Genomic DNA, 57,671 nt, shown 5'->3' with positions numbered 1-57,671 from the left:
TGGTGTCGGCCGCCCCGTTCGTTTCTCGTGCTAACTCACATAATTAGCCGAGGTACTCCGCGAGCACGCTCGGGGCCGCGGCCTCCCAGCGTTCCTTCCAATCCCCGATGGGCTCGATACCGGCCCGGCGCAGGGCACCGTGGGACAGCACCGAGAAATGCGGGCGCGGGGCGGGCCGGTTGAAAGCAGCCGCCGTCGTCTCCCCCACCATCGCGGGGTCTTTACCCAGCGTCGAGACGATTTCGCGGGTGAAATTCCACCAGTTCGTCTTCCCCGAAGATGTGCCGTGGTAGGTCCCGGAGGGAATATTCGCCTCGACCATGCAATAAATGAGATCGGCCAGGTCCACGGTCCAGGTGGGCTGCCCCACCTCATCGGTCACCACGGACAGCGCATCGCGTTCGGAGGCCAGGCGCGCCATGGTTTTCGGGAAGCAATTGCCCTGAGCGCCGTACAGCCACGCGGTCCGCACGATGTAGTAGTCCTCCGTTTCGGCACGTACCGCCCACTCTCCGGCGGCTTTGGTGCGCCCGTAGGCACCCTTGGGGTTCATAACGTCATTTTCTTCGTAGGGGTCCACGGCGTCGCCAGAAAATACGTAATCGGTGGAGACTTGCACCAGTTTCGCGCCGATCTGCGCGGTGCGCCGCGCCAGGATTTGCGGACCGGTTGCGTTAATGGTGAAGGCTGCCGCCTCCTCACTTTCGGCTTTATCCACGGCCGTATGCGCAGCAACATTAACGACGACGTCGACCTTATCGACCAGGTGCGCCACCGCGGCCGGATCGGTAATATCCAGCTCGCTCTTATCCACGGCGAGCACGTTCTGCCCCCGCTGTGCCAGCAGAGCAACGAGATCCTGGCCGAGCATTCCCCGGCTTCCGGTAACCATCCAGCGCATGGGTGTCCTTTCCTTGGTCTATACCCGCGTTATTGTACTCATTGGACCGCAGCCGCGGCAGGCTCCGGTCTGCCGCTCTTCAATCGAGTAGAAACGGCTACGTGCTGCTTGGAACTGTCCTGCGCACGCACCGGGCGCAGCAGCTCCCAGGCGAGGCGGAAGTGCAGGAATCCTGCCAGGAGGAGCGCACCAAGGCCACCCAGCGCCATGAGTTTCAACCACGTTGTTGAGATTCCTATGGCGAGCGACCAGTGCAGCGGGTCCATCCCGAAGAAAGCACCCGGGTAGCACGAACGTACCCACAGCACCATGGCATAAGCACCCAAAAGCAGGGATCCTGCTACGAGGGCGGGAAGCACAGCCGTACGCCAGGTGGGATCTTCGATCAGGTCCGCACCCCGGCCCGGAGTGGTGCTGAAGTTATCCCAGCTGCGCCCGGCCGCACCAATCGCAAAGACGAGGATGAGTCCTACCGCACCGGCGAAGAGGTAGCGCCCCTGCACCCCGCTCACAACCCCGATGCCCCGGTATTGGTTGAAGACCTGGACGAGGAGCATTCCGAGAACGAATACCGTATTGGCGGTGTACATGAGGAGACGCAGGCGTTTGCCCGGGTGGGTGATGAGGGCGCGGATCACGAGGCCGATGGACAGAAGCAGCAGGATGAAGAGGAAGAATTCGGAATATTTGATTTCGAGCCAGCCGAAACCGGACCAGAAGGATTCCACGAAGGAGGTAGCTACCCGATCTATGAAATAGACATAGTCAGTTCCGGGCTCCCCACCCGGGGTGTGGAATCCATCGGGTTGGATCACCCCGTAACGAATCACATTGCGCACCCACCAGTAACCGCCCACGAGGAGGCTGAGGGCGCCCGCGGCCAAACCTTGGATACAGCGCCTGCTCCAGGTGCCGATGCGGGGATTCGCGAGGAAGGCGAGGAAAACCACAAGGCCCATAGGGATGAAAGTTCCCTTGCTCCACAGGCCCAGTCCCAATGCGAGGCCCGCGGCGATAACCGTGCGCCAACGCCCGGAGCCGAACATGGCCGCGCTTACCGCAGCCATGGTGAGCGCTCCGGCACCGATGAAAAGGGCATCGTTCGTCACCGAGGCGGAGTTGAATGCGATCATGGGAACCGCGTATACCACCCCGGAGGCCAGCAGGGCACCGCGCCTACTCAGCCCGGTACGGCGCCCCGCGAAAATAATGCAGGGGACTAGCGGCGCGGTCAGCAGGATGGAATAGATCCGTAGCACCAGAATCTGGCGGTCCCAGGGGGCGTCCGTCATGCCGGTAGCGCGCAGCATCAGTGCCCCACCCGCGTAGTAGAGCGGCGGGTGCTGGGTCATCTGGTCCCGAATGGTCACGGTTCCTTCCGCCTGGGGTGCGGTGCGCTGCTCATGAGGCATCAGTTTCTGGCTACGGAAGCTCGCCGGGTCGGTGCCTATCCAGGCGTCGCGGCCCAGTATTGTTCGGTAAGGCAGGCTAAAGTCGGGAGATTGCGGTGCTAGCAGGCCGCTAGCTACCGCGGCATCGAATACATCCTCGTATAGGTAGGCTTCCCCGGGATCCGGCCACGTTCCCTGTTGTTCCACCCGGATAATCGAGTTGTAGTGGTGCGGTTCATCCGGGGCGCGGAAAGGCGGAGTAACAATTGCCCACAGGAGCTGCCAACATATGAACAGCACAGTGAGGAGACCCGCCACAACATAAAAACGGCGTGGGCTGAAATTATCGTGGCTGGTGAGCATTCGGTCCTCTATCTGTGGGAGTGTCCTGCGGCTTCTTCTTCGGGTCCAGCGTGGCAGCACCCGCTTTCCAAGTCTAACGTCCACATGAGCATAACAAGGCGGTATCGTTGTACCAGTATGTCGCCGAGCCGAGGATAGAGGAAGCATTATGGAGATTCGGGAATTAGCGATTGCGGGCGCATGGGAAATCACCACCAAGCATTTCCCCGATGAACGCGGTATTTTCTTAGAAGCCTACAAATCCTCTGTTTTTGAAGAAACAATCGGCCACCGTTTGGATGTGCGCCAGGTGAATACCTCGGTATCGAAGGCCGGTACCGTCCGCGGTATCCATTTCGCCGATGTGCCGCCCAGCCAGGCGAAGTACGTCATGTGCCCGCGCGGGGCGGTTCTGGATTTCGTTATTGATATTCGGGTGGGCTCCCCCACCTTCGGGAAGTGGGATTCCGTTCTTCTCGATGATGACACCCGGAAGGCTATTTATATTTCCGAGGGGCTGGGGCACTGCTTCGTGGCTCTGGAAGATGATTCCACCGTGGTCTACCTGTGCTCGGAGCAATATGCTCCCGGGCGGGAACACGGGGTGAATCCGCTGTGCTCGCAGGTGGGCTTGGTCTTCCCGGAAACTGATCGCCAGGGTAAGAAGCTTGAGCTACTGCTCTCCCCGAAGGATACCGATGCTCCCGTCCTGGATGAGGCCGAACGCAACGGGCTCCTCCCCCGCTATGAGGATGTCCAGGATTTCCTCGCCACCCTGCGGAGCTAAACGTGAATCAGGCTGAGCTTTCTGCCCTAGCCGACCAGGTCACCGCGATTGTCATTACCTATAACCCGGCCGGGAACTGCGAAACCCGTCTCACCGCGTTGGCCTTGCAGGTGGGGCACGTGGTGGTTATTGATAACGGTTCGGAAGAATCGCGCCGGGCTGCGGTAGCGGAAAGTGCCCGCGCGGTGGGTGCCCAGTTCGTTCCACTCGCCCAAAATCTCGGTATTGCGGCAGCCACGAATATCGGTATCGAACAGGCCCGGGCTCGCGGGGCTCGTTTTGTGCTGCTCATGGATCAGGATTCCCTGGTGGGCTCGGATATGGTGGCCCGCCTGCTTGAGGTACTGGCTGGCAATCCGCAGATCGGCGCGGCCGGCCCCCTCCCCAGCGAAGAACGCGAAGGGGAGGATCAGCTGGTTTACGTTGCCCGCGAATGGGCCCCCAAACGCGCCACCGCCGCCGAGCTGGAACGCCCGGTGCTTGACGTGGCTTTCCTTATTGCCTCCGGGTGCCTCATCCGAATGGACACACTTGATGACGTGGGTGGGATGGGCACCGCCCTCTTTATTGACCACGTGGATCTGGAGTGGGGCGTACGAGCCCGGAGCCAGGGGTGGCGCCTGGTGTGCGTAACGGCCGCCCGGCTCTACCATTCCCTAGGTGACGCCGTCGTTCTTCTTCCCGGACGCACGCAACCGGTCCACGTACACGCCCCGATCCGTAATTATTACCTGGTGCGCAATACCGCCCGGGTTATTGGCAGTTCGCTGTTCCCGGGCAAGTGGCGGGTGCGCTATGCCTGGTGGCTGGGGAAATACCTGGCCTTTAACGGCTTCCTGCTGGACCGCGGGCCGGAGCGGCGCCAGCTTATGCGCCAAGGACTACGTGATGCTCGCCGCCATCGCGGTGGGCGGCGAGGAGAAATCTAAAATGAGCACCACAACCGCACAGGCCCCGCCACGTATGCACGCACGACTCTTTAACGGACGCGCCTTCATTACCGCTTTCTTGCTTTTCCTCATGTATACGATGGGGATGAGTCTGCTCACGCCGCTGCAGGGTTCCCCGGATGAGCCAGCGCATGAGATTTACGGCTACGAGGTAGTGACAGGGAATCTACCGATTACCTCGAAAACTGTGATGGCCCCTGCGTATTTGCGTGCGGGAGCTCCGGATTGCTGGCGTTTTGAGATCCTCGAAACTGCATTTTGTTCGCCGGAGGTTACCGCGGATAACACCCTTATCGAAACCACAACCAGCGCCGATAATTATCCACCGCTCTACTACTTCCTCACGCATCAGCCCCTGAAGTATCTCAGTGGGAAAAGCGCCCTCTGGGCCATGCGCTTATGCTCTGCGGTTCTTTTTTCCGCACTTGCGGCTACCGGAGTTTCCTCCTTGGTTGCCGGCTTGCGCCACCGTTACGCACCTTTCTGGGCCCTCGGCCTGCTGACCCCGGCGTGCTTCATGTTCGCGGCGGTTTCTAATCCGCAAGCGATGGAAATCAGCGCCGCGCTCGCTATGGGAGGGTTCCTTATTCCGCTCCTCACGCACCCCTCCGCTCGAGAAGCGCGATGGCGGTGGATTTTCGGAGGATGTGCCGCTCTGCTCGTTATTCTTTCCCGGCCGGTCGGCCCGTACTGGGCCATCGGAATCTGCCTGCTCCTCGCGGGCATCGTGGGATGGCGCGATATTCTTCAACACCTGAAAAACATCGGTTTCTGGATTTTCCTTGCGATTTGCGCAGGCGGTTCCGGAATCTGGATGTGGTGGTCCCGTATCGGTGATACCTACGGACCCGAACCGACCATTCTCATTAACGACGGCTGGGCGGCGCTTACCGGGCGTATGGGCCTTTTCATCCCCTACTACATGAGGGAGACCATCGGCACAGCCGGATGGCGCAGCGTGACCAGTTCCGTTCCCATCGCGGTGCTCTACTGGATGGTCATCTTTGCGGTGATTGGCGGGGCGTTCTGGTACGGCCGGCTCCATCAGCGCATAACTATCGTGCTCGCGCTTCTCTACCTGCCCTTCAGCGCTGTTCTCATGAATACGCTTGTTTTGGACTTCACGACCTACCCGATCTGGCAGGGGCGCTACGCCCTTCCCTTTTTCTTCCCCTTCTTGTGGATATGCGTAACACTTCTCGTGGTTCGGGGAGGCTTGCCCACGCATATCCAGCGCTGGGGCGGGCGCGGTATCGCCGCGCTTTTCGCTTTGGCAACAGTTGATTTGGCGGTGCGGATGGCCTGGCGTTTCTATACCGGGATGGCAACCCAACCGGTCACGGATATTTTCGCGAGTACACCGCCCCGGGCTTTGCTTGGGATGGGGCTTGCTTGCGCAGCTGCCCTTCTTAGCTGCGCCCTAACCTGGGTGGCATCCACGCCAAGAAAATTCGCTTCTCCAGCTGTTCCGAGTAATATCAGCGAGTAGTTTTATTCAGCATAAACACGTTAACGAGGTGATCATGGGCGGCAACGCTGCTGAGGCGCGTTCCATCGATTTTTCTCAGGATCGGCGGCGAGTACTCCACGGGAAAATGTTCTTGGTGGCCTTCGCCGGTTTCTTTATCTATGCAATGGGGCTCAGTTTGCTCACCCCGCTCAACGGCGGCCCGGACGAAACCCAGCACGAGATTTACGGCTATGCGGTGGTGACCGGGCAGATTCCACAAACGGATATTCGTGTGGATGCTCCCGCTTTTCTGCGCCGCGGCGCACCGGATTGCTGGCGCCACGACCCGGCCGCCACCGCCTTCTGCTCGCGCATTTTCACCACGAATGACGAGCTCATCCGCCAGGGAACCTCCGCGGTTAATTACCCGCCACTCTACTACTACCTCACCCACTGGCCCCTGTTGCTCGCCTCCGGGAAATATGTGCTGTGGGGTATCCGGGTGCTTTCCGCCGGGCTGTTTGCCGGGCTGGCGGCGCTGGGATACTCCTCCCTGTACGCGGGATTACGCAGCGCGGCGCTGCCCTATCTCACTATCGGCCTGCTCGCCCCGGGTTTCTATTCCCTCTCTGGTTTTTCTAATCCGCAGTCCATGGAAATCGGGGCGGCCCTGGCCCTCACCGGTTTCCTTCTCCCCCTCCTCAACCGGGTTCCCGCCCGCGAAGAACTATGGAGGTGGATTGGCGGGGGGCTGGCTGCTATCCCCCTCATTTGCGCGCGTCCGGTAGGCCCCTACTGGGCGATCCTCCTCTGTTTGCTCTTCGCTATTATTTTTGGGCGCGTGGCGGTGCGGCATTATCTGCGCACCCCCGGATTCTGGATTTTCCTTGCCCTGTGTGCCCTGGGCTGTTTAGTGTGGTTCACCTGGAACTATATTGCTACCACATACGGCCGCGCTCCCGACCCAGCCGCAAATAAAGGCGTTATCCGGATGGGCCTGCAAATTCTGGGAACCATGCCCTATTACATCCATGAAACAATCGGTACCGCAGGCTGGCGCAACGTGGAGCCGAGCAGCCCGGTCTCTGTGTGCTACGTCATTTTCTTCGCCTGCCTGCTCATTGCGGTCTACCGGGCCGGGGCGCGCCACCACCGCCGCGCGGTTATTTTCGGGGTACTGGTGCTGCCCTTCAGCGCCCTGCTCCTCAATACCGCGGTAGCTAAGCAGATTCCCCTCGTCATGTGGCAGGGGCGCTACTGGTTCCCCTTCTTCTTCCCCTTCTTGGTCGCCTGCGCGGCGGCCGTTCTGCAACACCACGATCTACACAAGACTTCAGGTCCTGTGCGCACGTCACGCCTGATCCCGGTGCTTTCTTTAGCCGGGGCGCTGCTTTTCGCCGTGACGACCATTGATTTCACGGTGCGGATGGCCTGGCGTTTTTATGTGGGCTTACGTACCCCCGTCTTCGCGGTTGTATGGACGACGCCGCCCCGCGCCATGCTGGGTCTCCTGTTGTGCGCGGGACTTTCTTGCGCGGTTGCGTATCTTGTGGTGCGCCGCTATCGCCCGCACCTGAGCGCGCTGCGCCGCGCCTGGCGCGAGTATTTGCATCCGCAAGCCTTAGCGGCGGGCCGCGCGGCGCGCGGCGATTCCGGCGAGGAGTCCGAGGCTCACGTCCGCGAGGGTCGTGAAAACACGCGAAAGTAGTACGACGACGACAACCGGCCCGCTTCCTACCGCGGTAGAAAGTACTGCGGCAAGAGCCAATTCCCGCACTCCCACCCCGGCCGGGACGAAGAACACCAGGAAACCGACGGTCCAGCCCAGCGCGTAGCCGCCGGTGGCGAGCAGGAAGGTGGGCAGCGAAGCGGCCATGCCCTGGTAGATGAGCATGAGCCAGAGTTGGGCACCCATAAGGAGCCATCCGGCCGCGGCCCATAGTGCCGCCAGGCCGGTACCCCGCCAGCTCAGCTGGGCTTCCAGCGCCCCGCGCCCCAGAATTTTCAAGCCCAGGCTAATGATCCTATTGAGGACAGGCGGGATAAGAGCCACCACGCCCACGGGAATGGCCAGGGCGAGCCAGCCGTAATCTTCCATGAGGCCGGCCGGGCCCAGCAGTAATGCGAGGACCGCCAGTACCAGGCCGGTCACGATAGAGACCACCATGGAGAGAAGCAGTGCCACGAAGGAGCGCCGCCGGGCGATGGAATGTGCCGCGCCCATTTCCGCGGCGGCCACAAAATTCCACACTCCGCCGGGCAGGTATTTCGCTACCTGGGAGGTATAAAAAATGCGCCGGGCCACCCGGGCGGGCACGGGCTGGCCCACGTCGTTGAGAAGATAGCGCCAGGAAACCATCGTGCAGGCCACGTAGAGCAGGGAGAGCGCGATTCCGGCCAGGCTCACCCACCAGGGCAGCGCCGCGAGCGCCTCCCCCACCGCTTCCCGGTTGGCCACGATTGCCCAGATCGCGGCAATAACCGCGAGGAGCATAAAGCCGGCCCGCACGGCTGGTGCTTGCAGGACGCTGAGGATTTTCTTCACCGGGGGCTCTTTTCCTTGGCGTGGTGGGTGGCCGCGCCCGTACCCAGCCTGCCCGGTACCCGGTCGAGGGCCGCGAGGAAAGGGCGTACCACGTGGGCAGGGTGGAAAGCATTATCCGCGCGCTCGCTGGCTCGGGTACGGGCCGCAGTGATGGCATCTGGATCCGCGGCAAGGCTCTCCAGCATATCGGCTAGGGCCCTCGCGTCCCCCGCGGGTACATAGCGGGCGGCGTCCCCGAGCATATCGTGCTGCGGGGCGGTATCGGAGGTGATGAGGGCCAGGCCGGCGGCCATGCCCTGGTAGGCCTTATTGGGAACCACGCGCTGGGCCTTATCCGAAGTCCCGAAGATGCCTAAGCAGAGGTCATGGCCGGCGATTTCGCGCGGTAGCTCGACGGCGTCGACCCAATCCCGCCACGTTACCCGCACGTGGGTGCCTTCGCCTTCCAGAATCGCGCGCGCTTCGGCGTAATCTTGACCGGTGCCGATGAGGGTGACCTCGAGGTCCACGCCGCGTTCCTCGAGGAGACGCAGGGCGCGCGCAATCGTGACGGCGCCCTGGAGCGGGGTGAAAAGACCGTAGAACACCACGCGGGGCGGGGTGTGGACGGGATGCGGGCTGCGGGCCGCGAAGAAGCTTTCGGGCGAGCCCACGGGCACGACGACGCCGCGAGCGCGCAGGCTTTCGGGCATCTGCGCGAGGTGCGCGGGGGTATCCAGGACCGTGATGGTGGAGGCACGGATGGCGGCGCTATCCAGGGTCCGCAGCAGGCGGTCTTTGATACCGGTGTTGAGGCCGCGGTCGGTGGCGGTGGTGGAGGCGAAAATGAGGTGGTCGAGCACGATGGGGGTGCGCGGGAAGAGGAGGCGGGCCAGGAGCACATCGAAGTGGCCGAGATAGCCCACCACGATAACGTCCGGGGCGTGCGGGCCGCGGAAGCGCCGGGAAGCGCGCACCAGATGCCACCAGTGCCGGGCAATATCCGCTCCGAAGGAAAGCGCCCCGCGCGCGCTGGCGAGGGCCGCTACCCGGCCGGCGGTGCCGGTATCGAGGGGAATATTGAGTTCGCGTACCGTGTGGCCGTGCTCGGCCAGCCCGCGTAGCAGCACCCCTACCCGGGGGTGGTTCGCGGTGTTGTAGGTGCCAAAGCCGAGGATTCTCACCGGGCGGCTCCCCCGTTCGCGGCGCTATCCGGTGACTCAGAATGCTCCGCTTCGGGAACGTCAAGGGCATTGGGGGCTTGGTCGATGCTCGCGGCAGCAGCGAGCGGGCGCGGCGGGCCGAAGCGTAGGGCTTTGATGCCTTCTAGTTGCTGTTCGAGGAGGACGCGGTTGGTTTTGAGGAGGTCGGCGATGATGAGGATGGTGATGGAGATAATCGAGGCCACGATCATGGCCGAGCCGAAAATAAGGGATTGGATATGGCCGGCGCCCTGCCCCATGAAGTAGAAGATGAGGAAGCGAATAAAGGGGATGGCGCCCAGGATCCCGGTGATCGCGGCTGTCCAGCCCAGGGGTACATGGGGTTTGAACATGAGGTAGGAACGCACAATCGCGGTCCCGGATTTGAACATGTGCTGGAAAATATTGGAGAACAGGCGTGATTCGCGGGTTTTTGGGTTGGTGGTGATGGGCACGGAGTCGATACGCAAGCGCTTATTTCCGGCTTGGATAATGGTTTCCATGCAGTAGGAGAATTGGGTGACCACATTGAGGCGGTAGAGTGCGCCCTTGGAGTAGGCCCGGAAGCCGGAGGCGGCGTCCGGGAGCTTGGTGCCGGCCGCCCGATTGACCACCCGGGAACCCACATTCTGCATGAGCTTCTTGAAGCGGGAGAAGTGCGCGATTTTTGAGGTTTGGCGGTCGGCAATCACGATATCGGCACGCCCGGCCACGATGGGAGCTACCAGTTCCGGGATGGCTTCCTGGGGGTACTGGTTATCGCCGTCGGTATTCACCACAATATCCGCGCCGTTCGCGAGTGCGTATTCCACCCCGTCCCGGAAGGAGCGGGCCAGGCCCTGGTTGCGGGCGTGGCGCACGAAGTGTTTCACTCCGTATGATTTCGCGACCTCAACGGTGGCATCGGTGGAGCCGTCATCAATAATGAGGATCTCAATACTATCGATGCCCGGAATTTCCTTAGGGATGGATTCCAGCACCAGGGGCAAGGTCTTTTCCTCATTCAAACACGGAACCTGTACGAATAGTTTCATTCTGCTCCCCCGGCAGTAATCCTGCGCTCACCCGCATAAACTTCGGGGAACGCTTTGACATATCCGGTGGTCATACCATCGGATTTCGTGGTGAAGAGGGCAACGCTGTCGCGGCGTTCCACCTCAATATCTGCGCTGTTAACCACGGCAATATCAACAAGATAATCCCCTTCCCCGATCTGGAAATGGGGAAGTTTCACTTCTAGCCGCTGCCGCGTTGTCACATCCGGTAATGGTAATTGCAGGCGTTTACTGGACATCCCGAATACATGAGTGCGGTCATCCATCGTCACCACATCGAGCTTAATGCCGTAGTCGCGGAGCGGTTCATGGGCAACTATATCGAAGGTGATGCACATGGTATCCCCGGAAATATGCACGAAGAGCCCATCCGGAGTGGTTTGAATACCTTCGGTAATTCGAGCATTGTCAATACTGCACGGGTGGGTATCCACCGCGGTGAGCACCCCGCCGTTCTTTTCCGCGAGTTCGGCAAGCATTTGTTCCTGGTAGCCCTGGTGGAGGCGAGACATCGCATCGCGCACATCCCCCACCATAACCATGGCGCCCTTATCCAGAACGACGGCGCGATCGCACACTTCAATCACTTGCGCCGCTGAATGTGACACCAGGATAATAGAGCGCCCTTCGCGCTGGAATTGGCGAATTTTCTCCATGCATTTCTTCTGGAAAGGCTCATCACCCACCGCGAGCACTTCATCCACGAGCAGGATATCCGGGTCGGAATGCACTGCCACCGCGAAAGCGAGGCGCACGTACATCCCGGAGGAATAGAACTTCACCTGGGTGTGGATGAAATCCCGGATCCCGGAAAACTCAATAATGGAATCAAGCTGGGCGTCGATCTCCGCTTCGGACAGGCCCAGGATAGAAGCGTTGAGATAAATATTTTCCATCCCGGTGAGATCCGGGTGGAATCCGGCACCTAATTCGAGAAGCGCGGCCATGCGCCCGCGGGTGCGCACCTGCCCGGCATCGGGGGTGAGGATCCCACCGATCACTTTGAGGAGGGTGGATTTACCCGAACCGTTCGCCCCCACCAGACCCACCGATTCCCCGGCGGCCACGTTGAAGGACACGTTCTTGAGCGCCCAGTATTCTTCCGCGTGGGTGCGCGAACGAGCCGCATTGACCAGGCGCTCCTTGAGGGATTTATCTTTGTGGACGATGAATTTCTTCGAAACTCCATCAACTTGAATGACGTCGGGACGTGACATGAGAATCCTTGCCTCGCCTTTCTTTTAGAGTTCCTGCGCGAAATTGCGTTGCATACGGGCAAAGTAGCGCTGCGCGAGCCAGAGAAGCACCATCCCGATGATAAGGAAAATCCCCAGGCGGGTGAGCAGATGAGAGGGCAGCAGGGCATCCTGCCCGGCCGCCCAGAAGGAATGCTGGAAGCCCATAACCGCCACCGAGGTGGGGTTGAGGAGATAGAGGTTAATCATCCAGCTGGGAGCCGCCCCGGCGATCATCGCGAAAGAGTAGACGGAAGGGGTGAGCCAGAATCCGATGAGGAGAATGACTTCCACAAGGTATTGCACATCCCGCAGATAAACATTCGCGGCGGAAAGGAACAGCCCGAAGGCCACCGCCCACACCACCACCACGGCCAGGGAGATGGGGAAGTAGATGAGGGCGCTTCCCCACGGCACCCCACGAATAATGAGGGCCCCGCATACCAAAATCGCCAGCTGGGAGAGGAAGTCCACAAAAGCCGCACCGGCCGCGGAGAGCGGGAAGATTTCACGCGGAAGATAGACCTTCTTGACAATCCCGGAATTACTCACGATCGCCCCGGTGGAAGCCGCCACGATCTGAGAGAAAAGCCCCCAAGCGGTCAGCCCCGCAAAAACATAGATGGCGAAATCGGGGATGGCACGTTCGGCGCCCAGCACCTTGCCGATGGCGAAGTAGTAGATGAGCAGGTTGATGAGGGGCCGCACCAAAGTCCAGACGTACCCGAGCACCGAATCCTTGTAGCGTGCTTTGAGCTCGCGCCGGGTGAGCAAGCCCAGGAGGTGGCGATGGTCGAAAATATCGCGGACGGAAGCCCGCCAGCCGCTAAAGAACCCGGTGTCAATAGCCACGCGCGTGAGATCTTGGCTGGCGAGTTTCTCGAAGCGTGCTTGTGCTTCGGGGCTCACCTCGCGTTCGCGCTCTGCTGCCATACCCGACCTTTCCTGCCGGCATGCGCGCTAATGGCTCCCCACCCGGGTGAGCCGTGCGCATGCACCTATCTGTCTCATATTACCCAGGTGGGCGCCGGACCGCGCGCACAGCCGCGCACCGTCAGCGCCACCTGTCATCGCCTTGTACGATAGAGAAAGTAAGTTTCACCCGGGAGCCGCCGCGGCTACGTGAGCCGCGCTTGATCCCCGCGGAGGATGATAGGCAGTCATGAGTGTTTGTGTTCTTGTTCCCGCCGGAGCCGGGCCCGCTTTAGCGCGGGCCCTCCCCTACCGTGTTGCGGAGCTCATTCCGGGCCGGCCCGCACCCTACGCGGATCTCACGGCGGGAGAAACGATCACCGCGGTAGTGACCGCTCCCGGTGCTGTCACGAAAACTGCCCTCGCGCAGCTCCTGAGCACCCCGGGACGCAATACCGCGTGGTGCGCGGCTGCGGAAACCCCCGCGTCCCGAAATGTCCTCGCGGTTCCCGCCCCGGTCTACACTTTCGATTCGCGGGCACTCCACCTGTGCGGCGGCCTCGATACCGCCTTCTCGCTTCCGGCCCTGGCCGTGGATGCCCAGTGGCGCCTGAGCGCCGCCGGAGTACCGGGTGAGCAGCGCACCACCGCGCTCCTCGAAGCCGGCACCCCCGATCTGAATACCACCGATTACCTGCGCATCCTCACGAAGAATCTTTCCCCGGCCTACCAGCTAGAATTCCTCGCCCCGCTGTTCACCGCGCTTATCGATCACCCGATCCGCAGCTCCGGGGTGGATACCGCGGCCTTGGATCTTGCCCGCCGCCCCGGAAACGACGACGTCCCCTCCCTCCCCGTCCCCTCCACCACTTTCAGCGGTGCCCAGGTGGTACGCGACTGGAGCGCTTCCCTGGCCGGCCTGGAAGACCGGCACGCAGCGGCCACCGCCGCCGCCCGCATCCCGGATCGCCGTCTGCCCCATATGGCCGATTTCCTAGACCGGGTCTGGGCCAGCGCCGGTATTCCCGCCGCCGAACGGGACTTCCTAGAAACCGCTTTCGCTGATGTGCGCCGCGATGATGAGCCGAGGATCGCTTTCGCGGTGGCGGCTTCCGATACCGCGGCCCGCGCCCGTTTCGAGCAGATTGCCGGCGCTCTTCCCGAGCCGCTCTACCTGTGGGATCCGGAAAGCAAAGAGCTGAGCGAGCGCAGCGCCGATCCCACCGCACCGTTCCGAGCGGCGCGCCGCGATATGGCCAGCGCCGTCGAAACAATTGCCGTGACCTATATTCTCAATCTCCCGGCCCGCGCCGTTCCCTGGAGCGGAACCCACGGGGTGGTCATTGCCGATGTCACCACCGCGAATCTCACCGCGATGGTCCGCACCGATTGGGTGGGGGTGACCGGCACGGAAAGCGTGGGCGCGAACGCCAGCGTCCTCAACGAAACGCTTAGCGTTGCGGACCGCGTGATCACCGCGGATACTGCCCAGCGTGATTTTGTGCTCGGGGCCCTGTCCGGGAACTATCGTTTGGATCAGAATACGTACGACGACGATCACTCTCTCACCAGCCTCGTCGCCCAGGAAAACGGCGGTATTGCAGCGGCCCTCGCCGCGCTACGCTCCCCCATCCACGCCTATGAACGGGTGGAAACCACCCAGCTGTACGAGGAGCCCGGCAAGCCCGGTGCCCGCAAGCATCCCCACCTGCGCCGCGCGCTGCGCGGCCTGGCCAGCACTCTCAAGGGAGAACGCAAGTGACCTCTGTTTCCGTTATTCTTGTCAATTTCCGCGGGGCGAAAGATACGATTGCCGCCGCGCACTACCTGCGTGAATGTGATTGGCCCGCGCAGGATCTGGAGATCGTCGTCGTCGATAATAATTCCGGGGATGGTTCTTACGAGCGCCTGCGCGCCGAACTGCCCGACTGCCAGGTGCTGCAATCAGGCGCCAACCTGGGCTTCACCGGGGGCTGCAATTTCGGGGTGGAGCATTCGCACGGAGATATTGTGGCGTTCCTCAATAATGATGCCCGGCCCGGTAAGACGTGGATTCGCGCCGCGGTAGAGGCGATTGAGGCAGACCCGAAGGTGGGCTGCGTGGCCTCCAAGGTGCTCACCTGGGAAGGCGACAAAATCGATTTCGTCGATTCCTCGATGACGTGGTTCGGGATGGGCTACAAGCGCGAGGCCGAACGGGAAGACACCGGCGCCTGGGATACCCCGAAGAATGTGCTCTTCCCCACCGGGGCCGCCATGTTCGTGCCGCGCCGTGTTTTCGAAGAACTGGGCGGTTTCGATGACCGCTACTTCATGTTCTACGAGGATGCTGATTTCGGCTGGCGCGCCAACCTGGCCGGATACGATGTGCGCTACGTGCCCGAGTCGGTGGCCTACCACCGCCACCACGTCACCATGAAGAAGTTCGGGAATTTCCGGGAAACGTATTTCCTGGAACGCAATGCGCTAGCCTGCCTGTACAAGAATCTCGGCGATGACCTGCTCCGCACGGTTTTCGCACCCGCCCTCGCTTTTGCCCTGGAGCGCAGCGCGGAACGCAGCGAAGTGGAGGAGCGTCGCGGCCCGGATTCCTACCGTGCCGCGCAGGGCACCATCACGAAGATGGCGGCCACCGCGCCTTACGCGGTCTCGTATTTCCGCGATATTTTGCCCTCCCTCGTGGAATCACGCCGGGAGATCCAGGCCGGGCGCAAGAAATCCGATGCGGAGATTATCACCCTCATGCGTAATGCCATGGAGCCGGCCTATCCGCTGCCGCGCTACCTGGACCTCCACGAGGCACTGGCGCGGTTCTTCGGCATCGCGAAGCGTTTTTCCGGGCAGGCGAAGGTGCTGGTGGTGACCGGTGAACCCATCGGTGAAAAAATGGCCGGGCCGGCTATCCGGGCCTGGGAGATGTGCACCCGCCTGGCGCTCGAACACCCGGTGCGGCTGTGTTCCACGGCCGGTGTTGGCAAGGTAGCCCCTCAGGCTTTTGAGATCCACAATGGCGATACCGATACCCTGCGCGCCTGCACCGATTGGGCGGATGTCATTATTTTCCAGGGCTTCCTGCTGGAAAGCGCCCCGTGGCTCATGAGTTCGGAAAAAATCATCGTGGCCGATATTTACGATCCCATGCACCTCGAGCAGCTCGAGCAGGCCCGCGACCAGGGCCCGGAGGGCCGCGAACGCTCCATTACCGGGGTGACCGGAGTGCTCAACCGGCAGCTGGCCCGCGCCGATAAATTCCTGTGCGCCTCGGATAAGCAGCGCAATTTCTGGCTCGGGCAGCTGGCGAGCATGGGCCGCATCAACCGCAACGTCCTCCCCGACGGCGCGGATGTGCGCAGCCTCATCGATATTGCGCCCTTCGGCCTGGGCGAAGAAGCGCCCCGCCAAACCGAGCACGCCATCCGCGGGAAGGTTCCCGGCATCGGCATGGATGACAAGGTGATCCTGTGGGGCGGCGGGGTCTATAACTGGTTCGACCCGCTCTCCCTCATCCGCGCGGTCGCCCAGCTTTCCCGCACCCACCCGGATGTGCGCCTCTACTTCCTGGGGATGAAACACCCGAATCCCGGGGTGCCGGCCATGCGGGTCGCCTCCGAGGCGGTGGCCCTGGCCGATGAGCTGGAGCTCACCAACCGCTTTGTATTCTTCAACCACGACTGGGTCCCCTACCACGAACGCCAGAACTACCTGCTGGACGCAAACGTGGGGGTCTCCACCCATTTCGAGCACGTGGAAACCCAGTTCTCCTTCCGCACCCGCATCCTCGATTACCTGTGGGCGGAGCTGCCGATCGTGGCGACCAGCGGGGATTCCTTCGGGAACGCCCTCGATAGCGAAGGCATCGGCATCTCGGTACCCCCGCGCGATGTGGAGGCCCTGGCCGCCGCACTCGAAACACTGTTATACGACGACGCCGCAGCGGCCCGCGCGCGTGCGAATATTGCCGGTTTCGCCCAGCAGTTCCACTGGGATCGGGCGCTGGCCCCGCTGCTGGAGTTCTGCCGGCACCCGCGCCGGGCCGCGGATCTGGCTTTCCGCGCTGGCGACGATGTGCCGGGAACCATGCTCGGCTTTATCGATCCCGGTTTCAACCCGGTGCGCGATCTCAAACTCGTGGTGGATTACCTGCGCACCGGCGGCCCGAAGGTGCTGGCCTCCAAGGTGAAGTCCCGGCTGCGCAAGTACATCTAGGACGCCTCGTGCACCTGCGGCAGGTGCACAGATGCCCGCGGACGCTCGTTGCGTTCCGCGGGCATCTTCGTATTCATGCCGCTGAATTGTGGGCAAGCTGCTACGTTGCGGCGCTGCACTGCCACAATGCGCTGCTGCGCCGCCCTACGTTGCCGAGGGAATAATGAGGGCGTAGCCGTACATACAGGCGGTCACAATCGCCAGGCCCCAGGTTACGGAATGGCGCAGCTTAATCCAGGCAGCAGCCGCGCAGAAGAGCGGGATAAGAACCATCCCGTAGCGATGCTGCATAAAGGTGAGGGAGCCGGCGAGGATATTGAAACCGAGCACCACCCCCGGCGCGATACCGAGGAAGGACACCGCGGCAGCCTGGCAGAAACGCTGCTCCACAGTGGAGTGGCGTTCCAGAATCCATGCCACGCTCACGATGGCGGTAATTCCCAGCCAGAGCGCCACGCTCGCGAAAGGTGACTTCGGGTATTGCTCGGCTGTCCCACCAATCCCGGCGAAAACAATTTGCAACGCATCATCGGTCATATAGGGCAACTGGCGCAGATCGAGCACCCCGGTTGGATCCACCACAATATCCGGGCGTGCCACCGTAATGAAGGGGCGAATCACCAACCAGGCCCCGCCCGCTACTGCGGACACCAGCCCGAGGGAGCCAATTTCCCACCAGCGCGGTAACGTGGCGGGCTCAGTGGCAGCTTTCTTACCCCAGCCGTTTCCGGGCCGCATCCGGTACCACACCAGGAATATAAGGGCCGCCACCACCGCGAAAATATTTTGCATTTTCACCACGCAGGCCACCGCGGCAATAAGGAGGAGCCAGCCGAGTGACCATTGCCGGCGCGCGTAGAAAATACTCCCGAAAAGAATGAGGGTGCCCACCAGGAGATTGAGCGCATCCGGGGTGATATAGCAGTTTGTGGTGCGGAAGGTGGGCATGGAGGTGATGAGGAGCGGCACCGTGAGCGCCATCGCCCAGGTGGCACCAACGCGGCGCATTCCCCAGGCAAGGACCGTCATCCCCAGCACCAACCAGAGCACGCTGGTGAGGCGAGCGCTGCCCAGCAAGCCCATCCCGAGCATCATAAACGGCTTAGCCAGCCAGGCGGTGAGGAAGTAGTAGACCGGGGAATGCACCCCGGCGGTGGTGTAGCCCGCGAAGGGGAGCTTCTCATCCGGGAAATCGCCCCCGCACACTCCGATAGTTGCCGAACTGACCGGATTGGAACCGAAACCGAGGCAGGCCAGCACCTCACGGGCGTACGCATCCGTGGTCATGCCGTCACGCACCACGACCCCGCGACCGGCCTTATCAACCGCATCGAGGTACACGTATTCATCGAAGGGAGACAGGTGCGGATTGGTGATGATGAAGTGCAGGTTGAGTGCCCCGCCCAGAATCCCGAAGAACACCAGAACGGCTAACCACACCACCCAGGGGCGTCCGGCACTGATTCTGCGCAAACGCGATACCAGAGCCGCCCGATGCGTCGAGGGTTGAGAAGACGAAGCGGCCTGGGGCGCCCGGACATCTGCGTGTGTGGCTGCAACCATGGATTTCCTTGAGATGGACAACGTTTCACTTGCCGCGTTATCTTATCGCGAAGTACCACCCCTCATATAGGGCACACAGCACGGGCGTTCATTCAAGCCCGGGCTTAAATGGCCTAAAATCAAAGAATGACTTCTGAGCAAGACAGGCACCCACGTCTCGTCGTCCTCATTCCGGCCTGGAATGAAGAAGAGGCGCTGCCGGCGGTTCTCACCGAATTACGCCAGGCAGTACCGCACGCATCCCTCGTGGTCATTAACGATTGTTCCCGGGATGCCACCGCCCAGGTGGCCGCGGCCGGCGGGGCAACAGTCCTCAACCTGCCCATTAACCTCGGGGTGGGCGGGGCGATGCGCACCGGATACCTGTACGCCTGGCGCCACGGTTTTGACCGCGCCGTGCAGGTGGATGCCGATGGCCAGCACCGCCCCGAAGATATTGCCCGCCTCCTCGAAAAAATGGACGCTACCGGTGCCGATATTGTGATCGGGGCACGTTTCGCCGAACGGGGCTCCTATCGGGTGCGCGGCCCGCGCGCCTGGGCCATGCGCTTCCTCTCCCGCGTACTTTCCCGCGTGCATCACACCCGGCTCACGGATACCACCTCGGGTTTCAAGCTCACGAACCGAAAAGCCATCGGGGTACTCGCCGATGAACTCCCGGCCGAATATTTAGGCGATACCATCGAGGCTCTTATTATCGCCAGCAAAGCCGGGCTGCGCGTTACCCAGGTGGGTGTGGAGATGCGCGAACGGCAGGGCGGCACCCCCTCCCATAACCCGCTGAAAGCCGCGCGCCTGCTGCTGCGCGGTATTATCGCCATGGCGGTAGCCTCTACCCGCCCCGGCCAAAAAGATCTTGACGGAACCGAAGGAAGGCAATAACGTGCTCTACCGCCTCTTGCCGATCGCCGCGAGCATCCTCTTCCTCGTGTACCTGTTCATCCTGCTGCGCTCGCGGCGGATGAAACAAACCTACGTGTATATTTGGTTCCTTATCGGCATTGGCCTGCTCGTTATTTCGATCTGGCCCCAGGTTGTTTTCCTCGTCTCCCAAGCCCTCGGCTTCAAACGCGCCTCCAATATGATTCTGGTGATTGCGTGCGTGGTGCTGCTCATGGTGACGATCCAGCTGTCCACCGCAGTCTCCCGCTTGGAAGAAGACCGGCGGCGTTTGGCTGAAGAAATAGCTTTACTGCGCGCGGAGCGCGCTGCGCCCCCAGCCGAGGCGTAAACTTCATGTGCATCAATACAGGAAGGACTTCCATGCGCATTCTTGTTACCGGTGGTGCCGGTTTCATCGGAGCGGCGATGTCAACATACCTCGCCGAGCATCATGAGCAGGTTATCGCTTTCGATAATCTGCACCCGCAGATCCACCCGGATCACCAGCCCACGGCCGGCTTCGATAAGCGCGTGGAGCTCTACGAGGCCGATGTGACCGACCCGGCCGCCTGGGATACCCTGCTGGAGCGCTTCACCCCGGATGTTGTGGTCCATTTGGCGGCGGAAACCGGAACCGGGCAGTCCCTGACCGAATCCACCCGGCACGCCTCCGTGAACGTGGTGGGCACCACCACGATGCTCGATGCCTTCGCGCGCCACCAGGTTATCCCGCAGCGCATTGTTCTTGCCTCCTCGCGCGCGGTCTACGGCGAGGGTGCCTGGCGGCACACCTCCGGCGAGCACGCCGGTGAGCTGTTCTACCCCGGTTCACGTACCGTGGCCATGTTTGAAAAAGAAGAGTGGGATTTCCCGGAAGCCGAGCCGGTGGCCATGAACGCCGCCCTGGTGGAACCGCACCCGTCCTCGGTCTACGCGGTTACCAAAATCGCCCAGGAGCAGCTCCTGCGCATGTGGGGCGATGCTTTCGGCTGCGAGATCGGGATTGTGCGCCTGCAAAACGTGTACGGCCCGGGCCAAACCCCCTCCAATCCCTACACCGGGATTATGTCCCTCTTCTGCCGGGTTGCTTACAATAAGCAGCAGATTTCCGTCTACGAAGATGGCCTTATCCGCCGCGATTTCATCATTATTGATGATGTGGCCCGCGCCCTCATTAAGATGATCGAAATTGAGAAGTGCCCGGGAGTCTCCGTGGATATCGGAGCGGGCCACTACACCACCATCCTCGAAGCAGCCCAGATTATCGCGAAGATTTACGGGGCGCTCGAACCGAAGATCACCGGCCAGTGGCGCCACGGCGACGTACGCCACGCCTGGGCGGATCCGGCCCCTGCCCGCGAGCTCCTCGGATTCGAGGCCGAGGTGGACGTGGAAGAAGGCTTCACGCGCCTTGCTTCCTGGATTAACACCCAGACCCAGTATCTCTAAACCCGATAACCGCAGCGCGGCGTGCGGCGACGACCCGGCACCAGCGGCGTCGTCCCCCCGCCGCGATGGGACCACGCGAAGGAACGTATGCGCACATGGCTTGACCCCCGCAATAATTCGCTGAATCTGATTCGGCTTGTTTTTGCGCTGATGGTACTTTTCCACCACGTGGGGCCGGTAACCCAGCTCGTCGGGGAATTCGAGATCACGCCCGGCGAATCTGTGGGTGCCTGGGCTGTTTTCGGTTTCTTTATGATTTCCGGGTATCTCATCACCGCGGCGCGGCTGCGTTCGGATGTGGGGCGCTACCTCAAGAACCGCGTGGTCCGGATTTTCCCGGCCTTCCTGTTTATCAATGTGGTGACGGCGTTCCTCCTCGCGCCCTTCGTCTACATCCTTGACCACGGCACCCTGGATGGCTACCTCACCACCGGCCCCACGCCGATCAGCTATATCCTGGGCAATTTCTTCCTCTACATGAACCAGTGGGGCATCGCGGATACCCTCCACAATGTTCCCTACCCCATTGCCTGGAACGGCTCGCTGTGGTCCCTCTACTACGAGTTCGTGTGCTACCTCATTGTGGGCGCGCTGCTCACCATCCCCTTCTTCAAGCGGCATATCTGGCCCACGGCCGTGATTTTCCTGGGCACCTGCGCGCTGCGGGTCTTCCTGCCCACCGCCACGGTCTACCTGGGTACCATGAACGGCACCCTCGACCAGCTCTCGCGCCTGCTGCCTTTCTTCTTCGGTGGCTCGCTACTTTTCCTGGCTAAAGACCGCCTCAGCCTCACCACCTGGGGTGCGCTGGGAGCAACGGTTGCGGCCGTGGCGATTATGGTGGTGGCCCCGCATTCCGGGCCACAGATTTCCGCGCCGCTCCTCACTTACGTGCTGCTGTGGATCGGGCAGACGCTCCCCTCCCCGCGCCTCTTCCAGGTCCACGATTTCAGCTACGGCATCTATATTTGGGGCTTCCCGCTCACCCAGCTGCTCACCCGCCTCGGCTTGGCCGACGCGGCGCCCTACCTGGTTTTCTGCGCGGTTCTTTTCGTGCTCACCGCCCTGGGTGCGGCATTCTCCTGGTTCCTAGTGGAACGGCCCGCCATGCGGGCTTCGCGCGGCAAAAAGAATCCCTTCGGGGAGTTGCGCGCGCCGGCGCGCTGATGCGTGCGAAGAAGCGCGCTGCGGGGCGTGCGTCGTCGTACCAAGAACGACGACGCCGGGCCTAGCTGCCGAGTAGGTGACGCAGCAGGGTACGTACCCCGGTGGAGCTGCGCTCTTTGAGGGCCCGCGGCAGCAAGGTGGCGGCGTAGAGGCGCGAAGTGGCGTGCAGCCGGGCCGCCCGCTGGGCCTTGGTCCAGCCGCGGCGCTTCATCTCCTCCGCCGCGAGCGTGAAATAGCGGCGTTCCCCGGCGAAGCGGGTGCCGTCCAGAAGCTTGGAGGCGGAGGCGGAAGAATCGTGGCGGCGGTAGCGGAAGCACACGGTCGGCTCCACGAGCATAGAGGCGCCGGCGGCCAGCATATCGACGACGATGGCGAGATCCTGGATGAGGGGGAAGCCGGGGCGGAAGGGAGTGGCGCGAATGGTCTCGGTGCGGAAAACGAGCGAGGGCCAGTAGAGCCAATCCCCAGTGAGGAGTACCGCGGCCGCACCTTCCCCGGAAATAACATTGCCCATCCGGGTCGAGCGCTTGCGCAACGAGGTTTTGATGCGATCCCCCAGCGGAGAGATCACGGTGCCCTGCGCGTCAATGGGGCGCACCCCGGGCTGAATAATATCGATGGTGGGGTGGGCGGCAATAGCGGCCTGGATGGTGGAAACAAAATTCGGTTCCATGATGTCATCGCAGCCCATAAACATCATGTACTCGGCGGTGGCCAGCTTCAGGCATGTTTCGTAGTTTTCGGTAATGCCGCGGTTCGTTTCGTTGCGGATATAGGTGATGCGCTCATCATGCAGCTGGGCGAAGTAGTCGGGAACGCTCTCATCGGGATAGCAATCGTCCACCACGGTGAGCTTCCACTCATCGCTATCCTGGGCCAGGACCGATTCCACGGTTTGGAAGAGGTAGTCCGGGTTCCCCCAGAAGGGCAGCATGATATCGAGGCGCATCGGCTAAAGCTCCATTCCCAGTACAAATGCCGCTCCCATGGTGAAGATCGGCTCCCGCTACACTATATAACCAATACAGCTTTCGCGTTGTGCAGCCATTCACGGAGAGGAGCACTATGAAATTCGGCTCGCGTACCCGTGTATTCCCTCATTCTCCCCGCAGCCTTCCTGAACGGGGCACGCGAGTTTTTCACCTGCGTTTGTGGCTATTTCTCACGGCTCTTTTCTTCCTCCTTACTATCACTTTCCCTCTCCTCACCCCGGTGCACGGTGGTCCGGATGAACAGCAGCATCTCATCTACGGTTACGGTGTTGTAACCGGACAAGTACCAGTGTCGGAAACTGTGCTCGCGCCAGAGTTTTTGGGGCAGTCCTCTAAATCCTGTTGGCAACGAGAGTTTCTTCCCGCTACCTGCCAGCAGCCCATGGATTCTCATGCGACCGACCTGGTTCCTCTCCCCACTACCGCGGCGAACTATCCTCCGCTGTATTACGCCCTGAGCCACTGGCCTCTCCTCTTCCTCTCCGGAACTCCGGCCATATGGGCAATTCGTTTCTTCTCCGCCGGACTTTTCGCAATGTTATGCGCGTTGGGTGTGACCGCATTAGCCTGCGGCACCAAGCAACGCTCCCACTGCTTCGCAGTATGCGCACTTAGCTTGCCCGTTCTCACCCCAGCATTTTTCCAAGTGGGAGGCTACGCGAATCCGCAGGTACTCGAATTAGGAGCAATGCTGTGGCTCGCCGGTCTGCTGATCCCCCTCACACGATTGTCTCCCGGCAGGGCGGACCGTAGCGCTAAGCGAATATTCCCTCGCACCACGGTCACCACACGGCTGTTATTAGCGACTCTAGCAGCGGCCTTGGTCACGCTATCGCGCCCGACCGGACCGGTCTGGCCCATTATTTTTTGTTTAGTCCTGGCGGTAGCTTGCGGATTTCGCAGGTGTTTAGGATACATAAGGCTCCGTGCCATGTGGGTGTTCATCGCGGTTAATATCTGCGCTTCGCTACTGTGGCTGGCGTGGAATGCCATCAGCTCTACTACTCGCCCACTCCACAGCTTTGTTCGGGTCATTACTCCGCAAGAATGGGCACGTGATCTACTGGAAAAACGTGAGTTTTACCTGACGGATACCATCGGTGCGGTGCGGTGGACCCTATATGAAAATGGAAATCCCATTCGCGCCTATGCGCTCTTCCTTGTTCTGCTCCTCATCCTGGCTCTACTAGTTCACCGATTCCGCACCTCATTAGCTCTGGTATGCGGTGCTCTTTCCATTCCAGCAATCGCCTTAGCTAGCAGCATTGCGGTCAGCGGCCGAGCCGGTTTCGAATTCTGGCAGGCCCGGTACGGTTTCCCCATGGTTTTTGCGATGCTAATGCTGGCTAGTTACACCGTCTGCGTTTCCCTCAGGCGAATGCGCGTGCTCCCCTGGGTGCTCGCCTTTAGCGGAGGAATAGTTTTCGCTTCCACAGCCGTTGAGTACTTTATCCAACTCATCGGGCGTTATTGGCGCGGTGGCATTAGCCTGATTATCTCGCGCGATGACCTCAACGAAGCCCTTGCACTAGCTCCGCCAAGTGTCACTTATTCGTTGTATCTTGGTTACGCCGCGATCACACTTCTATGCTGCACACAAGTGGGTTGTATTATCCTTTCGTACCGCGCTAGCCATATCTCGAGAAAAGATGCTGCTACCCATTCGCCCCTGGGTGATCACTCGGAAAATCCTGGCCGGCACCGTAGCACATTGGACACTACCGCGGTTCGCGATCACGATAGCTTGGCCTCCAGCAATGTCCCGGATAGTTGTGACTCTCCTCAGCCACGGAAAGGTTAATAAGAGTTGTCTTGCACTGATGCTCATACACCTCAAGGAACGCGCTCCGCAGCTCTTCCGGTTGCTCTCGGCGGTGCCTCCGGTGCCCTTTCTGGATTCTTCATCACCGTTGTGAGTGCCCGTTCCCTCTCCCCCGAAGATAACACTCTGTTCTTGACTTTCTGGGCTGCACTTTTTGCCATTATTGCCATTGTGGCGGGTCTTCAAAACGAGGTAACGCGGGCCGTCCGTTTTGACTGCGTGGAAAGAAAGGAAAGTTCAGTTTCTGGGATTGGGAACCAGCGCTACCGCACGTCGCCCCTCTTGATCTGCGCAGGAGTGGGTGTATGCGCAGCACTCCTGGTGCTAGCCGCCACGCCGTTGTGGCTGCGGGTATTCCACGGGTTTTCTGGACGCGGGCTCCTTATCGCATTTATTGCGCTAGGGGTGCTTCTTAATAGCGTGCATTTAGCACTTCTCGGAATCTTTGCCGGGCGCGGCAAATGGACAATTTTCGGTACTCTCACTTCACTCGAGCCCGCACTTCGATTCCTTTTCGTTGCTATGGCCGGATATCTTAGCCTCGCACTCCACCTCTACGCTCTCGCCTGTGTACTCGCCTGCGGAACCTGGTTGCTTCTTATTGCTTGGCCGGGAGTTCGAGCTCTGGCCCACACCCGCATTAATATTGCTCCGCGGGGCTTGGTGCGCCGCCTCCTGCTGGCGATGGCCGCGACGGGCGCCAGTGCTCTTCTCATTAATGGCTTCCCGATTCTCATGAGCCTGACCACTGACCCGGTGATCTTCTCCCAGGCGGCACCGCTTATTCAAGCGGTATCCGTGACCCGCGCGCCGCTTATGCTTCCCCTGGTGGCTTTCCAATCCATGGTGATCACGGTCTTCGTCCAGCACCCCGAACGCACCCGCAGCTATTTGCTGCGCCTGGCCGTTATTGTGGGCGGAATTGGCGGGATCGGCGCCCTGGCCGCTGCCGTGTGCGGCCCGTGGCTTATGGCGGTTATTTTCGGGCCGGCTTATGCGAACACTCCCCTGATCCTGGGCTTCTTAGTGCTAGCTGCGGCCTGCCTGGCTCTTCTTACCCTGACCGGGGCGGTGGCGCTGGCCGCCGATCACCACCGTCTCAATATCCTGGGGTGGTGCATGGCCCTGGTGGTCTCCGTCGCCATCATGCTTCTGCCCGTCTCTCTGGAAGCACGCACGGTTACCTCCCTAGTGGCGGGCCCGCTGCTGGGAAGCATCTGCCATATCCTCGGCCTGGTGCGCCGCACTCAATAGCGAGCGCAAACGGCGGATACGCGAGGCTTCGAAGGCTGTGAAAGCTTCGGCACCTTGAGGTACTACGCCGGCGCTGCACACGGGTAGCATAGTGTTTATTGAGCTGACCTAGGAGGAATCATGGCACGGGTATCCGTTATCACTCCCGCCTACCGCGGTGAAAGCACCATTCGGCGCGCTATTGAGTCAGTCCTGGGCCAAACGATGGGGGATGTGGAGCTCATTGTTGTGGATGATCACTCCCCGGATAACACCGCCGGCGTGCTGCGCGACCTGGAAAAAGAACTTGCCGATAACCGCCTCACCGTGATCTACCACGAGAACAATACCGGGGTATCCGGGGCTCGGAACTCAGCCCTCGAGCGCGCTTCCGGGGACTATATTGCTTTCCTTGACGGGGATGATTACTGGGAACCCATCTATCTGGAAAGGATGCTGCGTGAGGTGGAAAGCGCGCCCGATACCGATGTGGTGTGCTGCGGGCGTACCATTCACCTCTCCAACGGGCAGACGCGTACCGAGCACTCCCGTTTCCTCGGCACCCTGGCGGGCCCGGAAGCAGTGCGTGCTTTCCTCACCGATAATCTCACCCCGTTCCTCTGGGATAAGCTTTTCGCCGCTGATACCTTCCAGGACCTACGTTTCCCGGAGCATATTCACCGCGGCGAAGATCAGGTTGTGGCCGCAATAGCCATCTCCCGAGCACGCCACGTTACCTCTATTCCCGAGGCCCTCACGAATTACATGGTGGGCACCCAATCCCTCACCTGGGGCCGTGTTCCCGATCCGCAAGAATACGAAGATGCCGCGCGCTTCCTTGCCGAGCAGCTCGGGCCGGAATGGATGGCAGAACCGGAGAACCTTTCCGCTTTTTTGGTATACCGCACCCTCGCCATGATGATCTTGGCGCAATCGGCCATGCGTTCGGAGAAAGACACCGCCGATATTGTACGCGCGGCACGGCATGCTATTAGCTTGCCCATGCTGCGAGCGACCGCGCAGGCCCGCCCACAGTTGGCGGCCGGAGCCGCCCTGCTGCGCACCTGCCCGGCACTCTACCGCAAGATCTACCTGCGATACGTGCAGAATACCTACGCTATTACCGACTAAACGCGTATATCTTAAACAGGCGCAGGACCGGGTGCCGCGCAACTGAAAAGCAACGCTTAGAACGCCCAGCGCCACCCGGATCCCGGCACTCCCCAAGGGTTGTACACCAGGTAACCGTGGTCCAGGGAAGTTTCCAGGACCACCTTGCCGGCCGCGGTTTCTCCCGGATTGATAAAGGGAGCCACTTTTTCCGCGGTTGTATAGCACCCGTAGGCTGCCACGCTATGACTACCTTTCTGAATATTTCCCTCCTGATCCGTCACGTAGAAGGCATCGCGATCCAGGGTGAGGAACGGCGCTTCGGGATCATACTGGGCATAGTCCTGTGCCATTGAGGCGCTGATATCCGCCACTAGAAAGGTGCCGTTCTCCGGCGTGAAAACCGTGGGTTCCGCGATACGGGAAGGGCATTGCTGCGGCCGCGTGAGACCCGTAACTGTCAGAGTGAAGGCCGCTCGAGTGGCGCCGTCGACCGAAAGACCTACCGGTACCCCAAGCTGGGCTTCCACGTCACCACCGGACGCAACCGTAACCGGGCGACCGCCTTCAGAAGCGTCAGAACTATCGGTTACCGCGGCGCGGTCGTGCATAGTGCGATTTCCGCTAGCTGATGCCCCGGATAATTCCGGTGCGCTCGGCGCGGCCAAGGCCACGGGGATCGGGGTCACCGGGTCGGGATCCCCCACCGCAACGCTGGAGCATCCGCCTAAGCCAAGGACCGTTGCCGCGGCAATACCGGCAAGCGCCCCTCCGATTGCCCGGCGGCACCGGCCAGAGATGGAAGAAGAAGTGGTGTGAGAATTCTGCATCGTCTCGTCTTCTTTCTTTTTCATTGCCCATTCCCTTAGAACCGGTGGAAATCACCGTGCGGAACCACGTAGCCGTAGCGCCGCGCGAAATCCTGCCGCCAGGGAGTACTGAGATACAGCCAGGCTAAACCGTCATTGGTGCCGACCAGTTCACGGGTGTAGTTCATCCGGTTCCGATCACCGCCGGGAATAAAACCTTCCCAATCGTCCATCTGCGCAATTTTTTCTTGGTAATTCCACGGCCCGTACGTCAAGAGGTCTCCTTCGAGCCCGCGCGTACCCGGCAGCGCCCACGGCCACGGATTCCACCGCGGTCCGGTAATCCACAGCTCAAGTTCAGGGGCTCGAGTGATGCGCAAAGAGGTATAGCCATTGGCCACGAAGGCAGCTTCTTCGCCCTGCCGTAGTGTTCCGTACATCATTATGGGATAGCCGCCCGAAGCCGCGGGCTTCTCAGCAGCGGGATTACCCCGGCGCACCGCGAGGGTATCTCGCCCATCACCATCCCAGTCCCCTACCAGAACGGCATCGCTATCTCGGCCGTAGGTGAACTCGGTATCGGCATACCCGCCACTCACGGGTGAGTTATTGATGTAGAAGCGATTACCGCGCCGTACCGTAAAACTATCGCGGCCATCGCCATCCCAATCACCGGTGTAGAGGGTATCGCTGTCCCGCCCGTAGGTGAAGCTCGTCATATTTTCTTCGGAACCGAGGGCGGAACTCACCACGAATGTGTTGCCGCGGCGGATAGCGAGGGTATCAATGCCGTCGCCGTCCCAATCGCCTGCCACGATTTCGTCCCCGGGCTGACCGAAGGTGAAACTGCTATCCGCGCCCCCGCTGCTATGGGAATTACGCACGAAGAACTGGTTCCCGCGCCGCAGCATAACGGTATCAATACCGTCCCCATCCCAGTCACCGATGAGGAACTCATCATCCGGGTTTCCGTAGACGTACTCTATATCTGCCGGGCCTGATTCGAAGCTGTTCTTGACAAAGAATTGCGCACCGCGATTAACACCGACGGTGTCACGCCTGTCCCCGTTCCAGTCCCCGGTGAAGACCACATCATGATCGCGGCCGTAATACATATCGCGATCAGCGTTACCGCCGGTGAGGGAATCCTTAAAGAAGTAGTGATTCCCGGCGTTTTCTTCCAGAGCGGGAGCGGCATTGGCCCCTGGAAGAACCGCGAAGGTTGAGGCGATCAGTGCGAGAGCCGCGGTAATACTCACCCCCGGAATACGACTGTGACGGATAGTCATAGAACCTCCTTTGAATTCTTCCCGAGCCTGCGGAGCAACAACGCCCCCGGCCGCGATGCGTGGACAACGCGTTCATCCTAAACCCTCCGGGCGGCGCAATTGTAGAGATCGCCCGTGTCGCCCTCGCATCGCACATTGTGGCGCGGCGGGATGGACTGACTCCTTACCCCGCAGTTCCGGGTAGAATTAGCCAGGAACTGACCCACGAAAGGAATAATATGCGTGTCCTGGTTACCGGCGGTGCCGGATTTATTGGCGCGAATTTCGTTCACCAAACTGTCGAGGATTATCCGGATGCCGAAGTTGTCGTCCTGGATAAACTCACGTACGCGGGTAATCCCAAGTCCATTGAGGGCCTGGACCGCGTCACCCTGGTCCAGGGCGATATTGCGGATATGGATACCGTTGATCCCCTGGTCAAGGACTGCGATCTGGTGGTGAATTTCGCGGCGGAATCCCATAACGATAATTCTCTTGTTGATCCCTCCCCCTTCATTCGCTCCAACCTGGTGGGCACCTACACGATTCTGGAGGCGGTACGCCGCCACGGGGTACGCCTCCACCACATTTCCACCGACGAAGTGTACGGGGACCTGGAGATTGACGAACCGCGCCGCTTCCAGGATGGCGATCCCTATATCGCTTCCTCCCCGTATTCGGCTTCCAAGGCCGGCTCTGACCTGCTGGTACGCGCCTGGGTGCGCTCCTTCGGGGTAGAAGCTACCATTTCCAATTGCTCGAATAACTACGGCCCCTACCAGCACGTGGAGAAGTTCATTCCGCGTACCGTCACCAACCTCCTGGACGGTATCCGCCCGCGTATTTACGGCACCGGCCTCCAGGTGCGCGATTGGATCCACGTACGCGATCACAACGTGGCGGTATGGGAGATCATCAATAAGGGCCGGATCGGGGAAACCTACCTCATCGGCGCGGACGGCGAAAAGAATAACCTCGAGGTCGTCAAGATGATCCTCCAGGAGTTCGGCCGCGAACCCGATGATTTCGATCATGTGAATGACCGCCCCGGCCACGATCAGCGCTACGCCATTGATAACTCCAAGCTGGTGGAAGAAACCGGCTGGCAGCCGAAGTTCAAGGACTTCGCCGCGGGCCTGCATGACACCGTGGAATGGTACAAGGCCAATGAAGAGTGGTGGCGCCCGCAGAAGGAAGCCGTGGAGGCCAAGTACGCCAAGACCGGCCACTAAAGTGCCCCGCCCCGGCCCATCGGCACTGCCAGCATGAGCTGCCTGCATGAGCCGGCTTTCCGCTGCCCCGTTCGCATTTCTCCGATGCACACCCTGAGTGCCATGAGGAGCGCGAGCGGGGCAGCGCTATGCGCGGGAGCCTCGCCGCGGCCCCCTTCCGTGTCCCACCGGGCCGCCGCGCGGCAGTCCGGCTATACTGAACGCAACCCAAGAGCTAGGAGCATCATGCAGATTGCTGTGATCGGGCTGGGCTACGTGGGCTTGGCCAACGCCGTCCTTCTTGCCCAACACCACGATGTTGTCGGATCGGATCTCAATCCCGCGAAAGTGGATGCGATTAACGCCCGCACGTCCCCGATCCAGGATGCCAAAATCGAAGAGTTCCTCGCCACGAAACCTCTTTCGCTGCGGGCTACCACCTCGAATATTGAGGCGCTTGCGGGCGCTGATTACGCGGTGATCGCCACCCCTACCGATTACGATACGGAGACTAATGCCTTCGATACGGCCTCTGTTGAAAGTACGATTGCGCAGGTAGCTGAGGCGAATCCCGGTGCCGTCGTCGTTATTAAATCCACCATCCCCATCGGTTTTACCGCGCGGATGCAAGAAACGTTCCCGCAGTTGCGCATCGTCTTTTCCCCGGAGTTTTTGCGCGAGGGCAAGGCGCTGCACGATAATCTCAACCCTTCGCGCATTGTTGTTTCGGGCGACGACGCCGCAGCTGCCCATTTCGCCCAGCTGCTGAGCGAGGGAGCTGAAGCGCGCGACGTCCCGATTATCCAGGTGGGAACCCGGGAAGCCGAGGCGATTAAGCTCTTCTCCAATACCTATCTGGCCATGCGGGTGGCGTATTTCAATGAGCTGGATTCTTTCGCGATGGCGCGCTCCCTCAACGCCGCGGAGATTATCCGCGGGGTGGGTCTCGATCCGCGTATCGGGGATCATTACAATAATCCCTCCTTCGGCTACGGCGGCTACTGCCTGCCCAAGGACACGAAGGAATTACGCGCCGATTTCGAAGGCGTGCCCGAAAATCTCATGTCCGCCATTGTGGAATCGAACGACACCCGGATTGATTTCCTGGCTACCCGCCTGGCCGGGGCCGGCTACGCCACGGTGGGGATCTACAAGGTCGCTATGAAATCGGGCTCGGATAATCACCGGGCTTCGGCGGCCCTCAGCCTCGCGGCGCAGTTGCGGGCGCGGGATGTGGAGGTGCTTGTTTACGATCCGGCACTACAACCGGGCAGCCTCGGGGATATTCCGGTGCTGGATTCCTGGGAGGAATTCCAGGATCGCGCGGATGTGATTATCACGAATCGCCTGGATGGCACCATGCCGGAAACCTCCACCCCGGTGCTCACCCGCGATATTTTCGGGCGGGACTAAAACCGGAGCTCACGCACAGCGGCGCGCTTGCGCCTAGAGGTACGGGCCGGGGATCTTGCTTCGTCGTGAAGTATCCCCGGCCCGTATGTCTTGACCGAAACTCGTGCCTATCGGTGCCTAGCGCGCTCGCATCACGCCGAGCGTTTGGCCGCCCCGGCCATCCCAATCACCGAAGAGAGTGATGTCCTGGGTGCGCCCGAAGTAAATTTCGCGCGGCTGCCCGGTCCGCAGGTCCCGGATAAGATACTGGTTACCGCGCCGCACCACCAATGTGGATTGACGCCCATCAATCTTCGCGGCAAGCATCTCATCTTCAGCAAGCCCGTAGTTGATACTCTGCGCCACCTGGGCCGTTGCCAGATTATTCGTCACCAGCACGAAGGGCCCGCGCCGCACGCCGATGGTGTCACGCCCATCTCCATCCCAATCGCCGATGAGCCACTCATCATCCGGGTCACCATAACGGTAGATATGCTCAGCGGGCCCCGGCGTCAGGGTATTGCGCACCAGAAGCTGGTTGCCGCGCCGTACCGCGAAGGTATCCACCCCATCGCCATCCCAGTCCCCTAGGATGAGTTCGTCGCTGGCGCGCCCGTACTTGAAAACATTGGTGGCCACGCCGGAGGTTAGCGAGTCGCGCACGTAAATGAAGCTGTCACGGCGCACCGCGATACTTTCCCGCCCCGAGCCGGTGAAATCACCGACGAAGGGAGTATCCCCCGCTCGGCCGTAATCCATGACGATTTCAGCTTCCGGCTGCCAGTAATTGGACAGGAAGAAACGCGGAGCAAAGGTCGCGGTGCGCTTATCCACCCAGGGTTTCAGCGGTGCCGGCGCGGGAGCCGGCGGGGCGGGCGGGCGCGGTGCCGGTGGCTGGGTGGGGCCCGGCGCGGGCTGCGTCGTCGTACCACCACCGGAACGCAACTGCGTATAGATACGGTAGGCGTTCTCACGAATGGAGCCGATGGAATCGTAAATCGTGCCCGGGCAGGAAGTATTGCCCACATCGCGGTGCCCCACGATACGCGGCATCGCTTCGCCGGAACGGTAACGCGCCGAATTATTGCGCTGCGGAATGGTCAGCGAAGTAGTGCCGCGCGGATCCAGGCCCGCGAGCGCGAATTTCCAGCCGGCCACATCGGCGAGGGTATTAAGAATGGTTTGCGAGGGGCGGTGATCCGCGGTGAACGTGCCGAGCACAGACACGCCCATGGTGCCGGTATTGCGCCCGGCGGCGTGCGCACCAATGGCCATGGTGCCGTCCTGGGATTGCAGAGTGCCGTAGCGCCCTTCCCACTTCCCGCCGTATTTATCGACGATCACGTTATAGCCAATATCGCCCCAATCGCGGGTCACGGCGTGGAACGCGTAAATCCCGCGGATAACACGCGGTACCCCGGCCTGGGTGTAGTTATTCGAGCCGGCGGTGTGGTGGATAACCATGCCCTGGAAGGTGGCGTATTCCACCGGCCAGGTCATGAGGGAACCGTCCGCGCCCCAATCGGCGCGGGTGTGGATCCCGCGGGTGCCGATGCGGTTGGTCCAATCGCGAGCGGTGGGGAGCAGTCCGGAAAGCTGAGCCGGTAGCTGCGCGGAAAGCTGGGCAGGCAGTCCGTTCGCCACCACGCTGCCCTGCTCCAGGGTGCCCCCACCGCGCGCGGCGGAAAGCGAAGCACCCAGGGCCGGAATCTCTTCTTCGCCCTCTTCGGGATTGACCACCGGATCGGTTTCGGTCCCACGTTCGGGCAGAATCGGCGCGGTTTCGGCCTCCTCCACCTCCACGGTGTCACCCTCGGCGGTGTAGGCAATATCGATGCGCAGGCCGGCCGGAAGCGGGCCCTCGCCCTGGGTAATACGCACCTGAATACCGGTGGATTCCCCCGAGACGTTGTACTCCGTGCCGGGCCGTTCGCGCTCGGTTTGGGATTCCTCGCCCACTTCGTACCAATCCGACCACTGCTCCCCATCCAGGGTGCGCATCTCAATGGAGGCACCCTCGGGCAGGCTCTCCCCGCGGTTCCAGGTCAGCCCGGCCACCGCGAAGGGTTCGTCCACCCGCACCGGGCTGGTGAAGACGGCGTAGTTATCGGCCAGCTCCGCGCCGGGGGCACTATCCTCGGCTCCGTTTCCGGTGCCTTCGTTTTCGGTTCCTGCGGCGCGCAGTACATTCGTGCGCACCGCATTCGGTACGACGCCGCCCGCGCGCCCGGCACTCGCTTCTTGGGCGGGCTCGGCTTCCCCGGTGGGGTGCGAGGCCTCGGTGGGATGCGCCACCTCGCGTGGCCCGGCTTCCCTGGAAGAGTCAGGCTTGCTCGCTGCTTCTTCCTCGATTTGTGCGGTGGCGGTGGTGGTGAGATCCCCCGCTTCGGTTGTTAGCGGAATAACAATACTGCCCTGTGCATCATCGTTCTCGGCAAAAGCATAGCCCACAATCGGGACGGCAAGGCCCGCACTCGCGAGCGCCAGCACGGTTCCTAAAACAAGACCGCGACGTTTGGTCATTTTTTCCTCCGGTTCACGCCGCCCGCCACGATGAGAACTCATACGGGCAGCTTCCAGACTTACCTTACGGCAAAAGTCCCAATTTTCACACCCTTAACTCCGTTTTACTTTAACCTCATAAAAATACATCGGTGTTATTCGATTGAGGTCGCGGAGTGAGGGGTGGAGCCGCCTCGCGGATACTCGCAGCTCCGGTGTGATTTTAATACGTTTTAGTTAGTGAGAACGACGACGCGCCGCGCGCGCCGCCCGCACGTGCAGCTGCGCCCGCAGCGCGAGCCCGCCCCGGATCGCCCAGCGCAAGGGCGCCTGCCAGGGGCGCGCGTACACGCTATCGATATAGTGCGCCGCGCTGCGGTGATGTTCGCGCAGCATGGCGGCCGGTTGGTCTTTCCAGGAGGCCCCTTGGGAGTGAATCACTTCCGCTTCTGGGAGGAACACCGAGTGCCAGCCCGCCCGGGCCAGGGCCTCCCCCAAAGCCACGTCCTCGAAGAACATGAAATAGGAATCATCGAAACCCCCCACGGCTTCGAAGGCTTCCCGGCGGAGCAGCAGGCAGGCCCCGGAAAGCCAATCCACCGGGTGGGCGCGGGTGACATCCGCATTGGAGCGGTAGGCGCGGGAGAAGGGATTATTCGGCCAGATATTCCCGAGCAGCGCGTGCCCCACCCCGGAAATGATGCGCGGGAATTGGCGGGCCGAAGGGTAGATTTCCCCTTCCGGAGTGCGAATGAGCGGGCCGAGCGCACCGGCCCGCGGGAAGCTTTCCGCCCCGCGCACCAGGGCATCGAGCGAACCGGGGGTGAACACCACATCGGGATTGGCTACCACCAGCCATTCGCCGGTAAAGCCCTGGGCTCCGCGGTTGGCGGCCCGCCCGTATCCGATATTTTCGCCGGTGCGCACCACCTGCGCCCCGTGGGCGCGGGCTACCCGATCCACTTCGGCGTGCTCGGAGCCGTTATCCACAATGATGCATTCGTGGGCTTCCCGCAGGGCTGCCGGGAGGGAGGCGAGAAAAGCTTCCAGTTCCGGCCCGGGATTGAAAGCCACGGTGATGACACGAATGCGCATGGTCCTAGCCTAGCCGAGCGCGCCGCTGCCCGCCGCCGCACTCGCGTGGAGGCGGGGGCACGGGCCCGCTTCCACACACCGCCGCGCACCCGCTAGCTCCCGCCCGCGCCACCGTGCTTAACACCGCAGTGCGGCGCTTCTTCCAGCGGGCGACGCGCCCGAACCCCTATGATGAGGTGGTGGCAAAAAACTCACGCGCCGCAGCGCATCTGATCGGTGGACGCCGCACCTCTTCGTGGTGGCGGGTCGTGGTGCTGGTGCTGCTTGCACTTCTGCTCACCTTCGGGACGGCCCTGTGGTCCGCGTGGGCGCGCTACCAGGGGAATATCACCCGGGCGGATATTGATGATCTGGTTCCTTCCGCCGCCGCGGCGGAGCCGGTGGATCCTTCCGCGGGCCGCCCGCTCAATATTCTTGTTCTCGGTTCGGATGTGCGCAGCGGGGCTTCTGATATTGATAACGCTGGGGAATCCGGTGAAGTCGGGGGGATGCGCGCGGATACCACCATGATCATGCATATCAGCGCTGATCGTAGCCGCGTGGATATTGTGTCCGTGCCCCGCGATACCCTCGTGGATATTCCCTCCTGCACGATTCGTACCTCTTCCGGGGGTTCGGAAACGGTCACCACCCGCCCCGCCCCCGAAACCATGTTCAATTCCGCCTTCGCTATTGGCGGCCAGTACGGCGATGTTGCCAGCGCGGCCGCCTGCACCATGACCACTCTCCACCAGATGACCGGCATTACCTTCAACGGTTATATCGTGGTGGATTTCGCGTCCTTTATTTCCACCGTGGATGCCCTGGGCGGGGTTCCCATGTACTTCCCGGATGATTTGTACGACGAGCGCGCCGGCCTTGATATCGCTTCCGGTTGCCGCCTCCTCAACGGCACCCAGGCCCTGGCCCTGGCCCGGGCCCGCTACAGCGTGGGGGACGGCTCGGATATTTCCCGTATTGGCCGCCAGCACGAATTGGTGAGCGCGGTGGCCGCCGAGGCCCTCCGCTCCAATCTCCTCACCGATTTCGGCCGCCTCATGCGCCTGCTCGATGCCGCCACCCAATCCCTGCAAACCTCCCAGGAGATCGGCTCCATCAGCAATATTGTGGGCCTGGCAAATTCGCTGCGTTCCATTGACCCGGCCAATATCCGCTTCTGGACCATGCCTTTCGCGTGGGCCGGTAACCGCGTGGTCGCCACCGATAGCGCCGAATACGTGTGGGAGGCGCTGCGCCGCGACGTTCCGGTACGTGCGGAAAAGAATGCCGACGGCGTTTTCGTTGGCCTTCCCCCGGAAGGCAGCCCCGACGCTCTTCCCAGTACCGCCGCGGGTGCTACGCCAAGCGCCGGTAGCTCCGCTGAGGGCAGCGAAGGAGCGTCCGAAGTGGCGGGTGGCGCTGATAGCGATACCGCCACCACCGACGCGAATTCCGAGAACGCTTCCGCGCCGGCCTCCCCCAGCGCGGACGAGACCGCTTCCGCCACTTCTCCCACCACCGCCCAGAGCACCGAGTCCGCGCCCGTGTGCACCCGAGAGAATGCGATTCCCTGAGCATGAACCGTTTCCATGGGGCAACCCCACCACCGTCCTTCCCGCCTAAGCGCAGGCTTCCGCGGCCCTCCGCGCAGGGCGCGCAACCGGTCGGCCGCGGCCGCTCCGTGCCCCCACAGGCGCGCGAACAGCATCCTGATGTTTCCGGGGACCCCCGCGCCGCCGGGATTGTCCCCGCCGCCGGAGCCACCCGCAATGCCGGGGCGCCGCGCCGGCCCGCTCCTGTGCAGCCCCCGAGCTTCGCGCCGCAGCGCCAGGTGGCGCCCGCTCGCCCGGCTGAATCTTTCGAGCAGGCGCCCTCCTACCCGCCTGCGGCTTCCCAGCCGCAGGCCCGCGGCTATGCTTCCCACACTCCGCACGGTGGCTTTCCGCAGCCCAGCGATTTTGGGCAGCATAGCGATTTTGGGCAACCCACACCGGAGATGCCCGGAATGGGTGCGCCTGCCCGGCGCGCGCGGCGCCGCCACCCGTGGCGCTGGGTAGCTGGCGTCGTCGTCGTTCTTCTTATTCTCGCGGTGGCCTGGCCTACCTACCTGTTCTTCTACGGCAACTCCAAGCTCACCCGGACGGATGCGTTGAGCGGGGCCGCGGGAACGGCCGGGACCACGTACTTGATTGTGGGCTCGGATGTGCGCGAGGCCGACGGTATTGATGACCCGACCGAAGGCGAGCGCGCGGACACCATTATGCTGCTGCACGTGCCCGAATCCGGGGCGCCGGCGCTGGTCTCCCTCCCGCGTGATTCTTACGTGAACGTGCCCGGGGAAGGCGAACAGAAGCTGAATTCTTCCTTCGCGCTGGGCGGGCCGCGGCTGCTGGTGGAAACGGTGGAGGAACTTTCCGGGATGACCGTGGATCACTACATCCAGATTTCCATGGCCGGGGTGCAGCAGATTGTGGACGCCGCCGGCGGGGTGCGCCTGTGTTACGACGCCGACGTGGACGATGCGGACTCGGGCATGGTGTGGGAAGCGGGCTGCCACGATACCAACGGCACCCAAGCCCTCGCTTTCGCGCGGATGCGTAAATCCGATCCGCTGGGTGACCTGGGGCGTACCAACCGGCAGCGGCAGGTGGTTTCCTCCCTGATTGGCAAGCTGAAGACCCCGGCAACGCTGGTGAATTTCCCGCTGCAGCGGCGCATGGTCGGCACCGCCGGCTCCATTCTCACCGTGGATGAAGGGACCTCACTGTATAACGTGGGGCGGGCCGGATTGGCGCTCGGAAGCGTGCTGGGCGAGGGCGGTCTGGCCGGGGTTCCCCCGATTGCCGATCTGGACTACCGGGCCAACGGGCAGTCCAATGTGCTCCTCGATCCGCAGCGCACCCCGGAATTCTTCCGGAAGATGCGCGAGGGGACCCTGACTCCCGCCGATATGCTTCCCAGTTTCTAAAGCGTGATAGTCTCAGCGCGATGACTAGCCCAGCACCAGAGCCAACACCAGAACCGCGTTCCTCCGCCCGCGCCCGGGTGGACAAACTCATGCGCCGTTTACTCAAAGGCCAAACCTTCCGGCAGTGGCTCGTGGAATTCATGCAATTCTGCACAGTGGGCTTGGGTGCCTATATCGTCAATGTGGGTATTTTTAATCTGCTGGCGCATACCGGGCTGGTGCGTCTACCCGGTGATCAGTCCATGACCGCGAAGGTCATTTCCGTCACCCTCTCCGTGATTTTTTCTTGGGTAGCGAACCGCTTGTGGACGTTCCGCACCCAGCGTTCGGCGGAAAAAATGCGGGAATTCCTGCAATTCGTGGCGGTGAACCTCTGCGGGATGGCCATCGAGTTGGGATGCTTATGGTTCTCTCGCTACGTGCTGGATATGCGCTCCCAGCTGGCCGATAATATTTCTTCCAATGTGGTGGGGCTGATTCTGGGCACCGCCTGCCGCTACGTGCTCTACCGCTACGTGGTGTTCCGGGTGCGCGAGTAGCGCCGTCGTTCCTACGAGTACCGGAACCCTCTCGAAGCTGCACCCACGCGGGGCGCCGCACGGTTTAGAAACGCCGGCGGCGGGCCCCCACCGAAATTTCCCCGCCCGCCGGGAAAACTTTCGCCGGGTCGAGGGCCGCCGGGAGCGCGGCGAGTACCACCGAAAAAATAGGGGGCTGGGCCTGGGATAATTCCAGGCGCCCGCCATTGCGTTCGGCTAGTTGGCGGGCCAGCGGCAGGCCGAATCCGGTGGAGCCGCCCAGGGAGAATCCCTGCGTGAAAATAGCTTCCACGAATTCGGGGGCTACCCCCTCCCCCTCGTCGCTAATATCGATAATGACGCCGCGGCCGGCTGGTCGCGAGGTGACCGTCGTCGTTCCCGCCCCGTATTTCAACGAGTTTTCCACACACGTGGCAATAATTTGGGAAAGCGCCCCGGGATCGGAGAGCACCGGACCGTGCTCGCCCACCGTGAAAACCACCTTGCGGCCCGCGGCCGCGAAGGCACGCTCCCATTCCACGCCCTGCTGGGTGAAAATCGGTTGTAGCGCCACCGCTTCCGTGGCGCTTTCCTGGGCACGTGAGGCGTGGAGAAGATCGGTGACCACCCCGGTGAGGCGCTCGACCTGTTCCAGGCAGCGGGTCGCTTCTTCTTTGACGTCCGGATCGTTGCTCAGGTACTGGATTTCTTCCAGGCGCATGGATAACGAGGTGAGCGGGGTGCGCAGCTGGTGGGAGGCGTCGGCGGCGAATTGGCGCTCGGCGGAAAGCCGCCCGGCCATGCGATCCGCGGCCCGCGCAATCTCCTCAAAAACCAGGTCGATTTCTTCGATACCGGAGGGCGCCATTTGCGGGCGGGTGGTTCCCGCACCCAGCTGTTCCGCGGCGGCCGCCAGGTAGATAAGCGGCGCGGAGATGCGGCGCGAGACCCGCATGGCGATACCCACCGCCACCAAAATTGCCACGATAATCGCCAGGATTTCCGCGCCTAGGAAAAGCAGCATATCCCGACGGGCCCGCGCTTCATCGAGGGCATTGCGCGGGATCGTCACCCCGCCCATCACCAGCGCCGGAATCCCGACCAGCAAAATGGCGGCCAGCGCGGTGCGGATCGTCATCCGCAAAGAACGTGCGCGCATGGGTTCTTCTTAGCGTGTTTCGAAACGGAAGCCCAGTCCCCGCACCGTGGAGATATAGCGAGGGCTGTCAACGTCGTCGCCCAATTTACGGCGCAACCACGAAATATGCATATCGAGTTTCTTCGAAGCGGAGGCTTTTTCGTCCCCCCACACTTCGCTGAAGAGCGCTTCGCGCGAAACAACATCCCCCGCGCGGCGAATGAGCGCGGTGAGCAGTTCGAATTCTTTTGCGGTGAGCGCTAGCTCCACGCCCGCGCGCGTCGCCCGGCGCGCCCCGGTATCCACCGAGATATCTTGGGCGGTGAAATGATCGGTGCCCTGTTCGGTGCGCCGCAGCAGCGCCCGTACCCGGGCCAGCAGTTCCGCGAGCCGGAAAGGCTTGGTGACGTAATCATCCGCCCCGCTATCCAGGCCCACCACCATATCGACTTCTTCGGCGCGTGCGGTGAGAATAAGGATGGGGAAGGTGTGGCCTCGCCCGCGGGCCTGCCGCGCCACGTCCAGGCCGTCCATATCCGGCAGCCCGAGGTCCAAAACCATAATATCTACTCCGTGAGCGAGCTGTTCCAGAGCATCCAGCCCGGTATCAACACACGTCACGGCGTACCCTTCCCGCGCGAGCGCACGGGCCAGCGGTCCGGAAATAGCGGCGTCATCCTCAACAAGAAGCAAAGTAGTCACACTGAAAGTCTAAGCTATTTTCTTTTTTCACTCAGGGGTCAAGGCAAACGCTCTTAATGCGCCCGGATGCGGCGCAATTCCAGCACCTCGGTGGCCCCCAGGCCCTGCAAGGTAGGAGTCCCCACCGAGATCGTGGTGAAGCGATTCTCCCCCACCGCTTTGAGCGCGGTGGCCACTGGCCGCGAGGTGAGGACCGTGCCCGGGGAGGCCACATCCGCCAGCCGGGAGGCCATATTCACCGAGGGCCCGAACACATCACCGAAACGCCCGAGCACCGGCCCCCAGGTGAGGGAGGCCCGCACCGCCGGAATTTCCGGGGTATCGCGCAGAGCCTGGGTCACATCGCACACAATATCCGCCCCGGTGACGATGTCGTCTGCGATAAAGAGGAACGCATCGCCCATGGATTTCACCACGCGCCCGCCCCCGCCGGTAATCACGGCCCGGCAGGTGTAATCGAAACGTTCAATAAACTCCATGAACTGGCGCGATGTCATCCGTTCGGTCCGGTTCGTGAAGGACACAATATCGATAAAGCCGACGGCGCGCGGCAGCTGCGGGATGGCATCATCCTCATTAATATGCGCAATTTCCGCTTCCGTGTGGCGCAGCAGCGCAGCGGCCTGGCGCGACCAAGTGTAGGCGGCGGTGCGCCGCAAAAACTCTTCAATATCCGGGAAATGATCGAGCACCCAGCGCCGCGCATCCACCGGCCCGAGCCCGCCGCTAGTTTCGGCCAGCTCCAGGAGGGTCTCCACATGCCATTGCAGCATGCGATCCACGTTGTGGGCACTGGCGCGCAGCAGCGAGGTGAGGGCCGATTCGGTGAGCGGGGATTCCCCGAGCGATTCCGCCATCGCCCGCATCGCCCGAATATCCCCGTCCGTGAACACGAGTTCGCTATCTTCATCCACGATGGAGGGGAAACCGAGGGCCAGCCAAAAACGCCGCACCCCTTCCGTATCCATATTGGTGAGCTCCGCCGCCTGACGCAGGGTGTAGCGCGGCAGCCCGCCCTCGAGGTGTTCCATATAGGCGGAGAACGCGGTGCCTTCCGTTTCCGCAGGCTGCGGCTCATTGCGCAATTCTTTGTGCGGCGACGACGCCGGCGCAGCCGGCAGTGCGGACTGAGAAGCGCGCGTGGCACCCCCGGGCCGGCTACCAGTATCCGGGAGGGAGGTGCGCGAGCGCTGCGGGGTGCGGGCCGCTATTTCCCGGCTGGGCACAAAATTACGATCCACCGGGGCTTCCATGCGGGCGGCAGTCCCGGAGCGCGGTACCCCCGATTCGGGGCCGAGGGGCAGATCAGCTGCGGTATTACGCCGCAACTGGGCCATATCATCCGCGCTGAGCTGCGCGCTAGCGGCCGGCTGGGCCCCGCCCCCGAGGAGGTAAGCGATGAGATCCGGGCTCATCGCCGGGCCGATGCTGGAGCGCTCCCGCGCGCCGCGGCCCGCCCCGGCCCCGGTTCCGGGTGATGTTTCGGATTGGGGTGCGGGGCGCGGCGCGCTAGCGAATTGCTCAGCCACACTCGCCCCTTCCCTAGCTGCTTAGCACCGGCGCGGCGCCACCTCAGGTGAGGAGAACGGGGAGCGCAACCGCCGGCTATAAATAAAGTGCCTTCCATCACAGTATACTAGTCGTCCTTGACACTAACGTCCATGTTTTCATCCGGGGATTTTGCTGGGAGTGGAGTGGCGGGTAGCCGCGGGCTATTCTGGAGCAGTGGAGAATAAACGAGAACACACAGATATTGATGCCCTCGCGGACCGCTATTTCCAGCGCGTCCTCGATACCTCACCCGAAACGGTGACCTTCACCGGCCTGCCCGGTGCCCCCGAAACCAAGCTTGATGATTACTCCCCCGCTGGGATTGCCGCGCATATCGATAACGTGCGGGAGACCCTGGCGGCCCTCGATCACCTTGAGGAGCGCGATGCCACGGATCGGGTAACCGCTGCCGGCCTGCGTGATCGCCTCGGCCTGGAAATTGAGCTGTATGAAGCCGGCGAAGAAGTCGGCAAGCTCAATGTTATTGAATCCCCGCTCCAGGGGATTCGCGATGTTTTTGATGTGATGCCCCAGGAAAATGCTTCCGATTGGGAAACCATCGCGGAGCGCCTGAGCGATGTGCCGCGGGCCCTGGCCGGCTACCGGGAATCCCTGGCCCAGCGGGCCGCTTCCGGCCCCGTGTTCGCGGCCCGGCAGGTGGAACGCTGCCTGGAGCAGGCCCTCGCTGCCGCCTCCGATTCGGGTAGTTTCGCCGGCCTGGCCCAGCGCGGGGCCGCCGTAGCCCCGGAACTTACTGAGGCTTTGGAGCAGGGCGCAGCTCAGGCCCGCTCCGCTTACGGGGAGCTGGCGGAAACCCTGCGGGGTCTGCTCCCGGGGGCTACCGAAAATGATGCGGTGGGCCGGGATCGTTACGCGCTGCATTCGCGCGAATTCCTGGGCGCCGTCGTCGACCTGGATGAAACATACGAGTGGGGTATCCACGAACTTGAGCGTATCGACGCGGAACAGCAAGCCATTGCGCGCGAGCTGTACGGGGAGGGCGTGAGCGTGAACGAGGCCCTCACCCGCCTCGATCAGGAGGAACGCTACACCCTGCACGGCGTGGAGGAATTGCGCTCGTGGATGCAGCACACCGCGGATGATGCCATGGCCGCGGCCACGCACTACTTCGATATTCCCGAGGCGATGCGCACCATCGAATGCATGATCGCGCCCTCGAATTCGGGCGGGATTTACTACACGGGGCCCTCCGATGATTTTTCGCGGCCGGGGCGCATGTGGTGGTCGGTGCCGGAAGGCGTGACCGAATTCCACACCTGGCAGGAAAAGACCACCGTCTACCACGAAGGGGTGCCGGGTCATCACCTCCAGTTGGGTCTGGCTGTTTATCTCAAGGATCAGCTCAATGCGTGGCGCCGCCAGGCCTATTGGGTTTCCGGGCACGGGGAAGGCTGGGCGCTCTACGCCGAAGCCCTCATGGCCGAGCTCGGCTTCCACGAGGATCCGGGTGACCGCATGGGTGTGCTCGATTCCGAGCGGCTGCGCGCGGCCCGCATCGTGGTGGATATGGGTGTGCACCTGGGTAAGGACGCCGGAAAGGTCGCCGGCGGGCAGTTCGGCACCGGCGCCTGGGATCACGACGCCGCCTGGCGTTTCCTGCGCGCGAATGTGGCCATGGAACAGTCCTTCCTCTCCTACGAGCTGGACCGTTACCTCGGCTGGCCGGGGCAGGCCAGCGCCTACAAGGTGGGTGCGCGGATCTGGAAGGAGCTGCGTGAGGAAGCCCGGGCCCGCGCGGGTGCCGGTTTCGACCTCAAGGCGTGGCATATGAAGGCCCTGCGCCTGGGCGGGGTGGGCCTGGACGTGCTGCGCAGCGAGCTCTCGCGCTAGGCCGGTCTTTCCTATGCCGATGACTCATGACGGGGGCGGCGCGGCGCATACGCCCGCTGCTGGGCGCACGCCCGCGGGGCATATACCCGCGCTGCCCTCCCTGACCCTGGCTCTCGCCAGCCAGTCCCCCGCCCGCCTGGCCACCTTGCGGGCGGCGGGCGTGGAGCCGCTGGTGCAGGTCTCGCACGTGGATGAAGATGCGCTGCTCGCGCGGGTGCACGGTGGTCCTTCCCAGGGGGTGCTGGCGCTGGCCGCGGCCAAAGCCCGCGATGTGGCCGCCACCCCCGGGCCGGCCCAGCGCGCCGATTTTGTGGTGGGCTGCGATTCCATGTTCGAGTTCGAGGGCGAGGTTTACGGGAAACCGCATTCTCCGGAAGTGGCCCGCGAGCGCCTGGCTCGCATGTCCGGCAATTTCGGGATTCTCCACACCGGGCACTGCCTGGTTCACGTTCCTTCCGGACGTTCCCTGGCCGGGATTTCCCGCGCGAAAGTGACGTTTGCGCACCTGAGCGAAGCAGAGATCGAAGCCTATATCGCCACCGGGGAACCCCTGGAAGTAGCCGGTTCTTTTACCGCGGACGGCTTGGGCGGCCCCTTTATTGACCGCCTCGAAGGTGATTACCACGGGGTGGTGGGGATTTCCCTGCCGCTGTTGCGTTCCCTCGTGGAGCACCTGGGTCTGTCCTTCACGCAGTTCTGGGCGAAGCCGGCCCGCCCGGCCCTCGGGGTGCTCCCGGAGGCCGCTCAGCGTTTCCTGGCCGATAGCCACCACGGCACGGTTCATCACGGCGCGGACGGTTTCCTGCTATGCGGTTGCGGGAAACGCCATTGGGGGATGAACGGGGCGGCCGGGATCGCGGCTTTCCGGCGCCACGCAGGGCATATCCAGATCCTGCTTCAGCACCGCTCCCCCTGGAGTCACGGCGGCGCCACCTGGGCTTTCCCGGGTGGGGCGCGCGAATGGGACGAGGAGCCCTGGGAGGGCGCCCTGCGCGAATTCACGGAGGAGACCGCACTGGCTCCCACGGATCTGCGCCGCGGCGGGGAGCTGACCACCGCGCACGTGGACTGGTCCTACACCAGTTTCGTGGCGCGTTGCCGCGATGGACTCGAGGCGGTGGCCGACGGGGAATCCATGGAGTTGCGCTGGGTGAACGTGGAGGATGTTACCTCCTACCCGCTGCTTCCTTCCTTCGCGGCCACCTGGCCGCAGGTGCGCGAGCTGGCCCGCACCACCCTCGATTGGGACGACGGCGCTTCCGATTAGCTAGGTTCACCTAGAGTGGTACGACGGCGCGCGCGGCTAGCGCCGCGCGGTCGCTCCCCCGCGAGCAATCGGCCATGGTAGATTGTGATTGAGGACACCGGGGTCTTCTTCTGGGCTCCGCGAAGCATCTGTTCTACCGTGTCGCCGCTCGGGTGCCGGCGGATGTGCCCTCCCTACTCAGAAAGATGACCTCCCATGAAAAAGCTCATTGCTTCTATTACTGTATCCATGCTCACGCTAGCGTTCTTCTCCAATGCGCACGCGGACGACGGCTCCCCTCCTCCTGAACCGACTCTGACGGACCACTCCCTGGAATTCGCAGGAACTACATACACACTCTTTAGCACCTATACCGATACCGAATCCGCGCGTAGCTATTTCACGAACAAATACCCGGAATTCTTCGCGAGCGCCGAACACAATTACGGCTTACCGCCACTAAGCGAAGAAAACGCTACAGACTACAAAGAACTCGCTATTTCCCTTTCTGAAAATTCAGACTCGGTGGAAACGTATAGAGACGTGGTCTCATTCCTTGACTACTACGAAAACTCGCAGCAAAACAAGGAAATTACCGATGCGGCTACTACTTTCACGCACAAGATTGAAGCCGGCCAGCTAAGCGAGAAAGAGGCAGCAGCGCAGCTAGCACTCTTACTCCCGCTCACCAAAGAAAACAACAATATTCGGCTGCCTTATGGCACCCGCAATTCGGGAATCAATCTTCAAGCTGCCCAGTTATATGCCGCTAAGCATGCACCAGACGGCTACCACAATCCGACCTTTGGCTACGAAATGAGTCGAAAAGGCTACGGAGTAGACTGCACTAATTTTGTTTCGCAGATCCTGCATGCCGGTGGAGTACCTATGGATTACGGTGCCGATGAGTTCGGCGGCTGGTGGTGGAAGTCCAGAACCAACCGTTCAATTTCATGGGTTAGAGCACGCACCTTTGCAGCCTATATGGGGTCTGGTTACACCGCACAAGTCTGGGTTGATATTTTCAATAATGTTCGCCCCGGAGACATTATCGGTCTTGATGAGACGAGCGACGGGGACGTGGATCACCTCGGGTTCATCCATAGCAAAAATGCCTCAAAATTACTCATTGCTCAGCACTCACCTGATTACTTCTCCTGGAGACATAAGTGGTCAAGACACGAGCGTGTAGGTACCTACCATCGCATCCGGCGTTAACAGGTGGTCGTTTTCTCAGGATTGTGAAACACTATGAAACTCAACCGTATTCTCTCGATCATCGCCCTCGTTGGAATCACAATTGTTATCGGGACAATTCTCTACGCCTCCCAGCTTTACTGGCCCAAGGTTGCCGACGATTACCCTGAAACACGCTTCAACATTATTGTTAGCGTGCTTGAAGGCGGGTTCGTCTTACTTCCGCTCCTCGCCTCGGCAATATGGGCAACCAGGCCAAGAATTTCCGTAGCAAAGAAATCACTCGGAACAATCGGATGCATGGCCCTTGCGATCACTGGCTACATCGCTTTCTATTGGGGCCCAGATTGGATAGACGATCTCCGTGGGCATACTAACTCTCCGATGTTTTACTGTAGCGTCAACGCGATCCCTGAAACCGCTCTTGCCATGTCACCATTCCTCCTGGTTACACTGGCAACCGCTATCCTCACTTTGCGGAAATCCCGGAAAACCCCGGCTGCCATCGGATCTTCTGAGGCGGCTCAGTCCAGCTAGTTTCCTATAATCCATACTCGGTGCGGGCACGAGCCACAGGAGTTTGTGCCCGCACCGGCTTCCGAACCTGCGAGAGTCCCAACGTCTCCATCGCGCGACCAGAACGTACCTCACCTTCTCCCAGAGATTGCGAAAAATCATGAAGCTTACCCGCGTCCTTGCAATTATTATCCTCATCGGAATCGCGATTGTTATTGGGACAATTATCTATGCCTCCCAGCTTTACTGGCCAAGGGTTGCCGACGAATACCCGTCAACACGGCCCGATCTTATTGACCTGGTTTTCTTCGGAGGGTTCCTCCTGCTTCCGCTGCTCGCCTCGGCAATGTGGGCAACGATGCCACGAACTTCTACGGCAAAGAAAGCGTTCGGCGCAATCGGATGCATGATCCTTGGAATCGTAGGATTCGTAATTTTTCGATGGGGACCAGAATGGGTTGATAGTATCCGTAACCCTGGTTTCTATTTCTTCTACCGTAGCGTCAATACGATCCCGGAAACCGCCCTTGCCATATCACCATTCCTTCTCGTCACGCTACTAACCGCGATCCTCGCTTTGCGAAAGACCCGGAAAACCTTGCACTCGCCAACGGCAACCGCGGTTACAGCCGAGGCCGCTCAGCCGAACTAGTTTTCGGATCATCCCGCCTAACTTGCCTCAGGAATCCTCATTAACGTTCGCCGGCAGGCCAGCCACATAGGGGTGGTCGGTGCCGGTGGGCCCGAGGCTTTGCGCCCCGCCCGGGGAGCCCAATTCGGAGAAGAATTCCGCATTGACGGCGGTGAATACTGACCATTCTTCGGGAACATCATCTTCGTAATAGATGGCTTCCACCGGGCAGGCCGGTTCGCAGGCCCCGCAATCCACACATTCGTCCGGATTAATGTAGAGGGTACGATCCCCTTCGTAAATGCAATCCACCGGGCATTCGTCCACGCACGCCCGATCTTTGGTATCGACGCACGGCAAGGTAATGACATAAGCCACCGGTGTCACCTCCTCCTCTACCGTAATCCGAGCTCACGCCCAGCACCAAATCTAATGACCGGGCGCGGGGGCTGGAGCTGGTGCGGGAGCGCCTTCCGCTTGCGGAGCGGGCGCGGGCGGAGCGGCCGGCTCCGGCTTCGGGCAGGTGCGGCCGTGATCAGGCTGGTAAGTCCAGTCATAGGACGAATCCTCAACGACCTTATCCCCCAATTTCACGGTGCGGGACACGGTCACGGTAAATCCGGGATCACCCAAGCCTTGGGGCTCGCAATCCGGGCCCTTTCCTTCCGTCATAACCGGCTGGCGGTAATTGCGCGGTTCCGAGGTCCAGGTTTCGACGTCGTAATACTTCGTCGACCACAGCTTCGTGACCACGTACCCGCCCTCGAGATAGGTGTCGATTACCGCACCGTACGGGGTGGTATTCTTCCATTTCACGTCAATGGAACCGGACCACAGCGTCGATTCGCGGCCCATGGGGTAGCGGGAAAAATGCTTGGTGTGGGGGCGGTGTTCCACATCCTCGTAACCGGCCAGGTAGCCAATATTGAACACATTCGTGGCCAGCTGGGAAAGCCCGCCGCCCAGGGCCTCGTTATTAAAGCCGTTCATAACCACCCCGGAAGAAACGAAGCCTTCCGAGTATTCGATGGGGCCCAGCGCTGCTTCCAGGGAGAACGTCTCATCGGGTTTGACCAGGGTATCGGTGATTTTCCGGGTTCCCACCCGCAGGTTGGTGGTACGCACCGAATCGCTGGTGAGCGGGGTGGAAATCTCCGAGACCACTTCCTTCACCCCGAGCTTTTCCGCATCCGCGGTGCTGAAAGCCGCCGGAATCGGGGCGGGGCTCAGTTCCACGAGGCGCTCGGCCGCAGCGGTGCGCAGCGCGGCCACCTGGGCGCCGGAGGCGAGGGCGGCGTCGTCAATACCCACGCCGTCCTGGGAGGGAATAATCGTGGGCGTGGTGTGGTCCACGATCTCAATGCGGGCATCCACACCCGGTTTGAGCAGGTCCGGAGCTGCGGCCCGCACCGCATCGCCCAGCACTTTACCGTCCAGCTTGAGCTGAAGCGCCGCACCTTCCGGCACGAAAGAGGCCGCCTGCGCCAAAGTTGCCGGGCTGAGGTTCACGGCCCGGTCCCCCACCTTCGCGGTGAGATCGCCGGAAACCAGCGGGCCGGCCAGCTCCGCGCGCACCTTTTCAGCAGCTTCGGTGCTAATGGCCGGCTCGGCGGGCACCGCTTCCAGTTCGATGCGTTCCTGACCGCGCAATGGTTGCTCAATCAGAGCGGCCCGGGTGGCCTCCGGGTCGACGGCGCGCCCGGCTTGCGCCGGGCTGAGCTGCGCCGTCGTACCTTCCATCACGAGGGTGGCATTACGCGCCTCCACCCCGGTGCTATTACGAACGGTATCCACCTGGGCGGATAATGCGGCGTCGTCCACGGTGACCTTCGGGGCGACCTCACCCTTGCCGGTGAGTTGGTGGAAAATCTCCACGGGGTTGAGGGTGAAACCGGTCAGGCTCTCCACCGTGGCCGCCGCGTCCACGCCCAGGGAGTAATCGCCCGGGTTCACGCTCACGCTGGTGCCCTCCACAACCACCTCGACCGGGCGGGCCACCCGCGCGGCGACCTCGCCGCTGAGGTGTTCGGTGGCGGTCGCGGTATTCATCCCGCCGATCTCAATACCAGCCACCGTGGTGCCCCGCGCCACCCGGTCGGCGCTGTACCAGGCATAACCCACGTAGGCAAGAAGCAGAATCGCGATCACCGCGGAAACAATCCAGGGCCAGCGCAGCTTGCGGGTAGCTTCCACCTGCCGGAATTCCCCGGTGTCGAAAGGCGTGTCAGAACCCGCGGGGCGCACCGCGGTATCTTCGAGACCGACACTTAGCGGCGTGTGCTCAGGTCGCATGCGTCCTCCTGTGGTTGATCCTGGTTGGCCTGCGGGTGTGGGCCCGGAGGCGTGGAATGCCGGCGGCGCACCAGAGCGCCGATCAGCGGGAATGCCCCGGCGAGCGGAGCCAGAATAAGCCAGAGATTCGCGGCCACCCCGTGGAAGGCCACGATGTCACCGTAGCCGGGGGCGGCAAATGCCCAGAAGGTGAGGGCCACTTCACCCAGCCAGAATCCAGCCCAGCACCATGATCCTAGCCAATCGCGGGCGAAAGATGCGCCACTGGCAATGAGCAGCGTGGCGAGGAGTGGACCAACCCACACAATATCGGTGGCCAGGCCGGGAATTCCCGCCAGCCCCGCGTGAGTGACCGCGGCCAGCGCCCCGGCGAAGGCCCCGAGCAGCAGGCCGGTGGCGAGCTTCGCGCACGTCCGCAGCGCGGTTCCCAACGCGTTTGGGCGCGCCGTGTGGGACGAGGCGTCCCCCGAGACGCGGGGCACGTTCGGGCGCGGGGTGCGGTTCCTCATCTCACTCCTTGTCTGGGCGGGCGCGCCGCTGGTAGGCCGGGCCGCAACCGCGGGCGGGCAAAACAGCCGCGCCGCGGGCGGGCGCTACTTCTTCGCGCGCTTCTTCCGCCCGGCGATCTTGCCGCGTTCCACCGCGCTGAGCACAACTTTGCGCACCCGCACGGATTCCGGGGTTACTTCCAGGCATTCGTCATCAGCAGCGAATTCCATAGCTTCTTCTAGGGTAAGCCGTCGCGGCGCTTGCAGGGTCTCAAACACGTCGGCGGTGGCCGAGCGCATATTTGTCATTTCCTTGGCGCGCACCACATTGACGTCCATATCCTCATCGCGCGGGTTTTCGCCCACGACCTGGCCCTCATATACTTCCTGGCCCGGGGTGACGAAGAATGTGCCGCGGTCTTCCAAGCGCTGAAGGGCATAGGCGGTGACCTGCCCGGCCCGGTCGGAGACCAGGGAGCCGGTGGCTCGCGAGGAAATCTCGCCCATCCAAGGGGCGTAGCCCTCCGAAATGGAGGCGGCAATGCCGGTGCCGCGGGTCTGAGTGAGGAACGCGGAGCGGAAACCAATCATGCCGCGGGCCGGCACCACAAATTCCATGCGCACCCAGCCGGTGCCGTGATTCGCCATCGTTTCCATGAGGCCCTTGCGGGCGGCCATAAGCTGGGTGACCGCGCCGAGGTATTCTTCCGGCACGTCAATGGTGGTGCGCTGCATCGGCTCGCATACCGTTCCGTCAATGGTGCGAGTGACGACCTGGGGTTTGCCCACCGTCAGCTCGAAACCTTCGCGGCGCATCTGCTCCACCAGAATCGCCAGAGCCAGTTCCCCGCGATCTTGCACTTCCCAAGCGTCAGGGCGGCCGGTGGGGAGGACCCGGATGGACACATTACCCACGAGTTCCTGATCGAGGCGGTCCTTGACCTGCCGCGCGGTGAGCTTATGGCCCTTGCCTTCGGTGCCGGCCAGCGGCGAGGTATTAATACCGATGGTCATAGAAATAGCCGGGTCATCCACGTGGATGGGCGGCAGCGGGCGCGGATCCTCCGGATCCACCAGGGAGTCACCAATCGTAATATCCGGAATACCCGCGATCGCCACAATATCGCCGGCCCGGGCAGAGGTGGCCGGCTTACGTTCCAGACCTTCGGTGAGGAGCAGTTCCGAGATATGGGCCGACGACGTCGTACCATCAGCGCGTACCCACGCAACTGTCGCACCCTTCTTAATGGTGCCCGAATAAATACGCAGCAGCGCGATACGGCCGAGGAAAGGCGAAGCATCCAGATTGGTGACCTGGGCGGCCAGCGGGGCGTCCGCCTCGAAATGCGGGGCGGGAATGTAGTTGACAATCGCCTCGAACAGCGGCTCCAGATCGGTGCTTTCGGGCAGCTGGCCGTCCGCCGGGCGGGTCAGGCTCGCGCGCCCGGCCTTCGCGGAAGCGTAAATCACCGGGGTTTCCAGGAGGGAATCGAGCATATCCGGATCGGGATGATCCAGGTCGGAGGCGAGGGAGAGAAGGAGATCCTGGGTTTCGGATTCCACCTCGGCGATGCGCGCGTCCGGGCGATCCACCTTATTAATAACAATAATGACGGGCAGCGAGGCTTCCAGGGCCTTGCGCAGCACGAAACGAGTTTGCGGAAGCGGGCCCTCGGAGGCATCCACGAGCAGAATAACGCCGTCCACCATGGACAGGCCGCGTTCGACTTCCCCGCCGAAATCGGCGTGGCCAGGAGTATCGATCACGTTAATGGTGATGCCCTCAGGTGCGCCGGCTGCGGCCGCGGCCGGCCCGCGGTAATGGATCGCGGTGTTCTTCGCGAGGATGGTGATACCTTTTTCGCGTTCCAGTTCTCCGGAATCCATGACGCGCTCCCCGGTTTTCTCCACGGTGGCGCGCTCTCCGAAAGCCCCAGCCTGCCACATGAGCGCGTCCACGAGAGTGGTTTTCCCGTGATCAACGTGCGCCACAATGGCAACGTTGCGAAGATCGTTGCGACTATCCATAACCTACTTCCCTGCCGACCCGCGCCGGCGTTGTGACATACGGGCTGCGCGAGCGCAAACCCCTGGCAATGTTACTCGCCTGGCCCCCGCCGTATACGCCACCATGTCAAGAATCACCACCACCGGCTGCGGCGGGCGGTGATTGTGGCACGGCCTGCGGTGATTGTGGCACGGCCTGCGGTGATTGTGGCACGGCCTGCGGTGATTGCGGCACGGCCTGCGGTGATTGCGGCACGGCCTGCGGTGATTGCGGCACGGCCTGCGGTGATTGTGGCACGGCCTGCGGTGATTGCGGCACGACGAGCTGTGATCGGGCCGCAGTTTTCGGCAATCGGGGCGCGAACGTGGGAAAATATGCCTATGTCTGCACGTTATCGTCTTCGCGGCGCCTCGGCCGCCCCCGCCGCCGGGCTGTGCGGCGCCATCGGAATCATCGCCCTAGTCATGCAGGTGTGGCAGGGCGGGTGGGGTTATTTGCCGCCCGCGGCTGTGTTCGCCGCCGGCATGTGCCTCGCCGGGTACGCGCTCTTCTATTTGCCCAGCGTGGACGTGGACGGTTCCGGAGTGACGATACGCAATACCTTCCGCGACCTGCGGGTTCCGTTCCCTCGTTTACGTGCGGTCGAATCCGGGTACGGTCTTGTTATAACGACGACGGACGGAGCGGCCATCCACGCCCGCGCCTTCGGCTCCGTCGGGCGCCCCACCCCGGATACCCGCCGCGCCGTCCCGGTCCACGATTCCGGGGATCATACGGTCACCACGGCAACACTTCCGGTACGGAAGTTCATTGAGTCGGTGGCCTCCCGTTATGTTCCCGCGGGTGCCCCGAGCGAGCATCCGCGAGTGGAGCGGCACTGGGCCTGGGATCGCCTCGCTTTCGCGGTGGCCGGGGTGCTCGGGGTGCTCGGTGGTATTGCCTGGTCGGTGGCGCTGTGAGTGCGGAAGGTACGCACGCGGGCGAGGACCACCGCGGAAACGAAACGGCCGGGCATGGGAGCGAAACGGCCGGGCACGGCGGAGCGAGGCGTCAAGCCGGCGAGGTGACCCTGCGTTCGCGCGGCCAGATCGTTAAAGGCGGCCTCCTCAGTGGCCTTGGCTTCGCGCCCCTCATTCTTATCGCGGCCGGGGTTCCTATGCCGCTCTCCGCTCTTGCCGCGGCTTTCCTAGGGGCCGGGGTGGCCGGCGCCGCCTATTCTTTTTTCTTCCTGCCCGGGCTGCGCTATAACGCCACGGGCCTGACCATTATTAACCCGCTGCGTACCATCTACCTGCCCTGGGGCGCGGTAGCGCGCTTCACGACCCGTTTCTATCTCACCACCCACGCCCGGGGCGGACAGCATTGGGACGCGGCGGCGTTCCCGGCCGGCGGTGCCCTGGCGGCCGGGCGCCGGCTTCTTCCCGCCCGGCATCCGGCGGCCGCTCGCCACACTGATCTTCCCGCGCTGCCCGGGCGCGGCGCAGCTGCCCGCACCCGCTGGGTGACGCTCGCTCGGGCCGCGGAGCAGCTGCGCTCCACCCACTCACGTGCCCTTGATGCTGCGGGCCACCCGGATAACACAAACCGCCCGGTGCGATCCGTGGATCGTAACCGAGCGGTTCTGTGTGTGGCGTGGGTGGCTTGTCTAGCCGCGGCCAGCGGCCTGGCATTCACCTGAGCGCCGGACTAGCTCTCGCCTAGTTGGCGGCGTCGTCGTTCTCATTCAAACGCAAACGCGAGACTTCACGGCCCTGCTTGCGCAGCAGCGCGCGGCGTTCTTCGCGGCGGCGGCGCTGCTCAATCGGTTCGGGAACCGGAGCGGCGGCCAGGAGGCGCTGAGTGTAGGCTTCCTGCGGGTTGTGGAGAACATCCTCGCGCTGGCCCGCTTCCACGACCTTGCCGTTTTGCAGCACCACCACGCGGTGCGACAGCATATCGACCACCGCGAGATCGTGCGAAATGAAGAGGCAGGCGAAGCCCATGTCATCCTGGAGTTCGGAGAGCATGGTGAGAACCTGGGCCTGGACGGACACATCCAGCGCGGAGGTCGGTTCGTCCGCGATGAGGAGCTTGGGGCGCAGGGCCAGGGCGCGGGCGATGCACACGCGCTGGCGCTGCCCGCCGGACAGCTCATGCGGGTAGCGGTTGAAGGAGGAACGCGGCAGGCGCACCGCATCGAGCAGGTCGTACACGCGCTGGCGGCGTTCCGCCTTCGTGCCGACCTTATGAACATCGAGCGGTTCCATAATGCAATCGCCCACCGGGAAACGCGGGTCGAGGGACGCGGCCGGATCCTGGAAGACCACACCCACGTGCTGGCGCAGTTCCTGGGCGTGCTTACGCGAAGCGCCCACGAGATCCTCACCGAAGATCTTCACCTCACCGGAAGCTGCCGGGATGAGCCCGAGCACGCATTTGCCGATGGTGGATTTACCGGAACCGGATTCACCCACGAGGCCCACGATTTCACGCTCGGCAACATCCAAGGACACGTGATCAACCGCGCGGAAGGGCTGCTTGCCGGGAATCTCGTATTCGATAACGAGGTCCTTAGCTTCCAGCACCTTCTTATTGAGGTCGATAGAAGCTTCCTTTTCCAGGGAGAAACCGAATTGCTCGCGGCCCTGGCCCAGATGCGGCACGGCTTCCAGCAGCCGGCGCGTATACGGGTGCTTGGGGTGGTTAAGAACCTGAACGACGTCGCCCGATTCCACAATCTCACCCTTGAACATCACATGGACCCGGTCGGCCATATCCGCGATAACACCCATGGAGTGGGTGATAAGCAGAATGCCGGTATTCAGCTGGTCCTTGAGGGAGCGCAGCAGGTCGAGGATATCGGCCTGGACGGTCACGTCCAGGGCGGTGGTCGGTTCGTCCGCAATAATGACGGAGGGGTTGGCGATGAGCGCGATCGCGATAACCACGCGCTGGCGCTGCCCGCCGGAAAGCTGGTGCGGGTACTGGTTCATGCGCTCTTCGGCATCGGGAAGCCCGACGGCCTTGAGCATGGCAACCGCGCGATTGCGGGCATCTTCCCCGAAGGCGAGCCCGTGGGTTTCCAGGCCTTCCGTCATCTGGCGGCCAATGGTAAGCACCGGGTTGAGGGCGGTCATGGGTTCCTGGAACACCATGCCCACTTCGGCGCCGCGCAGCGCGCGCATGCCCCGCGAGGTCATCCCGCGTACTTCACGCCCGGCCACCTGCACGCTTCCGCTAATAACAGCATTGGAAGGGAGCAGGCCGAGGGCCGTGGTAGAAGTAACGGACTTGCCGGAACCGGATTCGCCCACCAGGCCCACCACTTCGCCCGGGCGCACATCAATACTCACACCACGCACGGCGTGAACCGCACCGAATTCGGTGGCGAATTTGACGTCCAGTTCGCCGAAGCCGAGTACCGGCTTATCGGTTTTCGGGTGCGGGGTGACGACGGGCTGGTCGGCCTTCAACGTGGCCGTGGCCGCGGAGGCAGCTTTATCGTGCGTTGTTGCAGCGCGTTTTCCGAGACGCATTTATTCGCCCTTCCTTTCGGTGGCGTCGGATGCGGGAGCGGCGTGCTCGCCACCCGTCGCGGTGGTGGCCGCGGTGGTCACCGGCATGAGATCAGCTTCGACGTCGTTCTCAATATGTCCTTCGGCAAGGGCCTTCATCTTGCGGCGTGAGACCGCAGAACGCTGGCGCGGATCGAAGGCATCACGCAGGCCGTCACCGATGAAGTTAATGGACAGCGCGATGATGAGGATCAGACCGGCCGGGGCGAAGAAGAGCCAGGGGCGGGTCGAGAACGTGGTCTGGTAGGTAGAAATAAGCAGGCCGAGCGAAGTTGCCGGCGGGCGCACCCCGAACCCGAGGAAGGACAGCGACGTTTCCAGCAGAATGGCCGAAGAAATCGACAGGGTTGCCGAAACAATGATCGTGCCCAGGCAGTTCGGGAGGATGTGGCGGAAAATAATACGCCACGGGGAGGCTCCCAGCGCGCGGGCCGAGGCCACGAATTCGCGTTCGCGCAAGGAGAGCACTTCGCCGCGCACCAGGCGCGCCAGGCCCGTCCAGGAAAGCACACCCAGCATAACCGCGAGGAACAAAATGCCCTGGCTTCCCACCATCTTGCCGATAACCGCGGCGAGGATGAGCAGCGGGATCACGATGAAGAGGTCGGTGATGCGCATGAGGATCGCTTCGGTCCAGCCGCGGAAGTACCCGGCGGCCGCGCCGATAACCGTTCCAATAATCGTGGAAACCAGCCCGACGACGAATGCGATAATAATAGAAATCTGGGTGCCCTTCATGGTGAGGGCGAAGTAGTCCTTACCGATATTGTCCTGCCCGAAGGGGTGTTCGCCCAGCGAGGTCCAGGTCAGAGTCGGTTTGCCGTTATTGACGACTTCCAGGACATCCGTGTAATTGTGGCGCCACAAACCGGAGAAATGCCAGTGCAGCCCGAAGAAGCTCATATTCCAGCCAATGGACAGGAAGGCCACCAGCGTCACAAGAATAAGAACGACGGCGGATACCATCGCGGGCTTATGCCGCAGGAAGCGGCGCAGCACCAGGCGCCCCTGGGAATAGGAAGGGCTGGAGGAAGCGAGCTGAGCGTCGTCGACCTCAACAACGTGTTCCGGGTCGAGCGACGCGACGGTTGTTTTCGAGCGATTCTCACTCATCGGATTCTCCTCGGGCTTGGTGACGATTCATGGGGGTAGTCAGGCTCATGCTTACCGCCTAATCCGAGGATCGACGTAGGCGTACATGATGTCCGCAACCATATTCATGAGCACCGCGGCTCCGCCGGTGACCAGGAAGAAGGCCATGACCGGGGCCGGGTCTACCTGGGCCAGGCCGGTTCGGAAGAGTTCACCCATGCCCTTCCAGCCGAAGACCGTTTCGGTAATAACCGCGCCGCCGATGAGACCCGCGAAATCGAAAGCGATAATGGTGAGCAGCGGCAGCATGGCGTTACGGAACGCGTGCCGGGTGATAACCGTATGTTCGGGCAGGCCCTTAGCCCGCGCGGTACGGATGTAATCCTGACCGAGCACTTCCAGCATGGACGAGCGCGTATAGCGCGTATAGGACGCGATGGACATGAGCGTCAGCGAGATCGTCGGCAGCAGGAGGTGGGTGAAGGAATCC

Annotated in this window: 48 protein-coding genes (1 of these 48 cut by a window edge); 25 read left to right on the top strand and 23 right to left on the bottom strand. The window is 62.1% G+C overall.

Going from position 1 to position 57,671, the window contains the following annotated elements; genetic code table 11:
- Positions 1–43: 43 nt before the first annotated feature.
- Positions 44–901 carry a dTDP-4-dehydrorhamnose reductase gene (gene rfbD, locus ACRQHG_RS00720; RefSeq protein WP_435719346.1) on the bottom strand — a complete coding sequence of 286 codons (858 nt, stop codon included), beginning with the start codon at positions 899–901 and terminating at the stop codon, positions 44–46.
- Positions 902–939: 38 nt separating this feature from the next.
- Positions 940–2,655 (bottom strand): DUF2142 domain-containing protein, encoded by a 1,716-nt coding sequence (locus tag ACRQHG_RS00715; RefSeq protein ID WP_435719345.1) that lies wholly within the window; start codon positions 2,653–2,655, stop codon positions 940–942.
- A 148-nt stretch (positions 2,656–2,803) separates the two neighbouring features.
- Between ACRQHG_RS00715 and ACRQHG_RS00710 the strand changes: the two genes are divergently transcribed.
- From ACRQHG_RS00710 to ACRQHG_RS00695, 4 genes are read left to right on the top strand one after another with little or no spacing between them, the layout of a single operon-like run.
- On the top strand, positions 2,804–3,421 hold the full coding sequence (locus ACRQHG_RS00710; RefSeq protein WP_435719344.1) for a dTDP-4-dehydrorhamnose 3,5-epimerase family protein: 618 nt from the start codon (positions 2,804–2,806) through the stop codon (positions 3,419–3,421).
- A gap of 2 nt (positions 3,422–3,423) precedes the next feature.
- Complete coding sequence (locus ACRQHG_RS00705) at positions 3,424–4,350, top strand: glycosyltransferase family 2 protein (protein ID WP_435719343.1); 927 nt, start codon at positions 3,424–3,426, stop codon at positions 4,348–4,350.
- A gap of 1 nt (position 4,351) precedes the next feature.
- Complete coding sequence (locus ACRQHG_RS00700; protein WP_435719342.1) at positions 4,352–5,860, top strand: glycosyltransferase family protein; 1,509 nt, start codon at positions 4,352–4,354, stop codon at positions 5,858–5,860.
- A 34-nt stretch (positions 5,861–5,894) separates the two neighbouring features.
- Complete coding sequence (locus ACRQHG_RS00695; RefSeq protein WP_435719341.1) at positions 5,895–7,529, top strand: glycosyltransferase family protein; 1,635 nt, start codon at positions 5,895–5,897, stop codon at positions 7,527–7,529.
- Here ACRQHG_RS00695 and ACRQHG_RS00690 read toward each other — a convergent pair.
- The 5 genes from ACRQHG_RS00690 to ACRQHG_RS00670 are packed head-to-tail and all read right to left on the bottom strand — an operon-like array spanning position 7,443 to position 12,770.
- Positions 7,443–8,366, bottom strand: a complete 924-nt coding sequence (locus ACRQHG_RS00690) for a lysylphosphatidylglycerol synthase domain-containing protein (RefSeq protein WP_087070509.1) — start codon at positions 8,364–8,366, stop codon at positions 7,443–7,445. The two genes, ACRQHG_RS00695 and ACRQHG_RS00690, sit on opposite strands and share 87 nt — an antisense overlap.
- Positions 8,363–9,529, bottom strand: coding sequence for a glycosyltransferase family 4 protein (locus ACRQHG_RS00685; protein WP_435719340.1), 1,167 nt, complete (start codon positions 9,527–9,529; stop codon positions 8,363–8,365). The genes ACRQHG_RS00690 and ACRQHG_RS00685 overlap by 4 nt, the downstream gene beginning before the upstream one ends.
- The gene (locus tag ACRQHG_RS00680; RefSeq protein ID WP_435719339.1) at positions 9,526–10,581 is read right to left on the bottom strand and encodes a glycosyltransferase family 2 protein; all 1,056 of its coding nucleotides are present in this window, start codon (positions 10,579–10,581) and stop codon (positions 9,526–9,528) included. Before ACRQHG_RS00680 ends, ACRQHG_RS00685 begins: the two co-directional genes overlap by 4 nt.
- Positions 10,578–11,819, bottom strand: coding sequence for an ABC transporter ATP-binding protein (locus ACRQHG_RS00675; RefSeq protein WP_435719338.1), 1,242 nt, complete (start codon positions 11,817–11,819; stop codon positions 10,578–10,580). The genes ACRQHG_RS00680 and ACRQHG_RS00675 overlap by 4 nt, the downstream gene beginning before the upstream one ends.
- Before the next feature lie 24 nt (positions 11,820–11,843).
- Entirely contained in the window at positions 11,844–12,770 is a 927-nt protein-coding gene (locus ACRQHG_RS00670; RefSeq protein ID WP_435719337.1) for an ABC transporter permease, read from the bottom strand.
- 229 nt (positions 12,771–12,999) lie between these two features.
- On the opposite strand from ACRQHG_RS00670, the gene ACRQHG_RS00665 reads away from it, so the two are divergent.
- Positions 13,000–14,511: a hypothetical protein gene (locus tag ACRQHG_RS00665; RefSeq protein ID WP_435719336.1), complete on the top strand. Its 1,512-nt coding sequence runs from the start codon at positions 13,000–13,002 to the stop codon at positions 14,509–14,511.
- The gene (locus tag ACRQHG_RS00660) at positions 14,508–16,955 is read left to right on the top strand and encodes a glycosyltransferase (RefSeq protein WP_435719335.1); all 2,448 of its coding nucleotides are present in this window, start codon (positions 14,508–14,510) and stop codon (positions 16,953–16,955) included. Before ACRQHG_RS00665 ends, ACRQHG_RS00660 begins: the two co-directional genes overlap by 4 nt.
- Before the next feature lie 144 nt (positions 16,956–17,099).
- On the opposite strand, the gene ACRQHG_RS00655 is transcribed toward ACRQHG_RS00660, so the two are convergent.
- Positions 17,100–18,518: a glycosyltransferase family 39 protein gene (locus ACRQHG_RS00655; RefSeq protein ID WP_435719334.1), complete on the bottom strand. Its 1,419-nt coding sequence runs from the start codon at positions 18,516–18,518 to the stop codon at positions 17,100–17,102.
- A 126-nt stretch (positions 18,519–18,644) separates the two neighbouring features.
- Between ACRQHG_RS00655 and ACRQHG_RS00650 the strand changes: the two genes are divergently transcribed.
- The 4 genes from ACRQHG_RS00650 to ACRQHG_RS00635 all read left to right on the top strand — a co-directional run bounded on the left by ACRQHG_RS00650 (position 18,645) and on the right by ACRQHG_RS00635 (position 22,016).
- On the top strand, positions 18,645–19,400 hold the full coding sequence (locus tag ACRQHG_RS00650; RefSeq protein WP_284889314.1) for a glycosyltransferase family 2 protein: 756 nt from the start codon (positions 18,645–18,647) through the stop codon (positions 19,398–19,400).
- Positions 19,375–19,749 carry a DUF2304 domain-containing protein gene (locus tag ACRQHG_RS00645; RefSeq protein ID WP_234984475.1) on the top strand — a complete coding sequence of 125 codons (375 nt, stop codon included), beginning with the start codon at positions 19,375–19,377 and terminating at the stop codon, positions 19,747–19,749. The genes ACRQHG_RS00650 and ACRQHG_RS00645 overlap by 26 nt, the downstream gene beginning before the upstream one ends.
- Positions 19,750–19,781: 32 nt before the next feature.
- The gene (locus ACRQHG_RS00640) at positions 19,782–20,849 is read left to right on the top strand and encodes an NAD-dependent epimerase/dehydratase family protein (protein WP_435719333.1); all 1,068 of its coding nucleotides are present in this window, start codon (positions 19,782–19,784) and stop codon (positions 20,847–20,849) included.
- Between the two features lie 87 nt (positions 20,850–20,936).
- Positions 20,937–22,016 (top strand): acyltransferase family protein, encoded by a 1,080-nt coding sequence (locus ACRQHG_RS00635; RefSeq protein WP_087070498.1) that lies wholly within the window; start codon positions 20,937–20,939, stop codon positions 22,014–22,016.
- Between the two features lie 61 nt (positions 22,017–22,077).
- Here the strand turns inward: ACRQHG_RS00635 and ACRQHG_RS00630 are convergent, their stop codons facing one another.
- Complete coding sequence (locus ACRQHG_RS00630; protein WP_435719332.1) at positions 22,078–22,965, bottom strand: glycosyltransferase family 2 protein; 888 nt, start codon at positions 22,963–22,965, stop codon at positions 22,078–22,080.
- A 116-nt stretch (positions 22,966–23,081) separates the two neighbouring features.
- On the opposite strand from ACRQHG_RS00630, the gene ACRQHG_RS00625 reads away from it, so the two are divergent.
- The 3 genes from ACRQHG_RS00625 (at position 23,082) to ACRQHG_RS00615 (ending at position 27,194) form a co-directional block, all read left to right on the top strand.
- On the top strand, positions 23,082–24,809 hold the full coding sequence (locus tag ACRQHG_RS00625) for a glycosyltransferase family protein (protein WP_435719331.1): 1,728 nt from the start codon (positions 23,082–23,084) through the stop codon (positions 24,807–24,809).
- A 6-nt stretch (positions 24,810–24,815) separates the two neighbouring features.
- Positions 24,816–26,084: an MATE family efflux transporter gene (locus tag ACRQHG_RS00620; protein WP_435719330.1), complete on the top strand. Its 1,269-nt coding sequence runs from the start codon at positions 24,816–24,818 to the stop codon at positions 26,082–26,084.
- A gap of 120 nt (positions 26,085–26,204) precedes the next feature.
- Positions 26,205–27,194 (top strand): glycosyltransferase family 2 protein, encoded by a 990-nt coding sequence (locus ACRQHG_RS00615; RefSeq protein WP_435719329.1) that lies wholly within the window; start codon positions 26,205–26,207, stop codon positions 27,192–27,194.
- A gap of 56 nt (positions 27,195–27,250) precedes the next feature.
- Here ACRQHG_RS00615 and ACRQHG_RS00610 read toward each other — a convergent pair whose 3' ends face one another.
- Together ACRQHG_RS00610 and ACRQHG_RS00605 are read right to left on the bottom strand one after the other, a co-directional pair.
- Entirely contained in the window at positions 27,251–28,027 is a 777-nt protein-coding gene (locus tag ACRQHG_RS00610) for a hypothetical protein (RefSeq protein ID WP_435719328.1), read from the bottom strand.
- Positions 28,028–28,038: 11 nt separating this feature from the next.
- Positions 28,039–29,271, bottom strand: coding sequence for a gamma-glutamylcyclotransferase (locus tag ACRQHG_RS00605; RefSeq protein WP_435719327.1), 1,233 nt, complete (start codon positions 29,269–29,271; stop codon positions 28,039–28,041).
- Positions 29,272–29,489: 218 nt separating this feature from the next.
- On the opposite strand from ACRQHG_RS00605, the gene rfbB reads away from it, so the two are divergent.
- A complete protein-coding gene (gene rfbB / locus ACRQHG_RS00600) occupies positions 29,490–30,482 on the top strand; it encodes a dTDP-glucose 4,6-dehydratase (protein ID WP_016443166.1) in 993 nt (330 codons plus the stop codon).
- A 225-nt stretch (positions 30,483–30,707) separates the two neighbouring features.
- Entirely contained in the window at positions 30,708–31,874 is a 1,167-nt protein-coding gene (locus ACRQHG_RS00595) for a nucleotide sugar dehydrogenase (protein WP_435719326.1), read from the top strand.
- A gap of 117 nt (positions 31,875–31,991) precedes the next feature.
- Here the strand turns inward: ACRQHG_RS00595 and ACRQHG_RS00590 are convergent, their stop codons facing one another.
- Positions 31,992–34,418, bottom strand: a complete 2,427-nt coding sequence (locus ACRQHG_RS00590; RefSeq protein ID WP_435719325.1) for an N-acetylmuramoyl-L-alanine amidase — start codon at positions 34,416–34,418, stop codon at positions 31,992–31,994.
- Between the two features lie 174 nt (positions 34,419–34,592).
- On the bottom strand, positions 34,593–35,450 hold the full coding sequence (locus ACRQHG_RS00585; RefSeq protein ID WP_435719324.1) for a glycosyltransferase family 2 protein: 858 nt from the start codon (positions 35,448–35,450) through the stop codon (positions 34,593–34,595).
- A 179-nt stretch (positions 35,451–35,629) separates the two neighbouring features.
- Between ACRQHG_RS00585 and ACRQHG_RS00580 the strand changes: the two genes are divergently transcribed.
- Genes ACRQHG_RS00580 through ACRQHG_RS00570 form a run of 3 tightly spaced genes read left to right on the top strand, consistent with a single transcriptional unit; the run spans position 35,630 to position 38,936 of the window.
- Complete coding sequence (locus tag ACRQHG_RS00580; RefSeq protein WP_435719323.1) at positions 35,630–37,003, top strand: LCP family protein; 1,374 nt, start codon at positions 35,630–35,632, stop codon at positions 37,001–37,003.
- Between the two features lie 2 nt (positions 37,004–37,005).
- Complete coding sequence (locus ACRQHG_RS00575; RefSeq protein WP_435719322.1) at positions 37,006–38,397, top strand: LCP family protein; 1,392 nt, start codon at positions 37,006–37,008, stop codon at positions 38,395–38,397.
- Positions 38,398–38,417: 20 nt separating this feature from the next.
- Positions 38,418–38,936 (top strand): GtrA family protein, encoded by a 519-nt coding sequence (locus ACRQHG_RS00570; RefSeq protein WP_284889325.1) that lies wholly within the window; start codon positions 38,418–38,420, stop codon positions 38,934–38,936.
- A 64-nt stretch (positions 38,937–39,000) separates the two neighbouring features.
- Here the strand turns inward: ACRQHG_RS00570 and ACRQHG_RS00565 are convergent, their stop codons facing one another.
- From ACRQHG_RS00565 to ACRQHG_RS00555, 3 genes are read right to left on the bottom strand one after another with little or no spacing between them, the layout of a single operon-like run.
- Positions 39,001–40,074 carry a sensor histidine kinase gene (locus tag ACRQHG_RS00565; protein ID WP_026428344.1) on the bottom strand — a complete coding sequence of 358 codons (1,074 nt, stop codon included), beginning with the start codon at positions 40,072–40,074 and terminating at the stop codon, positions 39,001–39,003.
- A gap of 9 nt (positions 40,075–40,083) precedes the next feature.
- Positions 40,084–40,755 (bottom strand): response regulator transcription factor, encoded by a 672-nt coding sequence (locus ACRQHG_RS00560; protein WP_026428345.1) that lies wholly within the window; start codon positions 40,753–40,755, stop codon positions 40,084–40,086.
- A gap of 53 nt (positions 40,756–40,808) precedes the next feature.
- Positions 40,809–42,284 (bottom strand): adenylate/guanylate cyclase domain-containing protein, encoded by a 1,476-nt coding sequence (locus ACRQHG_RS00555; protein WP_435719321.1) that lies wholly within the window; start codon positions 42,282–42,284, stop codon positions 40,809–40,811.
- A gap of 196 nt (positions 42,285–42,480) precedes the next feature.
- Between ACRQHG_RS00555 and ACRQHG_RS00550 the strand changes: the two genes are divergently transcribed.
- From ACRQHG_RS00550 to ACRQHG_RS00530, 5 genes are all read left to right on the top strand, one after another.
- Positions 42,481–44,157 carry a DUF885 domain-containing protein gene (locus ACRQHG_RS00550; RefSeq protein WP_435719320.1) on the top strand — a complete coding sequence of 559 codons (1,677 nt, stop codon included), beginning with the start codon at positions 42,481–42,483 and terminating at the stop codon, positions 44,155–44,157.
- Between the two features lie 19 nt (positions 44,158–44,176).
- Complete coding sequence (locus ACRQHG_RS00545; RefSeq protein ID WP_435719319.1) at positions 44,177–45,424, top strand: Maf family nucleotide pyrophosphatase; 1,248 nt, start codon at positions 44,177–44,179, stop codon at positions 45,422–45,424.
- Positions 45,425–45,619: 195 nt separating this feature from the next.
- On the top strand, positions 45,620–46,621 hold the full coding sequence (locus ACRQHG_RS00540; protein WP_435719318.1) for an amidase domain-containing protein: 1,002 nt from the start codon (positions 45,620–45,622) through the stop codon (positions 46,619–46,621).
- Positions 46,622–46,654: 33 nt separating this feature from the next.
- Positions 46,655–47,137: a hypothetical protein gene (locus tag ACRQHG_RS00535; RefSeq protein WP_435719317.1), complete on the top strand. Its 483-nt coding sequence runs from the start codon at positions 46,655–46,657 to the stop codon at positions 47,135–47,137.
- Positions 47,138–47,276: 139 nt separating this feature from the next.
- The gene (locus ACRQHG_RS00530) at positions 47,277–47,768 is read left to right on the top strand and encodes a hypothetical protein (protein WP_435719316.1); all 492 of its coding nucleotides are present in this window, start codon (positions 47,277–47,279) and stop codon (positions 47,766–47,768) included.
- Between the two features lie 27 nt (positions 47,769–47,795).
- On the opposite strand, the gene fdxA is transcribed toward ACRQHG_RS00530, so the two are convergent.
- The 4 genes from fdxA to typA form a co-directional block, all read right to left on the bottom strand.
- The gene (gene fdxA / locus ACRQHG_RS00525; RefSeq protein WP_026428348.1) at positions 47,796–48,125 is read right to left on the bottom strand and encodes a ferredoxin; all 330 of its coding nucleotides are present in this window, start codon (positions 48,123–48,125) and stop codon (positions 47,796–47,798) included.
- A gap of 51 nt (positions 48,126–48,176) precedes the next feature.
- Complete coding sequence (locus tag ACRQHG_RS00520; RefSeq protein ID WP_435719315.1) at positions 48,177–50,039, bottom strand: VanW family protein; 1,863 nt, start codon at positions 50,037–50,039, stop codon at positions 48,177–48,179.
- Positions 50,015–50,548, bottom strand: coding sequence for a hypothetical protein (locus tag ACRQHG_RS00515; protein ID WP_435719314.1), 534 nt, complete (start codon positions 50,546–50,548; stop codon positions 50,015–50,017). Before ACRQHG_RS00515 ends, ACRQHG_RS00520 begins: the two co-directional genes overlap by 25 nt.
- Before the next feature lie 84 nt (positions 50,549–50,632).
- Entirely contained in the window at positions 50,633–52,555 is a 1,923-nt protein-coding gene (gene typA / locus ACRQHG_RS00510; RefSeq protein WP_320768747.1) for a translational GTPase TypA, read from the bottom strand.
- A gap of 360 nt (positions 52,556–52,915) precedes the next feature.
- Between typA and ACRQHG_RS00505 the strand changes: the two genes are divergently transcribed.
- On the top strand, positions 52,916–53,494 hold the full coding sequence (locus ACRQHG_RS00505) for a PH domain-containing protein (protein WP_148304052.1): 579 nt from the start codon (positions 52,916–52,918) through the stop codon (positions 53,492–53,494).
- Entirely contained in the window at positions 53,491–54,213 is a 723-nt protein-coding gene (locus ACRQHG_RS00500; protein ID WP_435719313.1) for a hypothetical protein, read from the top strand. The genes ACRQHG_RS00505 and ACRQHG_RS00500 overlap by 4 nt, the downstream gene beginning before the upstream one ends.
- A gap of 19 nt (positions 54,214–54,232) precedes the next feature.
- On the opposite strand, the gene ACRQHG_RS00495 is transcribed toward ACRQHG_RS00500, so the two are convergent.
- The 3 genes in view from ACRQHG_RS00495 to ACRQHG_RS00485 are tightly spaced (at most 51 nt apart) and all read right to left on the bottom strand, a layout consistent with a single transcriptional unit that may run on beyond the window.
- The gene (locus ACRQHG_RS00495) at positions 54,233–56,050 is read right to left on the bottom strand and encodes an ABC transporter ATP-binding protein (protein WP_435719312.1); all 1,818 of its coding nucleotides are present in this window, start codon (positions 56,048–56,050) and stop codon (positions 54,233–54,235) included.
- The gene (locus ACRQHG_RS00490) at positions 56,051–57,202 is read right to left on the bottom strand and encodes an ABC transporter permease (protein ID WP_026428354.1); all 1,152 of its coding nucleotides are present in this window, start codon (positions 57,200–57,202) and stop codon (positions 56,051–56,053) included.
- Positions 57,203–57,253: 51 nt separating this feature from the next.
- Positions 57,254–57,671, bottom strand: partial view of an ABC transporter permease gene (locus tag ACRQHG_RS00485; protein ID WP_435719311.1) — the end only. The gene runs 1,109 nt beyond the window's last position; only the last 418 of its 1,527 coding nucleotides appear in the window; the start codon falls outside the window, past its right edge; it ends in the stop codon at positions 57,254–57,256.

Source organism: Actinotignum vesiculae, assembly GCF_051267215.1.
Classification (GTDB): domain Bacteria; phylum Actinomycetota; class Actinomycetes; order Actinomycetales; family Actinomycetaceae; genus Actinotignum; species Actinotignum schaalii.
Note: the sequence above shows the minus strand (reverse complement) of the source record. Positions and strands in the feature narration are given on the sequence as shown.

What these genes read in the sequence shown, in the direction of transcription:
- rfbD (WP_435719346.1), bottom strand. Translation starts at nt 901, where the DNA reads ATGCGCTGGATGGTTACCGGAAGCCGGGGAATGCTCGGCCAGGATCTC.
- ACRQHG_RS00715 (WP_435719345.1), bottom strand. Translation starts at nt 2,655, where the DNA reads ATGCTCACCAGCCACGATAATTTCAGCCCACGCCGTTTTTATGTTGTG.
- ACRQHG_RS00710 (WP_435719344.1), top strand. Translation starts at nt 2,804, where the DNA reads ATGGAGATTCGGGAATTAGCGATTGCGGGCGCATGGGAAATCACCACC.
- ACRQHG_RS00700 (WP_435719342.1), top strand. Translation starts at nt 4,352, where the DNA reads ATGAGCACCACAACCGCACAGGCCCCGCCACGTATGCACGCACGACTC.
- ACRQHG_RS00695 (WP_435719341.1), top strand. Translation starts at nt 5,895, where the DNA reads ATGGGCGGCAACGCTGCTGAGGCGCGTTCCATCGATTTTTCTCAGGAT.
- ACRQHG_RS00680 (WP_435719339.1), bottom strand. Translation starts at nt 10,581, where the DNA reads ATGAAACTATTCGTACAGGTTCCGTGTTTGAATGAGGAAAAGACCTTG.
- ACRQHG_RS00675 (WP_435719338.1), bottom strand. Translation starts at nt 11,819, where the DNA reads ATGTCACGTCCCGACGTCATTCAAGTTGATGGAGTTTCGAAGAAATTC.
- ACRQHG_RS00670 (WP_435719337.1), bottom strand. Translation starts at nt 12,770, where the DNA reads ATGGCAGCAGAGCGCGAACGCGAGGTGAGCCCCGAAGCACAAGCACGC.
- ACRQHG_RS00665 (WP_435719336.1), top strand. Translation starts at nt 13,000, where the DNA reads ATGAGTGTTTGTGTTCTTGTTCCCGCCGGAGCCGGGCCCGCTTTAGCG.
- ACRQHG_RS00655 (WP_435719334.1), bottom strand. Translation starts at nt 18,518, where the DNA reads ATGGTTGCAGCCACACACGCAGATGTCCGGGCGCCCCAGGCCGCTTCG.
- ACRQHG_RS00650 (WP_284889314.1), top strand. Translation starts at nt 18,645, where the DNA reads ATGACTTCTGAGCAAGACAGGCACCCACGTCTCGTCGTCCTCATTCCG.
- ACRQHG_RS00640 (WP_435719333.1), top strand. Translation starts at nt 19,782, where the DNA reads ATGCGCATTCTTGTTACCGGTGGTGCCGGTTTCATCGGAGCGGCGATG.
- ACRQHG_RS00635 (WP_087070498.1), top strand. Translation starts at nt 20,937, where the DNA reads ATGCGCACATGGCTTGACCCCCGCAATAATTCGCTGAATCTGATTCGG.
- ACRQHG_RS00630 (WP_435719332.1), bottom strand. Translation starts at nt 22,965, where the DNA reads ATGCGCCTCGATATCATGCTGCCCTTCTGGGGGAACCCGGACTACCTC.
- ACRQHG_RS00625 (WP_435719331.1), top strand. Translation starts at nt 23,082, where the DNA reads ATGAAATTCGGCTCGCGTACCCGTGTATTCCCTCATTCTCCCCGCAGC.
- ACRQHG_RS00615 (WP_435719329.1), top strand. Translation starts at nt 26,205, where the DNA reads ATGGCACGGGTATCCGTTATCACTCCCGCCTACCGCGGTGAAAGCACC.
- ACRQHG_RS00610 (WP_435719328.1), bottom strand. Translation starts at nt 28,027, where the DNA reads ATGAAAAAGAAAGAAGACGAGACGATGCAGAATTCTCACACCACTTCT.
- ACRQHG_RS00605 (WP_435719327.1), bottom strand. Translation starts at nt 29,271, where the DNA reads ATGACTATCCGTCACAGTCGTATTCCGGGGGTGAGTATTACCGCGGCT.
- rfbB (WP_016443166.1), top strand. Translation starts at nt 29,490, where the DNA reads ATGCGTGTCCTGGTTACCGGCGGTGCCGGATTTATTGGCGCGAATTTC.
- ACRQHG_RS00595 (WP_435719326.1), top strand. Translation starts at nt 30,708, where the DNA reads ATGCAGATTGCTGTGATCGGGCTGGGCTACGTGGGCTTGGCCAACGCC.
- ACRQHG_RS00590 (WP_435719325.1), bottom strand. Translation starts at nt 34,418, where the DNA reads ATGAGTTCTCATCGTGGCGGGCGGCGTGAACCGGAGGAAAAAATGACC.
- ACRQHG_RS00585 (WP_435719324.1), bottom strand. Translation starts at nt 35,450, where the DNA reads ATGCGCATTCGTGTCATCACCGTGGCTTTCAATCCCGGGCCGGAACTG.
- ACRQHG_RS00575 (WP_435719322.1), top strand. Translation starts at nt 37,006, where the DNA reads ATGAACCGTTTCCATGGGGCAACCCCACCACCGTCCTTCCCGCCTAAG.
- ACRQHG_RS00570 (WP_284889325.1), top strand. Translation starts at nt 38,418, where the DNA reads ATGACTAGCCCAGCACCAGAGCCAACACCAGAACCGCGTTCCTCCGCC.
- ACRQHG_RS00565 (WP_026428344.1), bottom strand. Translation starts at nt 40,074, where the DNA reads ATGCGCGCACGTTCTTTGCGGATGACGATCCGCACCGCGCTGGCCGCC.
- ACRQHG_RS00545 (WP_435719319.1), top strand. Translation starts at nt 44,177, where the DNA reads ATGACTCATGACGGGGGCGGCGCGGCGCATACGCCCGCTGCTGGGCGC.
- ACRQHG_RS00540 (WP_435719318.1), top strand. Translation starts at nt 45,620, where the DNA reads ATGAAAAAGCTCATTGCTTCTATTACTGTATCCATGCTCACGCTAGCG.
- ACRQHG_RS00535 (WP_435719317.1), top strand. Translation starts at nt 46,655, where the DNA reads ATGAAACTCAACCGTATTCTCTCGATCATCGCCCTCGTTGGAATCACA.
- ACRQHG_RS00530 (WP_435719316.1), top strand. Translation starts at nt 47,277, where the DNA reads ATGAAGCTTACCCGCGTCCTTGCAATTATTATCCTCATCGGAATCGCG.
- ACRQHG_RS00520 (WP_435719315.1), bottom strand. Translation starts at nt 50,039, where the DNA reads ATGCGACCTGAGCACACGCCGCTAAGTGTCGGTCTCGAAGATACCGCG.
- ACRQHG_RS00515 (WP_435719314.1), bottom strand. Translation starts at nt 50,548, where the DNA reads ATGAGGAACCGCACCCCGCGCCCGAACGTGCCCCGCGTCTCGGGGGAC.
- typA (WP_320768747.1), bottom strand. Translation starts at nt 52,555, where the DNA reads ATGGATAGTCGCAACGATCTTCGCAACGTTGCCATTGTGGCGCACGTT.
- ACRQHG_RS00505 (WP_148304052.1), top strand. Translation starts at nt 52,916, where the DNA reads ATGTCTGCACGTTATCGTCTTCGCGGCGCCTCGGCCGCCCCCGCCGCC.
- ACRQHG_RS00495 (WP_435719312.1), bottom strand. Translation starts at nt 56,050, where the DNA reads ATGCGTCTCGGAAAACGCGCTGCAACAACGCACGATAAAGCTGCCTCC.
- ACRQHG_RS00490 (WP_026428354.1), bottom strand. Translation starts at nt 57,202, where the DNA reads ATGAGTGAGAATCGCTCGAAAACAACCGTCGCGTCGCTCGACCCGGAA.